This window comes from Agromyces sp. GL_144 (assembly GCF_057834305.1).
In genome coordinates this window covers 4094873-4151132 of the sequence record NZ_CM174399.1, presented here as the reverse complement: position 1 = coordinate 4151132, position 56260 = coordinate 4094873, and the positions used below count along the sequence as shown (strand labels likewise).

Sequence of the window (56260 nt, the reverse complement as noted above, 5' to 3'; positions counted from 1 at the left end):
GTCGTGGCGGCGGCCACCGGCACGCCGTTCGAGGTCGAGCGTGCCCCCGAGGTCACGCAGGCCGCGCGATACGAGCACATCCGCGATGACATCGGGGCGATGATCGACGACCACCAGGTCTGCGGCATGCACGTGCACGTCGGGGTCCCGGACATGGATGATCGGGTGCGGGTGCTCAACGGGCTGCGCGAATGGATGCCGGTGCTCACCGCGGTGGCGGCGAACTCGCCGTTCTGGCACGGGGAGGACACCGGGTTCGCGAGCTGGCGCACGGTCGTGATGCGGCGCTGGACCACCGCAGGCATCCCGTCGCCGTTCGCCGACGTCGCCGACTACGACCACCGCATCAGCGACCTGATCGGCATCGGAGCCACGCGCGACAAGCCCCTCGTCGCGTGGACGCTGCGTCTCTCCCACCACCTGCCCACGATCGAGCTCCGTTTCGCCGACGCCCAGCTCGTCGCGGACGATTCCGTCGCGATCGCCCTGCTCTGCCGCCGCATCGTGCGCGGCATCCTGCGCGGTTCCGGCCGATCGGGCGGCACGGAGGAGTCCAGGTTCGCCCCCGAGGTGCTCGACGCGGCCGTGTGGGAGGCTGCGAAGTTCGGGCTCGACGCGACGGTGCCCGACCCCGTGCGCGGCACGATGGCGCCGATCCTCGAGGTGCTGGCGTCGGCGCTCGAGATGCACGACGACGCCGACGGATGCGTGGAGGCGATCGACGCGCTGCTCGAGCGCGGCACGGGAGCCGATCGCCAGCGCGCCTCCTACGCCGCCGGCGGCATCGTCGGCCTCCGCGCGTGCATCGCGGCATCCGGGCCCGAGGGCGCGGACCACCGCGTGGCGGTCTGACCGCCTGACTTCGGCGGTCGAGTAGCGCAGCGTATCGAGACCCCGCGCGTGGTCGCGACACACTCGTGCGGCGCTACTCGACCGGCGGCGGATACGGCGCGTTCCTGAGCAGGCGCGCGAGGTGTGCACTGTGCCGCGCGAGCGTCGCGTTCGTCGTGGCCACGGCCTCGGGGGTCTCGGGGAGGTCCTTGTAGTCGGTCGTCTGCATCGCCTCGCCGTTCCAGTACGTCGAGGCCTGCGACGCGACCGAGAACCCGACGTCGACGAGGGCCTGCAGCACGTCGGCGATGATCGCGTGGGCGCCGTCCTCGTTGCCGGTGACGGCCACCGCCGCGACCTTGCCGGCGAGCAGCGGGCGGCCCTCGTCGTCGGTCTCGGAGAGCTCGGCGTCGAGTCGCTCGATCACGCGCTGCGCGACGCTCGACGGATGGCCGACCCAGGTCGGGGTCGCGAACAGCAGGATGTCGGCGTCGAGGACCTTGCTCCGGATCGCCGGCCACTCATCGCCGTCGCCCAAGTCGGCTTCGACGCCCGGCTTCACGTCGTGGTCGACGACGCGCACGAGCTCGGTCTCGGCGCCGTCGGCGACGAACAGGTCGAGCACCTGGCGGGCGAGCAGCTCGGTGCTCGACTCGGCGGGCGAGGGCTTCAGCGTGCAGTTGAGGGCGAGGACGCGCAGGGTGGTCATGAGCCGTTCCTTCCGAGGTCGCGGAGTCGTGGTCCGAGGTCGGCCTCGAACACGTCGAAGAAGCCGTCGGGGTCGGGGCCGAGGTTCATGAGCGCCACGTGGTCGAAGCCGGCATCGACGAACGGGCGAACGGCTTCCACATGGGCGTCGGGGTCGGGGCCCACGCTGAGCTGCTCGGCGACGTCCTCCCGTCGGATGTACTCGCTCGCCGCCTCGAAGTTCACCGGGTTCGGCAGCTCGCTCATGACCTTCCAGCCGGTGAGGCTCCAGCGGGCGGTCGTCCAGGCGGCCTCGACCGCGGCGTCCTCGGTCGTCGCCCAGGCGAGGCCCGCCTCACCGTACTTCGCACCGGTGCCGCCCAGGCGCTCGTACTCGGCCACCAGATCGGCGTCCGGCTCGACGGCGAAGATCCCGTCGCCGAGCTCGGCGGCCACCGTTGCGGATGCCGCGCCGCTCGCGGCCACCGCGATCGCGGGCGGTTCGTCGGGCAGGTCGAACACGCGTGCGTCCTCGAGATCGAGGTAGCGGCCCTCGTAGCTCCGGTAGCCGCCCTCCCACAGGAGGCGGATGATCTCCAGCGCTTCGCGCAGCATCTCGTGCCGCTGCGCGACGGCCGGGTAGCCTCGCCCGACGACATGCTCGTTCAGGCGTTCGCCCGCTCCGACGCCGAGCGTGAACCGTCCCTCGCTGAGCAGCGCGACGGTCGCGGCCGCCTGCGCGATGATCGCCGGGTGGTATCGCATCGACGGGCAGGTCACCCCGGTCGCGAGCCCGATGCGCTCGGTGCCCTGCGCGATCGCGCCGAGCACCGACCAGGCGAACGGCGAATGCCCCTGCACGTCGAGCCACGGATGGTAGTGGTCGCTGATCTCGACGAAGTCGAAGCCGGCGGCCTCGGCGCGCTGCGCCTGCCGAACGAGTTCCGCGGGGCCGAAGCCCTCCGCGGCGAGTTTGTATCCGAACTGCACCATGCGTGCACGCTAGGCGGGTACCGGCCAGGCCGCACGGGGGTTGACGGTCGGGGTGCACGGCACTACCCGGGACGCGTATACGTGAGTCGCGGCATCCGCGCCACCCCGTTGTCGGTGTTCGGTGACCCACGTAGGTTTCGGGCATGACCTCGCTCTGGCTCGCGCGCCCGCTTCCGATCGAGACCGACGACGCGGCGTCCTCGCCGCGCGCCTTCGACGAGATCGTCGTCGGGGCAGGCCTCACCGGCCTCGTCACGGCCGTGCTGCTCGCCCGCGCCGGGCGTCGCGTCGGCGTGCTCGAGGCGCGCGAGGTCGGCGCCGTCGCCACGGGGAACACGACGGCGAAGCTCAGCGTGCTGCAGGGCGCGCACCTCCAGCGTGTTCGGCGGCGCACCTCGGCGCGCGTGCTGCAGGCCTACGTCGACGCGAACCTCGCCGGGCAGGCGTGGCTGCTCGACTACCTCGCCGACCGCGGTGTTCCCGTGCAGCGGCGCGATGCCGTGAGCTTCGCCGCGACGGCGGCGGGGCGCGAGACCGTCGAGCGCGAGGCGCAGGTCGCCCGCGAGGCCGGCCTGCACGTCATGACCGATGTGCCGAACGACGTGCCGTTCCCCGTGCACGCGGCCGTGCGCCTCACCGGGCAGGCGCAGTTCGACCCGATCGAGGTGCTCGCCGCGCTCGCCGCGGAGCTGCGCGCCCTCGGCGGCGTCATCCGCACTGGCGTCCGCATGACCGGAGCCCGTGTCGGCCGGCCCGTGCGGGTGCGCACGACCGACGGCGAGTTCGCCTGCGAGCGCCTGGTCATCGCGACCGGCACGCCGATCCTCGATCGCGGGCTCTCGTTCGCGAAGCTGCGTGGGAATCGCTCCTACGCCGCCGCATACCGAACGGATGCCTCGCTGCCGCAGGCCATGTACCTCAGCGTCGACGAGCCCGCCCGATCGATCCGAACGGCACCGGATCCCGACCTCGGCTCCGGCGCCGCCGAGCTGCTCCTCGTGGGCGGGTACGGACACGAGGTCGGCCGGCATCCGTCGCCGCGTTCGAGGGTCGACGCGCTCGACGCGTGGGCACGCACCACCTGGCCGGATGCCTCGCTCACGCACCGGTGGAGCGCACAGGACTACGAGACCCCGCACGGGGTGCCGTTCGTCGGCTGGCTCCCGCGCGGACGCGGCCGGGTGTTCCTCGCGACCGGCTACGACAAGTGGGGCATGACGAACGCCGTGCAATGCGGGCTCACCCTCGCCGCCGACCTGCTCGGTGACCTGCCCGACTGGGCGCGCACGCTGCGGCACCGGTTCACGACGCCGGTCGCGCTCGGCGTCGGCATCGGCATGAACGCGGCGGTCGCGAAGCACTACGCGGTCGGTTGGGGGCGTGTGCTCGTGACGCGCCTGCCAGAGCAGGCGGCACCGCCCGAGGGCGAGGGCATGGTCGGCCGCGCGGGACGCGCCCCGGTGCCGACGGCCGTCTCGACGGTCGACGGCGTCACCTGCCGCGTCTCGGGCATCTGCCCGCACCTCGGCGCCGTGCTCGCGTGGAACGACGCCGAGCACACCTGGGACTGCCCGGCTCACGCGTCGCGCTTCACTGCCGACGGCGTGCGCCTCGAGGGGCCGGCCACGCGCGATCTGCGGCCGATCGCCGGTGGAGTGGCGCCGCGCCTCGACGCGCGGGTCGACGAGGCGCGGACGGTCGCGCCGGTCGGGTAGCGAAGCGTATCGAGACCCGCCCCCGATAGGCTCCCCACCATGGGTGCGCGCGTCGTGGTGGTGGGCTCGATCAACGTCGATGCGATCGTGCGGGTCGAGACGCATCCGGCACCCGGAGAGACCGTGCTCGGCCTCGGCGTCGAGCTGCTGCCGGGCGGCAAGGGGGCGAATCTCGCGCTCGCCGCGGCATCCGCCGGTGCCGACGTGCTGCTGATCGGCCGGGTCGGTGACGACGATCACGGGCGGCGCTACCTCGAGCAGCTCGCCGCGCACGGCGTCGACGTCTCGGCGGTGACCGTCGATGCCGCACAGCCGACCGGGCAGGCCTTCATCACGGTCGACGCCGCCGGCGAGAACAGCATCATCGTGGTCGGCGGTGCGAACGCCACGCTCGAGCCGGATGCCGCGGCCCGGGCGATCCCCGACGATGCGGGTCTCGTCGTCACGCAGCTCGAGCTCGCGCCCGAGGTGGCCGAGGCCGTGCTGCGTCGCGGACGCGAGCTCGGGGCGACGACCGTCTTCAACGCGTCACCCGTCTCGCAGGCGGCATCCGCCCTGCTCGACCTGGCCGACGTCGTCATCGTGAACGAGCACGAGTGGGCGGCGCTCGGTCGGCCCGCCGATGCCTGCGTGACCCTCGGCGCCGCGGGCGCCCGCTGGGGAGGAGCGGATGCCGCGCCCCGGCCGATCGACGTCGTCGACACCACCGGCGCGGGCGACGCATTCGCCGGCACGCTCGTGGCGCGTCTCGCCGCGGGCGCCGACCGTGCCTCTGCGCTGCGTGACGCCGTCGACGCCGGAGCCAGGGCCACGACGCACGGGGGCGCCCAACCCTGGCGCTTCACGGGCGCCGAGTAGCCGAGCGTCGGTCGAGGAGCGACGCAGGCTGAGGAGCGCACAGCGCCGGTCGAGTGGCGCCGCGTATCGAGACCATCTCGCGCACGGGTCTCGATACGGCGCCGGCGCGCCTACTCGAGCGTCGGGCTGATCGCGGCCAGCGCGGCCGACGCGTCGGGAACGCGCACGGCAGCGGCATCCGGAGCCGTGACGAAGTCGAGCACGGCGTCGAGCGTGACGTCGGCGCGCAGGATGCGGTTGTGCCCGAGGCCCTCGGTGGCGACGAGCCGTGCTCGACCGAGGTGGGCGTCGGCGAGCTTCGGCGCCTCGGCGAAGGGGATGCGGCGGTCGCCGCGGTCGTGCACGAGGAGCAGCGGCACGTCGTCGGGCAGGGGATGCACCAGCGCCGAGTAGCGGTCGTACGGGTCTTCGGGGCCGGTGAAGAGGCGTCCGTAGCGGCGGGCGAGGGCGTCGCGCGTCGGCCGGTCGAGGCCGAGGATGTCGCCGAATCCGTCGACGAACACGTGCGGGGTGGCCGCCGCGGCGATCGTGGCGACGCGATGGACGTCGATGCCCTCGCTCGGTGCGAGCACGGCGGCGAGGCCTCCGAACGAGTGGCCGACGATCGCGTGGAAGCGCCCGAGGCGCTGCTGCAGGGCGGCGAGCACGTCGAGGTGGTCGACGAGGTAGGTGCCGCGCCCGCCCGACTCGCCGTTCGCGGGCGCGTCGAACGCGACGATGCGGAATCCCGCGCTGCGCAGCTCCCGCACGAGCGTCGCGAACACGCTCGCGCGGGACTGCCAGCCGTGCGCGAGCACGATCGTGTCGGGCCCGGCGCCCCATTCGTACGTGACGACCTCGACTCCACGGTGCTGGACGCCGGGGATGCGCACCGTGCTGCGGCGGGCCGCGGCATGCGTCGCGGCGTCGGCGCGAGCGACCGGGATGCGCCGACCGACGCGCCGGAACAGCGGGAGTGCGAGGCGGGCCGCGAATTCGGGCGATGCCTGCGACGCCAGGCGGATGCCGCCGCCGGCCGTCTTCAGCGTCGCCGTGCCCGCTGCGATGGCGATGGATGACCTGCCCATGCGTGTGCCTCCAGAAAACTCTACGAACGTTCGTACGTAGAGTGTACGAACGTTCGTGCGTAAACTGCAAGCATGACGATGATCGACGGCAGACGGGCCCGCGGCGACGCCTCACGGCGCCTGGTGCTCGCGCACGCCGCCGACCTCGCCTCGATGGAGGGGCTCGACGGGCTCTCCATCGGGCGCCTCGCCGCCGAGGCCGCGGTGAGCAAGAGCGGCATCGCCACCCTGTTCGGCTCGAAGGAGCAGCTGCAGCTGGCGACGGTGGCCGCCGCAGCCGAGCGCTTCGCCGCGACCGTCATCGAGCCCGCACGCGTGCAGCCCCGAGGCATCCGTCGCCTGACCGCGCTGCTCGACCGGGTGGTCGCCTATTCCGAGGACCGGGTCTTCCCCGGCGGATGCTTCTTCTCGTCCAGTGCCGCCGACTTCCACTCCAAGCCGGGGCCGGTGCGCGACGCGCTGGCCGACCAGCTCGAGAGCTGGCTCGGCTACCTCGCGGCATCCGCTCGCTTCGCCGTCGCGCAGGGAGAGCTGCCCGACCTCGACGATCCCGACCAGCTCGCGTTCGAACTGCAGGGCACCTTCGAGTGGATGAACCTCATGGCCGTCATCCGCGAGGCCGACAGCGCCGTGCACTACGGGCGCGCCCGTCGGGCGTACCGCGGGCGCCTCATCGCCTTCGGCGGCGACCCGGCCATCGCCGAGCTCGTGCTCACGCCGGGTGCAGCGCTGCGTCCCTCGGTCGAGTCGGTCGAGTCGGTCGAGTAGCGACGAAGGGGCGCATCGCGACCTGGGCTGCTGGTCTCGATACGGCGCCGGTGCGCCTCCTCGACCGGCTGCCTACTCGACGGGCGAGGGCGCCTCGGCGACGAGCGCGAGCGTCGTGTCGCCGCACGGCACGACGAGCTCGCCGCCGGGCAGCTGCACGGGGTCGGCCGAGCGCTCGTCGTGCAGCGGGGCCAGCGCCTCGGCGAGACCGTCGATGCGCAGCAGCGCCCCGGGGGCACGCCGTGCATCGTTCGAGGCGAGGATCCGGCCGGAGGCCGTGAGCAGGGTGCCGCTGCCGCCCCATTCGCGGAGGACCGGCAGCAGCTCGCGCTCGAGCCGGGCGACATCGGCGTCTGCCCCGACCACGCCGACCATCTCGCCGTCGGCGACGACGGGAGTGGTGATGGTCACGGTGTCGTCGTCGGTGCGAACGGAGTCGACGTACGGGCCGGTGACGTGCCGGCGGCCGGTGCGCTCGGGGACGCGCCACCATTCGAGGGTCGTGTAGTCGCGGAACCGGGCCGAACCCGGATCGCTCACCGCGTCGAGGCGGCGCAGCGCCGGCGCCCCGGAGGAGCGGAACGTTCGGGTGCCGCTCAGCCACCAGGCCAGGTGCCACGTCGCGTCGGCCAGGTATCCGGGCGCGGCCGCGAAGCCCGCGCCGGTGACGAGGGCTCCGTCGCGCTGCAGCTCGGCGCCGACGAGTGCCTCGATCACGGGATCGAGGGTCTCGGCGTCGGCATCGGGCGAGCCGGTCAGTGCTCCGGCGAACGGGCCGGACAGTTCGGTCTCGAGCACGCTGCGCCATCCGTCGATCATGGCGATGGCGGGCTCGATGGTCGAGGCGACTCGCTTCGCGATGTGCTCGGCGGCGAGATCGAGGGTGGTGCTCACGCGGTGGGTCCTTCCGCACAGGCGATGTGCTCAGTGGTCGCACGTCGCGCATGTTCGGGTTGCGCGTCGCAGACCGACCGGTCACGTCGAGCCGCACGGTGCGGCTGCGGTCACGAGCATCCTCCTCCCGGAGGCACCTCGAAAGCAAGGGTCCGACGCTGCCGTCGACGCGGCGGGGCGAGCGGATGTCGCGGCTCGGCCCGTCGCCGGACCGGGGTGTGCCTCCACGTTGCGCGGTACTTCGGTACTTCTCCACTTCGGTACCGCATCCTGAACGGCACCCCCGCCGGCGATGCTCTGCACCGCACCGCACCGCACCGCACCGCACCGAGCCGAGCCTCCGTCGGCGCGGTCGCGGGTCCGTTCAGGGAGCGAGCGCGGCGCGGAGAGTCATCCGCGGCTCAGCGATTGACCCAGTGCATCGCCAGGTAGTGGGCCACGGCCTCGCGGGCTTCGGCCGGATCGAGGCGTGCGTCACGTCGGGCGCCGGCTCGAGGCATCCGCCGAGCCCTGAGCCATGCGAGCGACGCCCGCCAGGCGAGCGCGAGCGACCCGCGTCGAGCTCGCGCCTGCTCGAGGGGCAGACGGGAGACGAGCGCGGCGCAGGCCTGGGCAGCGGAGGGCATCGGCTCGGGTGCGGGAACCTGGCAGGTCGTCATGTCGGGCGTCCTTTCGGTGGCGGTGGAATCGGCGGTCGGAACCGGCGGGTCGGCGGCAGTGTCGGTGCGGTGCTCGGGGTGCGGTGCGGCCGCTCACGGCGCCGCGGTCGCGGGCACGGGCGCCTCGATGAGCAGGTGGATGCCGACGCCGGCCAGCAGCGCCGCGGTGGTGCGGCGCTGCCACGGGAGCCAGCGGGGTCTCCGCCGCAGGAATACGGCGATCGCGCCGGCGCCGAGGATGATGAGCGCGTTGACGACGAGGCTCACCGCGATCTGCACGCCGCCGAGGATGAAGCCCTGCCCGACGACGGCGCCGTGCCCCGGAACGATGAACTGCGGGATGAGCGCGACGTACATGATCGCGGCCTTCGGGTTCAGCAGGTTCGTGACGAGGCCCATCGAGAACAGGCGCGCCCTCGAGTCGCGGGCGAGGTCGCGCACCTCGAAGAGCGCGATGCCGCCGGAGACCGCCCGCACGGCGAGGTACAGCAGGTAGAGCGCCCCGGCGATCTTCAGCCCGGTGTACAGCCACGGCACGACGATGAACACGGCGGCGAGGCCGAGGTTCGCCATCGTCATGTACACGAGGAAGCCGACGACCGTTCCGCCGAGCGAGACGAGACCCGCGACCGGCCCCTGCGACAGGCTGCGCGAGACCAGGTAGATCATGTTCGGGCCGGGCGTCAGCACCATCGCCAGCGCGACGAGGGCGATGCCGACCACGGCGCCAGACTCCACCGGCATGGCGTCCTCCGTTTCGGTCGCGCGTGCCGCGGCGAGCGGATGCCGGCCCTGTCGCACGTGCGTCCACCTTGGTACACTCACGAGAAATCATCCAAAGTGTCACACGACACTTCCCATCGGCCGGAGGGCACATGCGCGTCGCTTCGGGCTGGGCGCCGAGACTCGCGGATGCCGCGGGCCCGGCCTCCGAGCGTCTCGTGTCCGCGCTCGCCGAAGACATCCTCGACGGGGTCGTCGCCGAGGGCGAGCGCCTGCCCGCCCACCGCGCCCTCGCCGACCAGCTCGGCGTCGCGCTCGGCACGGTGACGAAGGCGTACGCCGAACTCGGCCTGCGCGGACTCGTGCGCGGCTCCCACGGACGCGGCACGTTCGTGAGCCATCGAGCGGATGCCGCGTCGGGCAGCGTCGACCTCGCCATGAACATGCCGCCGCGCCTGCTCTCCGACCGCGTCATCGCCGACGCCCTCGCCGCGAGCGCCGGTCGGGTCGACGCCGAGGTGCTCTCGGCGTGCGGGCCGCCCGGCGGACGCCTCGAGTACCGCCGCACCGCCGCTGCGTGGCTCGCGGCCGGCGGGCTCGAGATCCCCGCCGAAGAGCTCGTGCTCGCGCACGGCGCGCAGCAGGGCATCGCCGCGGTGCTCATGGCGGTCTCGCAACCGGGCCGGCCGGTGCCCGTCTACACCGAGGAGGTCACCTTCCACGGTGCACTCGCCTACGCGCGACTCGCGGGGCATCCGGTGCACGGCGTGCCGATCGACCGGCAGGGCCTGCGCCCCGACCTGCTCGACCGCATGCTCACCGACGATGCGCGCGGTCGCGGCGTGCGAGCCGGCCGTGCCGGAGGCATCCGCCCGGTGATCTATGTCACGCCGACCCTGCAGAACCCGACCGGCGCGACCATGTGCGCCTCGCGACGCCGAGAGCTCGTGCGCGTGGCGCGCCGGCACGACGCGCTCATCATCGAGGACGACGTCTACGCCCTCTCCGAGGAGCGCACGACGCCCGCCCTCGTCTCGCTCGCGCCCGAGCGCACGTTCCACGTGAGCAGCGCGTCGAAGGCGCTGAGCCCGGCGATCCGCATCGGCATGATCAAGCCGCCCTGCGCCTTCCGGCCGGCGGTCGCCGATGCCGTGCGTGCGCTCGGCCTGCCCGTGTCGCCGCTCATCTGCGTGCTGCTCGACGAGCTCGTGAGCGCGGGCATCGCCTCGACCGTGCGCGCGTCCATCCGCGACGAGGGCGCGCGACGCACCGCGCTCGCGCGCGAGCAGTTCGGCTCAGCGCTGTTCCTCGCGCCGAAGACGGGCTACCACGTGTTCCTGCCGATGCCGCCCGAGCACGCTCGGCGCCTCGCGATGGCCGCGCAGGACGCTGGCGTGCTGCTCACCGATCCCGACTCGATGCTGGCCGACCCGTCGCAGCACGCCGGCGGCGTGCGGCTCAGCCTCGGCGGCCCCACGATCGCGGAGCTCACCCGCGGCCTCTCGATCGTGCACGGGCTCATGGGCGCGGCTGCGCCGCTCAGTGCCCCTGCGGGGGCAGTGCGCTGATGACGGGGTGGTCTTTCGCGATGACGCCGACCTTGGCGGCGCCGCCGGGCGAGCCGAGGTCGTCGAAGAACTCGACGTTGGCCTTGTAGTAGTCGGCCCATTCTTCGGGGAGGTCGTCTTCGTAGTAGATGGCCTCGACGGGGCAGACGGGTTCGCAGGCGCCGCAGTCGACGCATTCGTCGGGGTGGATGTAGAGCGAGCGTTCACCCTCGTAGATGCAGTCGACCGGGCACTCGTCGATGCAGGCACGGTCCTTCACATCGACGCAGGGCAGCGCGATGACGTAGGTCACGAGACGACCAGGGCCCCGTCGCGCGAGATGCCGACCTGCTCGTCGCGGGGCACGACCTTGACGCGCTCGCGCACGACCTCGCCGTAGTGCTCGGCCGCTTCGAACGCCTCGCCGAGCGAGCGCTCGTGGGCGTCGAGGGCGAGCCAGCCGTTCCACGTCGTGTAGTGCACGCCACGGGCGTCGAGCAGCTCGAAGACCTCGGCCCCGTCGGCCGCGTCGACGATGGCGGGCGGCAGGGATCCGGCCGTGGCATCCGCGAGCAGGTTCGTGATGGTCTCGAGCGCGTCGCCCTTCGTGTGGCCGATGAGGCCGACCGGGCCGCGCTTGATCCAGCCGGTGGCGTAGACGCCGGGCAGGTGCGAGCCCGAGGCATCCGTCACGCGGCCGCCCTCGTTGGGGATCACGGCGCGGGCCTCGTCGAACGGCACGTCGGCGACCGGCGAGCTCGCGTAGCCGACGGCGCGGTACACGGCCTGCACGGGCACGTCGACGAACTCGCCGGTGCCCTCGACCGAGCCGTCGCCCACCGGGCGAGTCAGCTCGAAGCGCACGGCCTCGACGGCTTCGGTGCCGAGCACCTCGACCGGCGCGTGCAGGAAGTGCAGGTGCAGGCGACGCGAGGCGGTGTACTCGTGATCGGCGGGCTTGCGCCAGCCGTTGAGCGTGCGGGTCATGACCTTGACCTGGTTGTTCGACGCGAACAGCTGCTCGGCGTGGGGGTCGTTCGCGGCGCGCTCGAAGTCGTCGTCGTAGACGATGACGTCGACGTCGGGCACCTCGCCGAGCTCGCGCAGCTCGATGGGCGTGAACTTCACGTGGCCGGGGCCGCGGCGGCCGAAGACGTGCACGTCGGTCACGGGCGAGGCCTCGAGGCCCGCGACCACGTTGGCCGGGACATCCGTCGTCAGCAGGTCCTTCGGGTGCTTCGCGAGCACGCGCGCGACGTCGAGCGCGACGTTGCCGTTGCCGATGACGGCGATCGACTGCGCCTCGAGCGGCCAGGTGCGGGCCACGTCGGGGTGGCCGTCGTACCAGGCGACGAAGTCGGCGGCGCCGTAGGAGCCCGGCAGGTCGATGCCCGGGATGTTCAGCGGCGCATCGCGAAGGGCACCGGTGGCGAAGATGACCGCGTCGTAGCGCTCCTGCAGCTCGGCGACCGTGATGTCGCGGCCGACCTCGACGTTGCCGATGAGGCGGATCGTGCCCGCGTCGAGCATCTCGTGCAGCGAGTTGACGATGCCCTTGATGCGCGGGTGATCGGGCGCCACGCCGTAGCGGATCAGGCCGTAGGGCGCCGGAAGCGACTCGTACAGGTCGATCGCGACCTCGCCGCCGGCCTCGGTGACCTGGCGGTTCAGGATGTTGCCGGCGTAGATGCCGGCGGGGCCGGCGCCGATGATCGCGACGCGGAGGGAGAGGGTCATGTCTGCGTGGTCTTTCGGTCAGCTGAGGCGGGGGCCTCGGGGGAGGTGGTCGCGATCGGCGTGCCGGTCGCGGACGTGATGGCGTCTGGTGCGTAGGGGCTCAGGGTCACCACGTCGCCGACGACGACCACCGCAGGCGAGCGGATGCCGCGGCGTGCCGCCTGCAGTGCGATCGTGTCGAGCGTACCCACTGTGACACGCTGACCTGAGCCGTAGCCGTCTTCGATGATCGCGACGGGGCAATCACCGCCGCGCTCGCCGCGGGAGAGGGTGATCGCGGAGTTCGCGAGGGTGCCGACGCCCATGAGCAGCACGACGGTGTGGTCGCGCGAGCCGCCGAGCGACTGGATCTGGTCGTGGCCGGTGACGACGGTGAACGTGGTCGCGAGGCCGCGGTGCGTGAGCGGGATGCCCGCGATCGCCGGCACCGAGATCGCGCTCGTGATGCCGGGCACGACCTCGACGGCGATGCCCGCCTGCTGGCAGAAGGCGACCTCTTCGCCGCCGCGGCCGAAGATGAACGGGTCCCCGCCCTTGAGTCGCACGACGCGCTTGCCGTCGCGGGCGAGCGTGACGAGCAGTTCGTTGATCGCGTCTTGGGGAACGGCGTGGTGGCCGGGCAGCTTGCCGACGTCGACGACCTCGGCCGCGAGGTGCACGCCCTGGGCCGCGAGTCCGTCGAGCACCGAGCGGGCGCCGAGCCGGTCGGCGACGATGACGTCGGCGGCCTCGAGCGCGCGCAGTCCGCGGATCGTGAGCAGACCGGCGTCGCCCGGTCCGGCGCCGACGAGCGTGACCCGGCCGGGTTCGGGGCGCGCCGTCGCTGCAGCGACGTGCGCCGTGAACGTCGCGCTCACGCGAGGCCACCGGCGACGACGGCCGCGGCGACGATCGCAGTCGCGAGCACGAGTCCGCCGATCACGCCGACGATCGCGCGCGTGCGGTTCGCGGCGGTCATACGGCGACCCAGCCCGCGGCCGCCGCGGTGGCGGCCCGCTCTTCAGCGGAGGCCTCGACGGGCGCGGTCACGATGCCGGCGGCGAGCGTGTAGCCCGACTGCGGGTCGATCACGAGGAACGCACCCGCACGACGGTGCGTCGCGTACTCCTCGATCGGCAGTTCGGCGGCGAGGCGCACGCGCACCTGGCCGATGTCGTTGACCTCGAGCGTGGCGGCCGGGTCGAGCGCGAGCGTGTCGAGGTCGCGGCGTCCGACGATGTCGGAGACGAGCGCCTGCACGGTGCTGGTGCCCGACTTCACGAGCACGCGGGCGCCGGGGCGCAGCGGCTGCGCACCGAGCCAGAAGACGGAGGCATCGAGCTCGCGCCGCGGCTCGGGCAGCGCGCCCTCGGCGACGATGACCGCGCCGCGGGCGGCGTCGAGCTGGTCGGCGAGGCGCAGCGACACCGAGCGGGGGGCGGATGCCTCGTCGACGGCGCTCGATCCGGCGTCGATGCCCGTCACGGTCGTCGTCGCGCCGCCCGGGAACACCTGCACCCGGTCGCCGACGCGCACGGTGCCCGAGGCGATGCGCCCGGCGAACGCCCGGTAGTCGCGGAAGGACTCGGCGTCGTCGACGTCGTGTGCGAGCGCGCCCTGCGGGCGGATGACGAGCTGCACCGGGAAGCGCAGCGCCTCGAACTCGGTCTCGAGCTCGTCGAGCGAGGGCAGCGTCTCGAGCAGTTCGAGCAGGCTCGGGCCGTCGTACCAGGGCGTGTTCGACGAGCGATCGACGATGTTGTCGCCCGCGAGGGCGGAGACCGGGATGACATGCGTGTCGGAGAGGCCGAGTTCGCGCGCGAGCGCGGCGACATCCGCCGCCACCGTGTCGTACGCGTGCTGGGAGTAGCCGAGCAGATCGATCTTGTTGACGGCGATGATCACATGCGGCACGCGCAGCAGCGCGACGACCGCGAGGTGCCGGCGCGTCTGCTCGAGCACGCCGTTGCGGGCGTCGACGAGCACGACGACGGCGTCGGCCGTGGTCGCGCCGGTGACCATGTTGCGCGTGTACTGCACGTGCCCGGGGCAGTCGGCGAGGATGAACGAGCGTCGCCCGGTCGAGAAGTAGCGGTAGGCCACGTCGATCGTGATGCCCTGCTCGCGCTCGGCGCGCAGGCCGTCGGTGAGCAGCGCGAAGTCGATCGCACCCGGCTCGCCTCCGAAACCGCGCTCGGCGGACGTGCGGGTCACGGCCTCGAGCTGGTCGGCGAGGATCGCCTTCGAATCGTGCAGCAGGCGGCCGACGAGGGTCGACTTGCCGTCGTCGACCGAGCCGGCCGTGGCGAAGCGGAACAGTGCGCCCATCAGAAGTACCCGTCCTTCTTGCGATCCTCCATGGCGGCCTCGGAGATGCGGTCGTCGGCGCGCGTGGCGCCGCGCTCGGTGAGCGTCGAGGTCGCGACCTCGCGCACCACCTCGGCGACGGATGCCGCGTCGGACTCGACCGCGCCCGTGCAGCTCATGTCGCCGACCGTGCGGTAGCGCACCGTGCGCACCTCGATCGACTCGCCCGGCTTGGCGGGGGACACGTCGGAGATCGCGCGCCACATGCCGTCGCGGCGGTACACCTCGCGCTCGTGCGCGTAGTAGAGCGGCGGCAGCTCGATGGCCTCGCGCTCGATGTAGCTCCACACGTCGAGCTCGGTCCAGTTCGAGATCGGGAACGCGCGCACGTGCTGGCCCACCGTGTGGCGGCCGTTGTAGAGGTCCCAGAGCTCGGGGCGCTGGTTGCGCGGGTCCCACTGGCCGAACTCGTCGCGGAGGCTCAGGATGCGCTCCTTCGCGCGCGCCTTGTCTTCATCGCGGCGAGCGCCGCCGAAGACGGCGTCGTGCTTGCCCGCGGTGATCGCGTCGAGCAGCGGCTGGGTCTGCAGCGGGTTGCGCGTGCCGTCGGCGCGTTCCTGCAGGCGGCCGTCGTCGAGGTAGTCCTGCACGGAGGCGACCTCGAGGCGCAGGCCGAGCCGCTCGACCGTGCGGTCGCGGAACTCGATGACCTCGGGGAAGTTGTGGCCCGTGTCGACATGCAGCACCGGGAACGGCACCTTGCCCGGCCAAAACGCCTTGGCCGCGAGGTGCAGCACGAGCACGGAGTCCTTGCCGCCCGAGAAGAGCAGCACGGGGCGCTCGAACTCGGCGACGACCTCGCGGATGATGTGGATGGCCTCGGCCTCGAGGGCGTCGAGCGTGTCGATGCCGGTCTCGACCGGGATGGTGTCGATGGCGCTCATACGTGCAACCCGCATTCCGTCTTGTCGAGGCCGGCCCAGCGACCGGCCCTGGGGTCTTCGCCCTCGGCGACCTGCCTGGTGCACGGCTCGCAGCCGATCGACGGGTAGCCCTGGCTCAGCAGGTCGTTCACCGGCACGCCGAAGGCGTTGGAGTAGTCGATGAGCTCGTCGAAGCTCCACGCCGCGAGCGGGTTGACCTTGACGAGCCCGTTGCGCTCGTCGAAGGTCACGAGCGGGGTGTTCGTGCGGGTGGGCGCCTCGTCGCGGCGCACGCCCGTGAACCACAGCTCGTAGCCCGTGAGCGCGTCGTGCAGCGGGGCGACCTTGCGCATGGCGCAGCATTCGGCGGCGTCGCGGGCGAAGAGGTCGAGCCCGAACTTCGCGTTCTGCTCGGCGACCGTGAGCTCGGGCAGCACGTCGACGACGCGCACGTCGAGCGCCGAGGCGACGCGATCGCGGGTCTCGTAGGTCTTCGCGAAGTGGTAGCCGGTGTCGAGGAAGAGCACGTCGACACCGGGCAGCGACTGGGCGACCACATGGGGGAGCACGGCATCGGCCATCGAGCAGGCGACGGCCGAGGCATCCGCGTCGAAATTGCGCGCGACCCAGGCGATGACCTCGTAGGCGGATGCCTCGTCGGCGGCCAGGCTGCGCAATTCGGCGTTGCCCGCCTCGGCCAGCGCGCGCAGCTCGTCGTGCGTGCGCAGCGTGGTCGCGCGGGGGGCGAGGGAGACGCTCATCGCAGCACCTCTTCATCGGCGCGGTGCGCCCACTCGGCGAAGGTCTCGCCGGCCACGGCGTCGCGGTCGTCGAGGAAGCGCTTGACGACCCGCTCGACGTACTCGGCGATGCCGTCGGCCTCGACCTTGAGGCCGCGCACGGTGCGGCCGAGTCCGGCCTCTTCGCGGTCGGCCGTGGCGAGCCCGCCGCCGAGGTGCACCTGGTAGCCCGGCACCTGCTCGCCGGCGTCGTTCATGACGAGCTGGCCCTTGAGGCCGATGTCGGCGGTCTGGATGCGCGCGCAGGAGTTCGGGCAGCCGTTGACGTGCAGGGCGATCGGGTGCGGCAGGTCGAAGCCGTCGAGCGTCTGCTCGAGTTCGAGCACGGCCGCCGTGGCGAACGCCTTGGTCTCGACGATCGCGAGCTTGCAGAACTCGATGCCCGTGCAGGCGATGGTGCCGCGGCGGATGAGGCTGGGGCGCGCCGAGAGGCCGAGCTCGTCGAGGCCCGTGATGAGCGACTCGACGCGATCTTCGGGGATGTCGAGGATGACGAGCTTCTGGTGCGGCGTCGTGCGCAGGCGCGAGGAGCCATGCGCCTCGATCAGGTCGGCGAGCTTCGACAGCGTGGGCCCCGAGACGCGTCCGACGATGGGCGTGACGCCGACGTAGAACCGGCCGTCCTTCTGGCGGTGCACGCCGACGTGGTCGCCGTGCGCGAGCGGCTTGGGTGCGGCGGGGCCGTCGGGCAGGGGCGCCTCGAGGTACTCGGTCTCGAGCACCTGCCGGAACTTCTCGGTGCCCCAGTCGGCGAGCAGGAACTTCAGGCGAGCCTTGTTGCGCAGGCGCCGGTAGCCGTAGTCGCGGAAGATCTGCGCGACGCCGTGCCAGACGTCGGCCACCTGGTCGGGGGCGACGAAGACCCCGAGTCGCTCGGCGAGCCGGGGCGCGGTCGAGAGCCCGCCGCCGACCCAGAGGTCGTAGCCGATGCCGAGCTCGGGGTGCTCGACCGCGACGAAGGCGACGTCGTTGATCTCGTGCACGACGTCTTGGCTCGGGTGGCCCGTGAGCGCCGTCTTGAACTTGCGCGGCAGGTTCGCGAGCGTCTCGTCGCCGATGAACCGGCTCGTGATGGCGTCGATCTGCGCGGTCGGGTCGATGAGCTCGTCGGCGGCGATGCCCGCGACGGGGGAGCCGAGCACGACGCGCGGCACGTCGCCGCAGGCCTCGGTCGTGCCGAGCCCCACGGCTTCGAGGCGCCGCCAGATCTCGGGCACGTCTTCGACGCGGATCCAGTGCAGCTGCACGTTCTGACGGTCGGTGAGGTCGGCGGTGTCGCGGCCGAAGTCGATCGAGATCTGCCCGATCACGCGCAGCTGCTCGGTCGTGAGCTGGCCGCCGTCGATGCGCACGCGCAGCATGAAGTACTCGTCTTCGAGCTCGTGCGGCTCGAGCGTCGCGGTGCGGCCGCCGTCGATGCCGGGCTTGCGCTGCGTGTAGAGGCCCCAGACGCGGAAGCGCCCGTGCAGGTCGGTCGGGTCGATCGAGGCGAACCCGCCCTTGGAGTAGATCGTCTCGATGCGCTCGCGCACGCTCAGGCCGTTGTCGACCTGCTTCCACTCCTCGTTGCCGTTGAGCGGTGCGGTGCCGTCGACCTTCCACTGCCCGTTCGGGCGGCTCGAGGGGCGCGGGCCGGCGACGCGGCGGGCGGGGCGCTCGGCGACGGTGGTCTCGGTCGTCGCGGCGGCGGTCACGGCGCGGGTGCTCGCTGCCGGGTCGGTCGCTCCGGTCGTTGTCGGGGTCGTCACAGGCTCCTCCTTCCGTCGACGGCGCAGGGTGCGCGCGCAGGGTCGTCGTTCGAAGCTAGGCGAGCGGGGACGGCGGCGGCAGGCGGGCGCGTCACGTCCGGTCACGCCGTGTCGTATTGCGTCACAGAAGGGCGCGGGGGCTTGTGCTCGCGCCCGGTCGGTGCTCGCTGCGCCGGCCGTGCAGGAAATCAGGCTGCCTCCCCGCCCATAGAGAGGGATGGGGCCTCATCTCCTGCAGCGGGAGGCTCGGCTCGGGCGGAGTGCGTGGCTCGGTCGGGTGGTGCGGCTGGTTCAGGTGCGGGCCGCGGGCGGGGCGCTTCAGGCGCGGGCCGCGGATGCCTCGTCGTAGCGCTCGAGCACGATCTCGACGAGTTCCGCGGGGGCCACGGAATCGGGCAGGAGCAGCGGCGCGGCGGTGACGTCGGCGCCGGCGGCCCTGGCGAGGTCGTCGAAGTAGCCGGGCGCGAGCAGGTAGTTGGCGACGACGACGCGCGGTGCAGCGCCCGACGTGGCCGTTGCGTCGGCGGTGCCGGCGCGCGCGGCCGCGACGGCATCGGGCAGCGACGGCTCGGCGGCCGAGAGGAAGCCGACGGCGACCTCGCGACCGGATGCCGCGGTCAGCCGCGCGGTCATATCGAGGCAGTCATCGACGGCGCGCCGGTCGCTCGACCCGGCGACGGCGAGCACGATGCGGTCGTCGTCGCGGAGTCCGGCCTCTTCGAGGCGCTGCAGCAGCACGGTGACGAGCCGGTCGTCGGGACCGAGCGCGCCCGCGAGCGCGACCGGTCGAGCCGTCTCGGCCTCGACGGCCTCGGTCAGGTCGACGTGCACGTGGTACCCCGCCGAAAGCAGCAGCGGCACCACGACCGCCGGCTCGCCGTCGTCGAGCGAGGCGAGCGACGCGGGCACGTCGGGCTGCTCGACGTCGACGTGACCGAGGCGCAGCGACGGCAGGGCGGTGTCACCGGCGGATGCCACGACCGCGTCGGATGCCTCGGGGCCGGCCGCGCTCGCAGCCCGCCGCTCGAGCGCCGCGCCCACCGCGTCACGGAGCCCGCGCACGGCGGCGCGCCCCTCGGGCGAGCTCGTTCCGTGCGAGATGGCGACGAGGGCGGGAGGGCGTTCGGGCATGCCCACATGCTCGCACAACGGATGTTTCATCGAGGAGACGCCGGCTCGTGGCATCCGCTCGCCCTGTCATCCAAGAGGACCGACCCGCGATCGTATTGAGAACGATTCCCGATATCTCGCGTAGCCTTGACGCCGATGTCCCACCCCATCGGCCCCCACCCGGGCACTGACGCGCCACCGCTGACACGAAGGCCTCGGCCCGCCGTCGCCCTCGCGATCGGCATCGCCGCGGTGCTCGCGCTCGTCGCGCTGCGCCTGCTCGCCCCGCCCGAGGCGGGCGACCTGCTCTCCGACGGCGTGCAGGACTTCGTCACGCTGTCGGCGAGCGTCGTGATCGAGAGCCTGCCGTTCGTCTTCCTCGGCATCGTGCTGTCGATCGCAGTGCAGCTGTGGCTGCCGGCCGACTTCCTCACCCGCAGGCTGCCGCGCAACCCGTTCGTGCGGCGCGCGCTGATCTCGCTGCTCGGCGTGTTGCTGCCGGTGTGCGAATGCGGCAACGTGCCGCTCGCCCGCGGCCTCATCCAGCGCGGCCTCACGGTGGGGGAGTCGATGACGTTCCTGCTCGCGGCCCCGATCCTCAACCCGATCACGATCATCACGACGTACCAGGCGTTCGGGTGGAACGACGGGATCCTCGTCTCGCGCATCCTCGGCGGGTTCCTCATCGCGAACCTGGTCGGCTGGGTGTTCAGCCGCCACCCGCAGCCGATGTCGCTGCTGACGCCCCGCTTCCAGGCGACGTGCGCGCATGAGCACGCGGATGCCTCGGCGAAACCGCGCAAGGCGGCACGCATGTTCGCCGAGGAGACCTCGGCGATGCTGCCGGCCCTCTTCGTCGGCTCGGCGGTCGCCGGATTCATCCAGGTCGCGGTGTCGCGCGAGCTGCTCGTCGCCCTCGGCCAGAACCCCGTGCTCAGCGTGTTCGCGCTCATGCTGCTCGCGTTCGTGGTCGCGATATGCTCGAACGTCGACGCGTTCTTCGTGCTGTCCTTCGGCTCGACGTTCATGCCGGGCGCGATCGTCGCGTTCCTCGTGTTCGGCCCCATGATCGACATCAAGATGCTCGCCCTCATGCGCACGACGTTCACCACGCGAACGCTCGTGCAGCTCACCGCGATCGTCGCGCTCGCGAGCGCCGCGATCGGACTGGCGGTGAACCTTGTGGCCTAGGCTCGTCGAACGCTGGAAGGGCGTCGCCCTCACCCTCGTCGGCGTCGTGTCGACGGTGTGGCTCGCGCTCACCGGGCAACTCGCCCTCTACATCCACCCGCGGTACTTCGGCTTCACGGCGGTCATGGCGGTGGTCGGCGGCCTCCTCGCCCTCGCCGCGCTCGCGTTCGCGCCGTCGAAGGTCACCGAGGCGGATGCCGCGGAGCGGGCGGATGCCGCAGGGCACGACGCCGCGCACGACGACGGGCACGATCCGGCGCACGCCCCCGCACGCCGAACGGTCCTCGGCGCAGCGCTCGCGGTCGCGGTCATCATGGCGGCGCTCGTCGCGCTCATCATCGTGCCGCCCGCGACGCTCACGGCGCGGACCGCGGTGCAGCGCGACATCGACCGCACGAGCGCCGACCTCGCGGGTGACGCGCCGAGCCTCACGGGCGCCGATCCGACGACGTTCACGGTGAAGGACTGGGCGCTGCTCATCCGCCAGAACGACGACCCGGCGACCTATGACGGCCAGACCGCCTCGCTCACGGGGTTCGTGTCGCCGGCGCCGGGCGACCCCGACGACACGTTCTACCTCGCGCGGTTCACCGTGACCTGCTGTGCGGTCGACGCGCAGCCCGTCGGGGTTCCCGTGCACCTTCCGGGGTGGAAGGACCGGTTCGCGGTCGACGACTGGGTGGCCGCGACCGGCGGATTCGCCGCCGACCCCGCCGGCGGCGAGGGGCTCGTGCTCGTGCCAGAGGGCATCGAGACGGTCGAGCAGCCGGAGCAGCCCTATGTCTACTGATGGCGCCCGCCGCTTCCGCCGCGGCCTGGTGTCGACCGTCGGAGCGCTCGCCGCGGCATCCGTCGTGCTCGGCCTCCTGGGGCTGTGGCAGGGCCCGAAGCTCGTCGACGCGACCGTCGACGTGCAGCGCGCGACGCGGCTGGCCGACTCGCGGCTCGTGCTGCAGCTCAACCAGGAGGTCGCGCGGGTCGAGGGCGACCTGCGGATCACGCCCGACGAGCCCGCCGAGCTCACCGTCGACGGCGACCGTCTGGCGGTCGCGTTCGAGCGGCCGCTCCCGTACGCCGCCGAGATCAGCGTCGAGATCGGCGGTGTCGTCGGCGGGGCGCAACCGGGTGCGACCGATCTCGCCTACCGCTTCAGCACCGCCGACGAGCCGATCTACACGCTCGTGCGGCGCAGCTTCGACGGCCGACCCGATGTCGTGCGGCGCACCACCGTCGGCGACGATACCCCGCAGGACATGATCGAGGCCCCGCGGCTGCAGTCGTTCGCGCATGCCGGCGACGTGGTCGTGGCCGTGGCGATCGAAGACGACGGCGCCGACACCCTGCGCGTCGCGGGCATCGGCGACGACGTCCAGACCGTCGGGCTGCCCGAGCCCGGGGTCGTGCGCGACATCGGCGGATCGACGACGCATCCGCTCGTCGCGTTCCGGTTCTCGGGCACGCCCCGTCCCGGCGCCGGCGAGCCTCGGTATCGCAACGCGCTGTTCACCCTCGACGTGTCGGGGCAGGCGGCCGCGCCGCAGCCGGTGCTGGGGCTGGACGGCGAGCCGCTCGAGGTGGCGGACTGGAGATTCGTGCCCGGAACCACGTCGCTCGTCGTGCGCGCCGTCGACGGTGCATTCTTCATCGTCGACGCCCTCGGACTCGCGCCACCCGCGCCGCTCGGAGCGCACGCGGAACTGCGCGGCATCCTGCCGGGCACCACGGACCTCGTCGTCGCCGACCCCGATCAGGGCACGTTGATCGACCTGGTCACCGGCGAGGCGCACGAGAACGTGCTGCCGATCGCCGAGCTGCCGGGCGAGGCCTATCCCGGGCGCGTGCTGCAGCTCGACCGCGACGGCGCCCACCTCATGGAGGTGCTGCTCGTCTCGAGCGGTGAGACGGGGGACGTCGAGGCGCATTCGGTCATCGCGCGCGTCGACGCCGACGGCACCGCGGTGCGCTACGCGACCGCCGACGGCAGCCGGCTGCTCGGCTCCTGCCTGTCGCCGAACGGGCGCCTGCTCGCGGTCGAGACCGCCGATCGCGACGGCGAGACCGACGGATACCCGAACGAGCCGTCGCTGCGCGACCGGATCACGACGGTCGTCGACGTCGCGACCGGGGCCGTCGTGCGCGTGCAGAACGGCGGCTCGAACGACTGGTGCCGCTGACGCGGAACCGACCCGTCATCGAGGAGTCGCCGGCCCGCGGCATCCGCTCGCCCGCGTGTCAGGGGCGGGTGCTCAGGCGGTGGCGCGCAGCCGTTCCACGATCTCGTCCATCGTGCGGCCGACGAGCCGGGGCATGTCGATGGCGTCGGGGTCGAGCAGCCACTGCACCTGCAGGCCGTCCATGATGGCGATGAGGCCCGAGGCGGAGTCGCGCAGTTCCTGCTCGTCGGTGTTGCCCGAGACCTCGCCGAGCACGCCGGCGATCTTGGCGCGCAGGCCCTCGGTGCGGCCCTGGAAGTAGTCGTGCGCGGGGTGCCCGTCGGTGACCGACTCGCCCGAGAGCACCGAGTACGCCTGCACGACGCCTCGGCGGTGCGTGTTCTCTTCCACCGTGTCGACGAGGTGCTGCAGGAACGCCGGCCCCTCGACCTGGGCGCGCTCGGGGATGCCCGCGACCTCTTCACCGTCGCGGTACTTCAGCATCGCGACGAGCAGGCCCTCCTTCGACCCGAAGTGGTGCAGCACCCCCGCGTGCGTCATGCCGGCCTGCTCGGCGACCTCGACGAGTGCGCCCTTGTTGTAGCCGCGCGCCCCGAAGACGTTCATGGCGGCCTTCAGTACCGCCTCGCGACGCTCCGTCGTGCGCGCCTGCGGGCGCTGCACCCGTTCGGCCGCCGGCTTCGCCGCCTGCGTCGTATCCACCACGATGTTCCTTCCTTGGGCGGCGCCGACCGGCGGCATCCGCATCAGTGCAGGATGCCGCGTGGGCGCTCGCATGTCGAGTCCAACATCGGTTCGCCGAGGGTTCTCGGGTGAACCTGGGCCCGTTACCGAACCGTGACCTCGTTAACTTACTTACTAGTCAGTAAGTGTGTCACGATATCCAACGTCACTCAACGACGAGCATATGGATGGAGTTCCGGCGTGACCACAACCTCGACCGTCATCTCAGCGGATTCCACCGCCGAGGCGATTGCGCTCGCCGCCTCCCTGCCGCTCGACGAGAAGGTCGCGCTGCTCACGGGCGCCGCCACCTGGACCCTCCGCGAGATCGCCGAGATCGGCATGCGCACCATGACCGTCTCCGACGGGCCCATCGGCGTACGCGGCACCGGCGAAGACGGCCTGCCCTCCGCGCAGCTGCCCGCCCCGTCGGCCACCGCCGCGACGTGGGACGTCGACCTGCAGGCGCGCCTCGGCACCCTCATGGCCGGCGAGGCCAGGCGCAAGGGCGTCGACGTCATCCTCGCGCCGGTCGTGAACCTGCAGCGCAGCCCGGTCGGCGGTCGCCACTTCGAGTGCCTCTCCGAGGACCCGCTGCTCACGGCCCGCCTCGCGGTGTCGTTCGTCGACGCCATCCAGGCGCAGGGCATCGCCGCATGCGTCAAGCACTTCATCGGCAACGAGACCGAGACCGACCGCACCAGCTACCTCTCCCGCATCGACGAGCAGACGCTGCGCGAGGTCTACCTCGCGCCGTTCGAGGCCGTCGTCGACGCCGGCGTCTGGACCATCATGGCCGCCTACAACGGCCTCGCCCGGGCCGGCGTCGACGAGACCGCCACCGCGCACGAGCCCCTGCTCTCGGGCATCCTCAAGGGCGAGTGGCAGTTCGACGGCATCGTGATCAGCGACTGGCTGGCTACGAAGACCGCGGTCGAGCCCGCCATCGCCGGCCTCGACCTCGTCATGCCCGGCCCCGGCGGCCCCTGGGCCGAGGGCCTGCTCGCCGCCGTCGAGTCCGGGCTCGTGCCCGAGCACGTCATCGACGACAAGGTCGCGCGCATCGTGCGCCTCGCCGGCCGCGTGGGCGCCCTCAGCGGCATCGCCGGCCAGACGCTCCCGTTCGACCCCACCGGCGCCACCGCCGACCCCGCCGGCGACGAGGTCGTCGCCCTCCTGACCGATGCGGCCGCCCGCTCGACCGTCGTGCTCCGCAACGACGCCGAACTCCTCCCCGTCAGCGAAGAACTGGGCGGCCGCATCACCCTCATCGGGCACAACGCCGTCGAGCCCTTCACGCAGGGCGGCGGCAGCGCGTTCGTCACGCCGCCCCACGTGAGCGAACCGCTCGAGGCGCTGCGCGCCGCGTTCCCGAACGCGACCGTCGACCTGCACCGCGGCGGCTCCACCAAGGTCGGCGCCCCGCTCGCCCCGGCCCACGTGCTCACGACGCCCGCAGGTGAACCCGGCATCCTCGTCGAGCACCTCGACGAGGCCGGCGCCGTGATCGGCTCGCACATCGCCCTCGACGGCGAAGCGCTCTGGTTCCCGATCGACGGCCACGTCGTGGCATCCGTCCGCATCATCACCGACCTGCACCTCGCCGCGGCCGGCCGCCACCTCGTCGACCTCGGTCCGGTCGGCGCGCACCGCGTCGCCGTCGACGGCGACGAGCGCAGCACGTCCGACCGCGTCGTCGGCGCCGAGGTCATCCTCGACTCCAGCTACGCCAACCCCGAGCGCATCGAGACGTGGATCGAGGTCGACGAGCCGCGCACGGTGCGCATCGAGATCGACGCCCAGGTCGTGGACGGCGAGTCCTACGGGCACTTCGTGCGCGTGCACTTCCGCTACCTCGAGCCCGGCCTCAGCATCGAAGAGGAGATCGAGCTCGCGGTCGCCGCCGCTGCCGAGTCCGACCTCGCGGTCGTCATCGTCGGCACGAACCCCGAGACCGAGTCCGAGGGCTGGGACCGCCCCAACCTGGCGCTGCCCGGCCGGCAGAACGAGCTCGTGCGACGTGTCGCCGCGGCCAACCCGCGCACGGTCGTCGTCGTCAACGCCGGCGGGCCCGTCATCCTGCCCTGGCTCGACGAGGTCGCCGCCGTGCTCTGGTGGTGGCTGCCCGGCCAGGAGGCCGGCGCCTCGCTCGCGGCCGTGCTCACGGGCGCGATCGAGCCGAGCGGCCGCCTGCCCTGGACCCTCCCCGCCCGCGAAGAGGACGTGCCGGTGCCGAACGGCACGCCCGTCGACGGCGTCATCGACTACACCGAGGGCCGCGACGTCGGCCACCGCGGCTGGGACCGCCGCGGCCTCGTGCCCGCCCGCGAGTTCGGCTACGGGCTCGGGTACACCGAGTGGGCCTATCGCGGCATCGAACTCGTGGCCGCGGCATCCGACGCCGATCTCGTCACCGCCCGCGTGACGATCGAGAACACCGGGGCCCGCGACGGCCGCGAGGTCGTGCAGGTCTACCTCTCCGCTTCCGCCGAAGTCGACGACGCAAGCCGCCCCGTGCGCTGGCTCGCCGGGTTCGCCGTCGCCGACGTCGCCGTCGGCGCCACCACGACCGTCGACATCCCGATCGCACGCAGGTCCTTCGAGACCTGGTCGACGGATGCCTCGGCCTGGACCCTCCCCGCAGGCGCGTACCGCGTGCAGGCGGGCCGGTCCTCCAGAGATCTCCGCCTCGAGGCCGCGCACGCGGTCGAGGGCTGAGCACCACAAACGCACCAACCCACACATCAAATGCAAGGAGGCATGAAAATGCGAAAGAGCATCCTCGCCACGGGGGCCATTCTGGTCGCCGCAGGCCTGGCTTTCACGGGGTGCAGCGCGGACACCGGCGGCGGAGGCGGTGGAACGAGCGCCAAGGTGCTCACCGTCGGCATGCCGAACGGACCCCAGCAGCCGAACCAGAACCCGCTCGCCACCGGATCCGCATCGCTGTCGCTCGGCTACGCGTTCGTCGTCTACGAGTCGCTGATGCAGAACAACGAGATCGACCCGACCGAGGCGCCCACGCCATGGCTCGCCGAGTCGATCGAGTGGAACCCCGAGTACACGCAGGCGACCATCACGCCCCGCGAGGGCGTGAAGTGGTCCGACGGTGAGGACTTCACCGCCGACGACATCGCCTTCTCGATCCAGCTCCGCAAGGACAACCCCGAGCTGAACATCGACTTCCCCGACCAGTACGGCGACATCACCGTCGAAGACGGCAAGGTCGTCGTGAACTTCACGACCGGCCAGTACGTCAACGAGGTCAAGCTGTACAGGCTCCTCATCGTTCCCAAGCACATCTGGGAGGGCGAGGACGCCGTCACCTTCACCGACGACGACATGATCGGCACCGGCCCGTTCACGCTGAAGTCCTTCAGCCCGCAGGCCGTGACGCTCACCCCGAACGAGGACTACTGGGGCGGCAAGTCGAAGGTCGGCGAGCTCCGCTACGACGCCTACAACGACAACGCGGGTCTGACGACCGCCCTCACCACCGGTGAGGCGCAGTGGGGCTGGACGTTCATCCCCGACTACGAGTCCACGTACATCGCGAAGGACCCCGAGCACTTCAACCAGGTCGCCGGCGGCGGCTTCGGCGTCGACGTGCTCTACCTGAACAACGAGACGAAGCCGTTCAACAACCTGGCCTTCCGCCAGGCGCTGAACATGGTCATCGACCACGCCGACATCACCGCGACCGCGGGATACGGCGTCTGGCCCGAGATCACGAGCGTCACCGGCCTGCCCCAGCCCTCCGGCGACGCGTTCATCTCGGACGAGTACCAGGGCCAGGAGCTCACGGTCGACGTCGACGGCGCCAAGAAGGTCCTGACCGACGCCGGCTACACGTACGACGGCGACAAGCTCATCGACCCCGATGGCGAGGCCGTCTCGTTCAAGCTCACGAACCCGAGCGGCTGGACCGACTACCTCGACGCGCTCGGCATCATCGCCGAGGGTGCGAAGTCGATCGGTGCCGAGGCCACGGTCGACGCGATCGTGCAGGACACCTGGTTCAACGACACCATCCCGTTCGGCAACTTCCAGGCTTCGCTGCACTGGACCGACGGCGGCTCGACGCCGTGGAACCTGTACTCGAACATCATGGACGGCGCCTCGTACGTGCCGCTCGGTGAGACCGCGAACTGGAACTTCGGCCGTTACAACAACGACGACGTCACCGAGGCGCTGGCCACCTTCAAGTCGACGACCGACGAAGGCGACCGTCAGGCCTCGCTCGATGTGGTGCAGAAGCACTACGTCGAGGACGTCCCGGGCATCGTGATCTGGTCGCGTCCTGCCGTGGCGCAGTACTCCACGCAGAACTACACCGGATTCCCCACCAGCGAGGACCCCTACGCGAACCCGCAGCCGACGGGCCCGCAGGCGGCACTCATCCTGTCCAAGCTCACCCCGAGCGAGTGACCCCCGCCGGGCTCCGGCCCGGATCATCCGGAACATCCCGCAAGATGTGACGATGAGGTGCGGCGGATGCCTCGTGCATCCGCCGCACCACCACTCAACGTAGAGCTCCGATCAGAGGTGACCCGAATGTCCTCCTCCCCCTCCGAGGCGTCCGTTCCGACCGACGCCTCCGGCACCGCCCCCGCAGCCGCTGCGGCCGGCGCCGCCGACGGCGACATCGTCCTCCAGGCCGTCGACCTGCAGAAGCACTTCAAGCTTCGCGGCATCGGCTCGAAGGACGTCGTTCACGCCGTCGACGGCGTGAACTTCGAACTCCGGCGCGGCCGCGTGCTCGCCCTCGTCGGCGAGTCCGGCTCGGGCAAGTCGACCATCGCCCGGCTGCTCGCCCAGCTCATGCCCACCACGGGCGGGCGACTCCTCCTGCACGGCGAGGACGCCACGGCCAAGGGCCGCCGCGCGTTCCGCCGCTACGTCGGCCGCGTGCAGATGATCTTCCAGGACCCGTTCGGGTCGCTGAACCCGGTGCACACCGTGCGCTACATGCTGACCCGCAGCATCCGCATCCACCGCGGCCGCCTGCGCGGCACCGAGCTCGAGGACGCCCTCGTCGAACTGCTCGAGCGCGTGCAGTTGAAGCCGGCTGCGCGCTACATCGAGAAGTTCCCCCACGAGCTCTCGGGCGGTCAGCGCCAGCGCGTCGCCATCGCCCGCGCCCTCGCGGCCGACCCCGAGGTGCTGCTCGCCGACGAGCCCATCTCGATGCTCGACGTCTCGATCCGCCTCGGCATCCTGAACCTCCTGCAAGACCTCCGCGACCGCCTGCACATCGCGATCCTCTACATCACGCACGACATCGCCTCGGCGCGCTACTTCGCCGACCGCACGATGGTCATGTACGCGGGCCGCATCGTCGAGTCGGGCGATTCCGAGGCCGTCACGCAGGACCCGAAGCATCCGTACACGCAGCTGCTCGTCCGCTCCGCACCCGACCCCGACGACCTCGAGGCGCGCGCCCACGGTGCCCGAGGCGAGGCCCCCAGCCTCGTGAAGCCCCCGAGCGGATGCCGCTTCAACCCGCGCTGCCCGTTCGCCACCGAGCTCTGCCGCACCGAGCAGCCGCCCCTCCTGCCCGTCGGCGAAGGCCGCGAGGCCGCCTGCTGGGGCTACTCCGACCGCGCCGACAAGCCGGTGCTCAGCGACATCACGGAGGCGCTCGCATGAGGTTCTTCCTGCGCCGACTCGGCTTCTACGTCATCACGTTCTGGGCCGCCGTCACCATCAACTTCTTCATCCCGCGCATCATGCCCGGCGACCCGGTCAGCGCGCTCATCGCGAAGAATCAGGGGCGCATCAGCCCCGACGCCGCCGAGGCGCTGCGCACGCTCTTCGGCCTCGACAAGAACATGTCGCTGTGGGACCAGTACGTGCAGTACTGGAACCTGCTGCTCCACGGCGAGCTCGGCGTGTCGTTCGCCTACTCCGCGCCGGTCTGGGACGTCATCGCCGGTGCGATCCCGTGGACCATCGGCCTCGTCGGCATCGCGACGATCATCAGCTTCGCGATCGGCACGCTCATCGGCTCGGGCATCGGCTGGCGCCGAGGCACCTGGGCGGACTCGCTGCTGCCGATCTCGACGTTCTTCTCGTCGGTGCCGTACTTCTGGCTCGCGCTCATCGCGATCTCGCTCTTCTCGGTCACGCTCGGCTGGTTCCCCGCGAGCGGCAGCTACGACCGCTCGCTCGTGCCGACGTTCTCGTGGGAGTTCATCGGCTCGGTGATCTACTACGGCACGCTGCCGGCGCTCACGATCGTGATCTCCTCGATCTCGGGCTGGATCCTCGGTATGCGCAACATGATGGTCACGGTGTCCTCCGAGGACTACGTGACGGTCGCGCAGGCCAAGGGCGTCTCGGAGCGCACGGTGCTCTTCGGCTACGCCGCGCGCAACGCGATCCTGCCGCAGGTCTCGAGCTTCGCGCTCTCGCTCGGCTTCATCGTCGGCGGCACGCTCATCATGGAGATCGTGTTCTCGTACCAGGGCATCGGGTACTACCTCTTCACGGCCGTCGCCGCGAAGGACTACCCGCTCATGCAGGGCATCTTCCTCGTGATCACGGTCGCGGTGCTCATCGCCAACATCGTGGCCGACTTCGTCTACGGGGTGCTCGATCCGCGCACCCGTCAGGAGGGTTGAGATGACGATCGACACCAGCATCGTCGAAGAGGGTCAGGAACTCGCCAAGCCCTCGCAGGCGCCCATGACCGGGGCGGTCGCGGCCGCGCCCGGCCCGCGCCGCGGCGGCCCGAGCAAGCTGCTCTTCCTCCGCAACTCGAAGGCCGTCACCGGTCTCGTGATCCTCGCCTTCTTCCTGCTGATCGCCGTGATCGGCCCGTGGATCGCGCCGTACGACCCGAGTGCGCGCAGCGAAGACGTGCTGCAGCCGCCGTCGTGGGAGCACTGGTTCGGCACGACCCACCTCGGGCAAGACGTGTTCTCGCAGATCCTGGTGGGCACGCGCGGCGTGATCGTGGTCGGCTTCGTCGCCGGCATCCTCGCGACCGGCATCGGCGTCATCATCGGCGTCACGGCCGGCTACATCGGCGGGCTCGGCGACGAGACCCTCTCGGTGCTCGCGAACGTGTTCCTCGTGATCCCGCAGCTGCCGCTCATCATCATCATCGCCGGGCAGCTGCCGTCGGTCGGAGGTGTCACCGTCGCGGTGGTCATCGCCATCACGGGCTGGGCCTGGGGCGCGAGAGTGCTGAGAGCCCAGACGCTCTCGCTCCGCAAGCGCGACTTCGTCGAGGCCGCCCGCGCCAACGGCGAGAGCACCTGGCGGGTCATCACGGCCGAGATCCTGCCGAACCTCACCGCGATCATCGCGTCGGGCTTCGTGGGCACGGTCGCCTTCGCGGTGCTCTCGCTCATCACGCTGTCGTTCATCGGCATCGGCGACACGGGCGAATGGAACTGGGGCACCGTGCTCTACCAGGCGCAGGCCCAGCTCGCCCTGCAGCGCGGCGCGTGGTGGTGGTTCGTGCCCGCCGGCCTCTGCATCGCCCTGCTCGGCATGTCGCTCACCCTGATCAACTTCGGCATCGACGAGTTCGTCAACCCGCGCCTGCGCTCGACCGGCATGAACGCCAGGTCGCTTCGCAAGCGCGGCATCCGCCCCCGCATCGGCTTCACCCCCGTGGTGCGCGAAGCCAAGGAGGACCGCGCATGACCCTCACCAGTCCCCTCGACGACGCGGCATCCCTCGCGTCCGGCGGTCACCCGCAGCGGCTCACGCCGTCGGCCGACCCCGTGCTCGAGATCAAGAACCTCTCGGTCGACTACGGCTACGACGACGACCCAGTGCACGTGCTGCGCCAGGTCTCGCTCACCCTCGGCCGCGGCGAGGTCCTCGGCCTCGCAGGAGAGTCGGGCTGCGGCAAGTCGACGCTCGCCTACGCGGCCACCCGGCTGCTGCCGCCGCCCGGACTCATCACCGGCGGCGAGGTGCTGTTCACCGACCGCTCGGGCGTGAAGACCGACCTGCTGCGGCTGAACGACACGCAGCTGCGGGCCTCGCGCTGGCAGGACATGGCGATCGTGTTCCAGGGCGCGATGAACTCGCTGAACCCCGTCTATCGCATCGGTCGGCAGATCGCCGACGGCATCCGCGCGCACGAGCCCAAGACGACGCAGAAGGAGGCGCTCGAACGGGCGGCCGAACTGCTCGACCTCGTCGGCATCGCGCCCGACCGCCTGAAGTCGTACCCGCACGAGCTCTCCGGCGGCATGCGGCAGCGCGTCATGATCGCCATGGCGCTCGCGCTCGACCCGCAGGTGCTCATCATGGACGAGCCCACCACGGCGCTCGACGTCGTGATGCAGCGCCAGATCGTCGAGCAGATCGCCGAGCTGCGCGATCGCCTCGGCTTCTCGGTCATCTTCATCACGCACGACGTGTCGCTGCTCATCGAGATCGCCGACCGCATCGCGATCATGTACGCGGGCGAGATCGTCGAGGACGCCGCCGCCCTCGACGTCTACAACAAGCCGCGGCATCCGTACTCCTCGGCGCTGCTGCACTCGTTCCCCCCGTTGCGCGGGCCGCGCCGCGAGCTCATCGGCATCCCGGGCTCGCCGCCCGACCTGTCGAAGCTCGCCCACGGCTGCCCGTTCGCCGACCGCTGCGAGTTCGCGTTCGACGCCTGCGCGAAGGTCAATCCCCAGCTCGTGCACCCCAACGTGCCGGGCGACGACCCCCGCCGTGCGGTCGCCTGCCTGCGGCACGACCCGGCCGCCGTGCGCGCCGTCGGCGAGGAGCCGCTGCCCGTCCCCCCGGAGCTGTCGCTCATCTGAGCCGGCGCCCGGGCCGCGAGCCCGGGCCGTGGGCCGTGAACGCGAGTGAATGCGACGAGCGCGCAGCCGAGACCGGCTCGCACCCGTCGCATTCGCTCGCGTTGGGCGGTTGGGCGGTTGGGTCGTCGGGGGGTTCCGTCGTTGGGCTGTTCGTCGGGGGGTTCCGTCGTTGGGCTGTTCGTCGGGGTCGGCCGCGGGCGACGCGCTACTCGACCGCCCGCGGCGCCTTCACGAAGAGCATCAGCACGAAGCCGACGGCGAGCACGAGCACGATGCCGAGGATGCCGAAGTACGGCGCCCCGCCGATCGTCACGAACAGGGCGAACGCCGTCGGCGCGAGGAAGCTCACCGCCCGACCCGTCGTCGCGTAGAGCCCGAACACCTCGCCCTCGCGCCCCGCCGGGATGAGGCGAGCCAGGAACGTGCGGCTCGCCGACTGGGCCGGTCCGACGAAGAGGCACAGCGCGAGTCCGGCCGTCCAGAACACGATCTGCCCGCCGTCGTGCAGCAGGAACACGAGCATGCCGCTCACGACGAGCCCGATCAGCGCCGTCATGATGACGGGCTTCGCGCCGAGCCGGTCGTCGAGCGTGCCGACCGCGATGGTCGAGATGCCGGCGACGATGTTCGCGGCGATCGCGAAGATGATGACCTCGCCCGCCGAGAATCCGAAGACGGATGCCGCGAGCACGCCGCCGAACGTGAACACGCCGGCCAGGCCGTCGCGGAACACGGCGCTCGCGAGCAGGAACCAGACGGTGTTGCGCTGCTCGTTCCAGAGCCGCTTGATGTCGCGGCCGAGTCGCGCGTACGAGGCGAAGAACCCGACCTTGCCGCGGTCGACGGCCGCGGGATTGCGGTACTCGGGCACCGCGAACAGCACGGGGAGCGCGAACAGGCCGAACCAGAGCGCCGAGACGACCATGGCGACTCGCACGTCGAGGCCGTTGTCGCCGGTGACGCCGAAGAGTCCCACCTCGGGCTGGATGAAGCCGAAGTAGACGACGAGCAGCAGCACGATGCCGCCGACGTAGCCCATGCCCCATCCGAAGCCCGAGACCTTGCCGATCGAGCGCGGCGTCGACACCTGCACGAGCATGGCGTTGTAATTGACGCCGGCGAACTCGAAGAAGACGTTGCCCGCCGCCACGAGGAAGAGGCCCAGCAAGAGGTACTCGGGCGCCGGCAGCACGAAGAACATCGCGAGGGTGATCGCGACGACGATGTAGGTGTTGACGGCCAGCCAGAACTTGCGGCGCCCGCTCGTGTCGGATCGCTGCCCGGTGATGGGCGCGAGCACGGCGATGAGCAGCCCGGCGATCGCGAGCGCCCATCCGAGCTGGGCCTCGACCGTGCCGCTCGGGCCGAACGAGTCGCTCGTCAGGTAGACCGTGAAGACGAAGGTCGTGACGACGGCGTTGAACGCGGCCGAACCCCAGTCCCAGAGCCCCCAGGCGAGGATGCGGCCCTTGCGGGAGCCGGCCGCGGTGACGGCCTCGACCTGCTCGGTCGGCACGCCGATCGTCGCTGCGGCGCCGTCGGGCGGCGTGAGGTGAGACGGCGGGAAGTTGCGGGGGGCGTCGTCGCTCGGGTCGGTCATGCCAGCAGTCTCATTCGGTCGGGTGAACGGCCGGTGACGGATGCCGCGGCACGGCGTCCGGTCGCCCGCCGGTGCCGCGCGCGGCCGGCGCGGTCGATCGTCGGTGATCTGCACGAACACTACTCCGACCGGAGGGCGCGGTGCCCCGGCGCCACGGACGCTCGGGGTTCCGCCGCCGGTCGCCTTGTGCCACGCTGGGGAGTCATGGCCGATGGGGGATGTTCGTGATGACGCGACGCCGGCGCTCGCCGCTCGGGCGACGCGCCGCCGCCACGCTCGCGGCGGCGTCGCTGGCCGCGCTCGCGCTCGGGGCCGTGGCACCCATCGCTGCCGCCGCGGATCCGGCCGACACGTACGACGCCGTGGCCACCGAACGGTACCCGATCGATGTCGCGCTGAGCCCCGACGGCGCGAACGCCGTGGTCATCAACCGAGGCGATGGCGGCGACGCGAGCCTGCAGGTGTTCGACACCGCCACGCTCACCGAGGTCGCCTCGATCGACTTCGGCTCGGCGCTGGACTTCAACCCGACGTCGGTCGTGATCACCCCCGACGGGTCGCAGGTGTGGGTGTCGTTCTACCAGCCGGGCGAGGTGCGGGTCTATCCGTATGCCGAGCTCGTCGCGGGGTCGAATCCCGCGCCGACGGTCATCACGGGTGGAGGCGGCTTCGTCGCGCTCGCCGCCGGACCGGCCGGGCGATACGTCTACGCGGCCACCCTGTTCAACCCGCAGTACCAGTTCTCCACCGCCGATCCGACGAGTGCGCCCCGCACGATCGATGTCCCCGGCGGTTCGCGCGGGGTCGGCGAGGGCGACGGCGACCGCGTGTTCTTCACGGTGCCGACGTCTCCGGGTGGAGTCCAGCAGGTCGAGGTCGCGGTCGACGGCACGCTCTCCCTCGGCGCCTACGTCCAGACGGGCGCCGTACCGTGGGGCGTCGAGTACAACTCCGCCCGGCAGCGCGTCATCGCCACGAACTCCGGCGACCCCGTCTCGGTGAGCGGCTACGACCCCGAGGATCCGTCGGGAATCGTCACGGCCGATCTCACCTGCGGGCCGCGCCTGCTCGACACGAACCCTTCCGGCAGCCGCGTCTACGTCGCCTGCCTCACGGGCGGCATCGTCAGCTACGACTTCGATACCGGCGAACTCGTCACCACGCCGATCGGCGACAACGTCGAGTCCGTGCGCGTCTGGGGCGAGCCGAGCGGCGACGCCCAGAAGGTCTACGCGACGAGCGGCGGCAGCGACGAGCTGCTCGTCTTCACGAAGCCGACCGCGACGGTGGTGCCCGATCAGACGGTCGAGGAGGGCACGGCGGTCACGTTCACCGCGACGGCGACCGACTACTGGAAGCGCCTGCAGTGGCAGCGCAGCGACGACGGCGGCACGACGTGGACCGACCTCGACGGCGAGACGGGCGAGCAACTCTCGTTCGAGGCCGCCCTCGCCGACGACGGCGCCGTGCTCCGGGTCGTCGTCGACAGCGACCTCTTCGATCCCGTCGTCAGCACGGTCGCTTCCCTGGGGGTCACGCCGGCGCCGACACCCACCCCGACTCCGACGCCCACGCCGACTCCGGAACCGACGCCGACCCCGACGGTCGGACCGACGCCGACGGGCACCCCGGTGCCGTGCTCGCCCGAGGGGACGCCGTGCCTGCCCGCGACCGGCGTGGACGCGGCATCCGCTCAGGGCCTCGGGCTGGGCCTCGTGACCGTCGCCGCACTGCTGCTCGCGTTCGCGGGGGTTCGCCGGCGCACCCGCCGCTCCTGATCCGCTCGCGTCAGGCTGTCATTGCGCCGGTGCGACGTCTGCAGCGTACGGGGGAGTGCTCACGAACGTGAGCCGGTCGGGCTCCACGACGACGACCGATGGAACGCCCGTGCCGGGGTCGGCCGGGCCGCTGTAGGCGCCCGGCACCGGATCGTCGGTCTGCGTGTAGCCGGCTTCGGCCAGGACGGCGGGCCACTCGGATGCCGCGACGTCGACGCCCGAGAGCTGCACGACGGTGATGCTCGCGTCGGACGACGGACGCCCCCACTTGCACGCCACCCCGCCGGCCTCGATCAGGTCGTCGGCGATCGCGTAGAAGGTCGACGCGCCCACCTCGACCTGCTGGAGCCCGTCGGCCTCGAGCTGCGCGATCGCGGCCTCGGTCAGCACGGAGCCGCAGCCCGGGTCGCCCGACGGCGGGGCCGACTCGGACGTCGGCTCGGCGCCGATCGACTCCGAGGCCGGTGCGGAGGCCGACCCGGTCGTCGCCCCGGCATCGTTCGGCGACGTCGTGGAGCATGCGGTCAGGGCCGTGCCGGCCAGGAGGAGTGCGACGGCGAGCAGGGCACCGCGGGCGGCAGAGGTCATGGGCGGGAGTCTAGGGGGCGGGTACGACGGTGCGCATCCGGGTCCGCCCTGATGCGCTCCGGCCGCTCTGCCACCGATACGGATTTGCGATCAGTGGCAGAGTCGCCGAGAAGGCATGCCGAATCCCGCGCTTCCGCCCCGTCTCCGTGGCGCGGCCGTCACCGCGCCACGGCCGTCACCAGAGCACGGGTCGTCACCAGATCACGGCCACGAGCTCGCCGAAGAGTTGCTCGGCGTCGCACTCCAGCCGCTGCCTCGTGAACCAGTCGCAGACGTTCACGCAGTCGCGGTGCAGCAGGTCCAGGCCCCGGGGGTTCGAGACGAGGTCGACGACCTGCGGCAGGTCGATCGCGATGACGCGCCCGTGGTGCACGAGCAGGTTGTACGGCGAGAGGTCGCCGTGCGCGAGGCCGTTGGCGGCGAGCACGTGCATGAACTCCACGACCTGCTGGAACAGGTCGCGCAACTCCTCACGCGAGGCCCGCACCTGGGCGAGCCGCGGGGCGGCGACCCGGCCGTCGCCGATGAACTCCATGAGCACCTCGGTGTCGCCGACCTGCACGGGGTACGGCACCGCGGCGCCGAGTTCGGTGAGACGGCTGAGCGCCTCGAACTCGGCGTTGGCCCACTGCACGCGCGCGACCGCGCGACCGAAGGAGGTTCCCCTCGCCACGGCGCGCACGTCGCGGGTGCGGCGGAGCCCGCGGCCCTCGGTGTACATCGAGGATCGGTGGAAGTCGGAGTGCTCGCTGCCGCGGTAGCGCTTGGCGGCGAGCACGACGCGGTTGCCGGGCACGTCGGCCGGGGCATCCGGGATCGCGCGCTCGATGAGGAAGACGTCGCCCTCCTTGCCGGTCTTCACGACGCCGAGTTCGGTGTCGATCGCCGCGGCCGAGGTGACGAGCCAGTCGGGGCGCGGCTCGGGGCCGCGCTCGCTGGGCGTGGTCGCCGGCCAGGTCGACCAGCGTTGGCCCTCGCCGGGTTCGGCGGTCTGGAAGACGAGGGTGTTCAGGGCGGATGCCGCGGCGGGAAGCGCGGCGGCGGTGTCGTCGTAGGACGAGTCGTCGAGCGACGGGTCGCCGAGGGACGAGAGGAAGTTCACGGTGTTCTCCGAGTGAGAGGGAGGCCACCGATGCGCCCGGCCGGAACGGCTACAGGCTGGAGGCCTCGCACAGAAGGGGGTCTGCGATGCGCACGACAGTGACATCGTTCATGGTTCGCTCCCTTCGACTCGGGCGGATGCCGCGAATCACGGCTCGCGCCACGATACGCGCCGTGCGCGCCGGTGTCCAGTGCCTGCGCTGCGGTCGAGCAGGCAGGGCCGGTCGGGTAGGCCCCGGCGCCGTATCGAGACCCGAGCCCTACGACACCAGGAAGTAGACGAGCGCCGCGAGGCCGACCGCGACGATGACGACCCGGTATGCGGTCTGCGGGATGAGCCGCCCGTAGCGGCCGCCGAGGGACCCGCCGATGAACGAACCGATCGCGATCGCCGCAGCGGCCGGCCAGGCCACCTCCGTCACCGAGACGAAGACGACGGCGGCCGCGAGGTTCGCGACCGCGGCCATCGCGTTCTTGTACGCGTTCGCGCGGGCGAGCGTACCGGCCATCGTGATCGAGAGCAGCGCGAGCAGCAGCACGCCCTGTGCCGCGCCGAAGTAGCCGCCGTAGACGGCGGTGAGCCCCGCGACGACGACCGTGGCGACGGGGTGGTCGCGATGCCCGGCCTCGCCGTGCAGACGCGCGGTCCAGCGCTTGATCCACGGCCCGAAGACCACGAGCAGCAGGGCGAGTCCGATGAGCGCCGGCACGATCGCGTCGAACGCCTCGCTCGGCAGGCGCAGCAGCAGCACCGCGCCCGCGACGCCGCCCGCGGCCGAGAAGCAGAGGATGAAGCCGAGCGAACGCCACTCGCCGCGGAACTCGGCGCGGTTCGCGTAGGTCGCGGCGAGCGAGGCCGGCAGCACGCCGACATTGTTCGTCACGTTCGCGAGCACGGGCGGGTACCCGAAGGCCAGCAGCAGGGGGAACGTCACGAGCGACCCGGATCCGACGACGGCGTTGATGCCCCCCGCGAGCACGCCGCCGACCATCAGCAGCGCGAACTCGAAGACGGTCATCGGGCGGTCGGCTTCGGGCGCGGCATCCCTCGATTCAATCAGGCGGATGTCGCGGGCGACGCCCGATGACGTCGGCGGCTCACTCGAGGTCGATGGAGCCGAACTTCGCGTCGTCGACCGTGCCGGCCCGCGCCGCGACGCGTTCGTAGCGGCTCCGAGTGGCGAGCGCCGAGGCATCCGGATTGCGGAACAGGTGCACGGCGACGGCGCGGTACTCGGCGAGCCGGCCCTCGGGCACCCGACTCTCGCGGATCGATGCGCCGGCGACGAGCGCCGCGGCCATCGCGGTCCAGTACACGCCGATGCCCCGGAACGAACGCGCGGGCCGTTGCGGCTCCGCATCGGTGAGCAGGATGTCGTTCGTGCTGCTCGCGCAGGCGATCGCCAGGCGCCGACCGAGCTCGGAGTGCTCGGCGAACCCGTCGGCCAGCGCCTCGTAGTGCATCCATCCGGCGGCGCGCACGACGCTGCGGAGCTCGCGGCCGGCACCCGCCACCGAGCCGAACGGCACGTCGAGCGCGGCCGTGATGATCTGGTCGAGCGACCGGGAGTCGCCGTCGTACTGGATGAACCGCCCGATGTAGCCGCGCTCGCCGTCGCCGCCTCCCGGAGTCCGTGGTGCGGTGCGCGCCTCTTCGACCTGGCGGCGGATGAGGTCGAGGTTGTCGTCGGCCTGCTCGAGCAGTGCCGCCGAGATCGCGAACAACCGGTCGACCTCGCGCGGCAGCTGCCGCGCGGACTTGTAGCGGAAGTCGTGCTCGAGCTCGGACCACGTGTCCGACAGCGCGGTGCGCAGCTGCACCTCGAGCTGCGTGCCGATGACCGGATCGTCGTCGCCGACGCCATCTGGGTCCTGCCCCGGATCGGGCAGCAGGCCGACGAACTGCACCGAACGATAGCCGAACGCGTCGAGCGGCAGGAGCGCGGACTTGTCGACCCAGGAGTCGTCGTCGACGATGAGCGCCTCGCGCACGACCTGCTCCATGCCGGGCAGGTCGCCCTCGAAGTTCGCGACCACGCGAACCCCGAGGATGTCGCGCACTTCGCGATCGGGCGCCCGCCGGACCTTGCGCTCGAACGAGTCGCGCGACTTCACCCGGGCCGTCACGTGGAAGTACTTGAAGCCCGCCGCCTCGAGACGTCGGGCGAAGTCGGCCTCGATCCGGCTGCGCAGCCGGCGGTATCGCCGCAGCTCCCGGTCGTACCGGTCGAGCTCCGCGGCGACGAGGAGTTCGTCCTGCTCGCGCGCATCCACACAGGCAGGGTAGTACCTCGGCCGCGGGATGCCGGTCGGGCGACGCCGCGGGCGAGCAGTGCGCGACGGGCGACGACCGGAATACTGAACCTCCGCTGGGAGTTGAGTCATGCGTACTCAACTTTGGCGGTCGTCAACTTGACACGATCGGGAGGCGCTGCGAAGCTTGAGTCGTCGGGACTCAAGTCCCGGCAGTTGACTTCGATTGCGGGCCGGCAAGGCCGAATCGACCGCCAGGGGGCGAGCCGCGGCATCCGCTCGCGAAGCCCCGGCAGAAGGAGAAACAACACATGTCACGTGCAGTAGGAATCGACCTCGGAACCACCAACTCGGTCGTCGCCGTTCTCGAGGGTGGCGAGCCCACCGTCATCGCGAACGCCGAGGGCCTGCGCACCACCCCGTCGGTGGTCGCCTTCACGAAGGACGGCGAGGTGCTCGTCGGCGAGACCGCGAAGCGCCAGGCCGTCACCAACGTCGACCGCACCATCGCGTCGGTCAAGCGTCACGTCGGCACCGACTGGAAGACCGACGAGATCGACGGCAAGAAGTACACGCCCCAAGAGATCTCGGCGCGCATCCTGCAGAAGCTCAAGCGCGACGCCGAGCAGTACCTCGGCGACACGGTGACCGACGCCGTCATCACCGTGCCCGCGTACTTCAACGACGCCGAGCGCCAGGCCACCAAGGAGGCCGGCGAGATCGCGGGCCTCAACGTGCTGCGCATCATCAACGAGCCGACCGCGGCCGCGCTCGCGTACGGCCTCGACAAGGGCAAGGAGGACGAACTCATCCTCGTCTTCGACCTCGGTGGCGGCACGTTCGACGTCTCGCTGCTCGAAGTGGGCAAGGACGACGACTTCTCGACCATCCAGGTGCGCGCGACCGCCGGCGACAACCGCCTCGGCGGCGACGACTGGGATCAGCGCATCGTCGACCACCTGATCAAGCGCTTCAAGGAGTCGACCGGCGTCGACGTCTCGAACGACAAGATCGCCAAGCAGCGCCTCAAGGAGGCCGCCGAGCAGGCGAAGAAGGAGCTCAGCTCCTCGATGTCGACGAGCATCCAGCTGCCCTACCTCTCGCTCACCGAGAACGGCCCGGCAAACCTCGACGAGACGCTCACGCGCGCGCAGTTCGAGAACATGACCAGCGACCTGCTCGACCGCACGAAGAAGCCCTTCGAAGACGTCATCCGCGAGGCCGGCATCAAGCTGTCCGACATCGCGCACGTCGTGCTCGTCGGCGGCTCGACCCGCATGCCCGCGGTCGCCGAGCTCGTCAAGAAGGAGACCGGAAAAGACGCGAACAAGGGCGTCAACCCCGATGAGGTCGTCGCCGTCGGCGCCGCGCTCCAGGCCGGCGTGCTGAAGGGCGAGCGCAAAGATGTGCTGCTCATCGACGTCACCCCCCTGAGCCTCGGCATTGAGACCAAGGGCGGCATCATGACCAAGCTCATCGAGCGCAACACGGCCATCCCGACCAAGCGCAGCGAGACCTTCACGACCGCCGACGACAACCAGCCGTCGGTCGCGATCCAGGTCTTCCAGGGCGAGCGCGAGTTCACCCGCGACAACAAGCCGCTCGGCACCTTCGAGCTCACCGGCATCGCGCCGGCGCCTCGCGGCGTGCCGCAGGTCGAGGTCACCTTCGACATCGACGCCAACGGCATCGTGCACGTGTCCGCGAAGGACAAGGGCACCGGCAAGGAGCAGTCGATGACGATCTCGGGCGGCTCGAGCCTCCCGAAGGACGACATCGAGCGCATGGTGCGCGAGGCCGAGGAGCACGCGGCCGAAGACAAGCAGCGTCGTGAGTTCGCCGAGACCCGCAACTCCGCCGAGCAGCTCGCCTACTCGACCGACAAGCTCATCAAGGACAACGAAGACAAGCTCCCCGCCGACGTCAAGTCCGAGGTGCAGGGCGACGTCGACGCGCTGAAGTCGGCTCTCGCGGGCGACGACGACGAGGCCGTGAAGACCGCGTTCGAGAAGCTCTCGCAGTCGCAGGGCAAGCTCGGCGAGGCCATCTACGCGCAGGCGCAGGCGGCGGATGCCGCTTCGGCAGCCGGCGAAGATGCCGCGGCCACGGGCGAGCAGGCCGAGTCCGACGAAGACGTGGTCGACGCCGAGGTCATCGACGACGAAGACGACAAGAAGTAGGCCAGGCCATGGCAGACGAGAAGGAGAACCCCGAGGTTCCCGAGCCCGAATCCGCCGACGAGGTGACGGATGCCGAGGCATCCGTCACCCCTGAAGAGATCGAGCTCGAGACCGAGGCCGACGAGCGCGAGCTCACGGTCGAGGACATCCTGAACGCCGCGAACGTCGAGGTCGAAGACCCCACCGACGAGCACCTGGCCGACCTCAAGCGGATCACCGCCGAGTACGCCAACTACCGTCGGCGCACCGAGGCCAACCGCGAGATCGAGAAGGAGCGCGCGATCGGCACGACCGTGGCCGTGCTGCTGCCCGTGCTCGACGACCTCGACCGTGCCGAGAAGCACGGCGACCTCGAGGGCGAGTCGCCCTTCGCGACGATCGCGGCCAAGCTGCGCGGCTCGGTCGAGCGGCTCGGTCTCGCCAAGTTCGGCGAGGTCGGCGACGCGTTCGACCCGCAGAAGCACGAGGCGATCTTCCAGCAGCCCTCGCCCGACGTCGAGACCGACACGGTCGCCGACGTCGTCGAGACGGGCTACACCCTCGGCGGCACGCTGCTCCGCGCGGCGAAGGTCGTCGTGAAGACGCCCGCGTAATCCGTCGGGCGTTTCCGTTCGCGCCCACCGTCTCCGCCTGAGCGGAGACATCGGGCGCGAACGGGAACACCCGCGCAAGACTCATCCCATCGCCTGTTCACGCGAAAGGAGGCGCCATGGCCAGTCAGGACTGGTTCGACAAGGACTTCTACAAGGTGCTCGGCGTCTCGAAAGACGTGAGCGAAGCCGACCTCAAGAAGACCTATCGCAAGCTCGCGCGCAAGTACCACCCCGATTCGAACCCCGGAGATGCCGCGGCCGAGGCGAAGTTCAAGGAGATCAGCGAGGCGAACTCGGTGCTCTCCGACCCCGAGCAGCGCAAGGAGTACGACGCCGTGCGGGCCATGGGCTCCGGCGCGCGCTTCACGGCGCCCGGCGCCGGCGGTGCCAACGGCGGCTTCGAAGACGTCTTCGGCGGCATGTTCGGCGGCGGTGGCGGCCGTCAGCAGTACACGTACCAGCAGCAGGGCGGCGGCTACGACGACCTGCTCGGCGGCCTCTTCGGCGGCGGCCGGTTCGGCCAGCCCACCGGCGGATTCCGCGGGGCGGGCGGTCCGACCAGGGGGCGCGACGTCACGGCGACCACCACGCTCGACTTCATCACCGCGACCAAGGGCGACCAGCTGACGCTCCAGACCGGCGAGGGCCGCACCATCACGGTGCGCATCCCGGCCGGCGTCGCCGACGGCCAGAAGATCAAGGTCGCGGGCAAGGGTCAGCCCTCGCCCGACGGCGGAGCCCCCGGCGACCTCGTGCTCACGGTGACGGTGCGAAAGCACCCCGTGTTCGAGCGCGACGGACTCAACCTGCGCGTGAACGTGCCGGTCACGTTCGTCGAGGCCGCGCTCGGCGCGACCATCCAGGTGCCGACGCTCGGCGGCGATCCCGTCAAGCTCCGGGTCGCCCCCGGCACCCCGAGCGGGCGCGTGCTCCGCGTCAAGGGCCGAGGCGTCGAGACCAAGAAGGCGACGGGCGACCTGCTCGCCGTCGTGCAGGTCGCGGTACCCGCGCACCTGTCGAAGGACGCCGAGCAGAAGCTCAAGGAGTTCGCGGCCGAGCTTCCCGACGAGAACCCGCGCGACGACCTCATCGCGAAGGCGCGCGGGTGAGCCCGTCATGAACGTCGACGAGACCAGTCCGCTGTTCGTCATCTCGGTAGCGGCGGAGCTCGCGGGCATGCACCCGCAGACCCTGCGGCAGTACGACCGCATGGGACTGGTCTCGCCGACGCGCACGCCGGGCAAGTCGCGTCGCTACTCGATGCGCGACGTCGTGCGGTTGCGCGAGATCGCCCAGCTCTCGAGCGAGGGCGTGAGCCTCGAGGGCATCCGCCGCGTGCTCGGCCTCGAAGACGAGGTCTCCACGCTGCGCGCCCGCGTGCGCGAGCTCGAGGCGACGCTCGCCGACGAGATGCTGAACCGACCCGGCCGCCGCGTGTTCGCGGCCGGCACGCAGGGCGAGGTCGTCACGATCCGAAGCGGCACGCGCGTGCGCCGCGAGACGGCGATGGTCGTCTGGCGCCCGCTCGATCGCAGCTGAGCGGCGACCGGCCCGCCGGGGTCAGCGGCCCCAGGCCTCTGCGGGGGCCTCGATCACGTCGTAGGGGCGTGAACTCCAGTGCGTGCCGTAGCCGTAGTGGCTCGACGCCCACGGCGACGCCCAGAGCGCCTGCGCCGTGGCATCCGCCGATGTTCCGTCGATGAGCGCGGCGTCGACCGCGGGGTAGCGCCCCGACTTGATGTTGTCGGCCGCGTACTGGGCCGCGTCCATGAGGGTCGTGTAGCTGCCGAGACCCGAGCCGCCGCCGGAGCCGAGGCCGTTGTTCAGCGGATTGTTGCGGTTCCACCAGTTGTCGGCGCCGTTCTCCTGCCGCATCCAGCGCATCATGAACGTGATGTTCTCGTCGGTGAGCGCCCAGTCGCCGTCGACGAGCACGAGCTTGGCCCAGTCGAGGTTCGTGCCGCCGGCGACGAGCGTCTGCCATCCGGTCGCGGCGGTGTACGACTCCTGCGAGACCCGCTGGGCGGCGATGTCGCCCGCCACCTCGACCGTCTGCCCCTCGGGCGGCCGAACGGTGTCGGCGCCGGCGGCGAAGACCGACGGCACGGGCGCGGCCGGCACGAGCGAGATCGTCGCGAGCAGCCCGGCGACGGCGAGCGTCGCGAGGGCGGCGAGGGGGCGGATGCCGCGACGGGTGCGCATGACGCGCGGCCCGGCGTTGTGCCGAGCCGCCGACCGCTCCCCGTTCGACTTCACGTTCCCCATGCGTCGCCGAGGGTAGCAAATCCACCTGCATGCCGCACCCAGCCGGGAACGCAGCGCCCATCGGGGCGGTCTGCGCCGCTGATTCTCGGACATACGTAGGATCCACAAGTCGCCGGACGCCCGGCATCTGATAGCTTCGCGGTACAGCCCAAATGCGTATGACGAATGTGCTCGGGGGACACATGGCAAGCTCGGTCGGCGCGAGACGTCTCGCCCGTGCCGCGCGACTCGCCGCCATCGGCGTCGGCGTCGCGGGCATCGCCGTGCTCCTCGCCGCCGGCCCGGCACAGGCGGCCGACTCGTCCGGCGGCGCCGACCGGCCGTCGCACGGTCTCGTGGGAGGCCTGCTGAAGGGCGTCGGCGGGCTCGTCGGCGGCGTGCTCGACGGGGTCGCGGACACCGTGGACGCGGTGCTCCCGACAGCCCCGGCTCCGGCCCCGGCTCCTGCGCCCGAGCCCGCTCCGCCCCCCGCGCCCGAGCCGGTCCCGGCTCCTGCGCCGGACCCCGCTCCTGCACCCGCGCCGGCACCGGCCCCGGGCGATGCCCCGGCTCCCGCACCGGGCGTCGAACCGGGAGCACCGACGCCACCGCCCTCGCAGGGCGAGCCCGGTTCCACGGGCGGATCGGCCTCCGACCCCTCGATCGTGGGCACGATCACCGGATCCGTCACCGCGCCCGTGCTCGGAGCGGTCGGCGGTGTCGTCTCCGGGGCGACGGGCGGGCTCACCGACGGCCTCGTGCATGGCCTCGTCGACGACGTCGTCCGGCCGGTCGGGGCCGTCGTCGCTCCCGTCACGTCCATCGTCTCGCCGGTCACCGGACCCGTCACGCAGCAGACGACGCAGCTTCTGGATCCTCTGCTGAACCTCGTGGGCGGGCGTCCGATCGGCTCGCTGACCGATCCGCTCGTCGGGTTGCTCGACCACGTCGTGTGCACGTTGCCCATCGTCGGCTCGATCACCGGCCCTTCGCCGCTCGACGGGCTGCTCGCACCGATCGTCGACCTGCTCGACGGCACGCTCGGGCAGGTGGCCGGAACCACCGATGAACTCGTCGAGGCGGTCGTCGACGTCTCGACGGGCACCGTTCGTCCCCACGATCCACCGGGCACGGGCGGCCCTCCCGGCCCCGGTCCGAACGATGGCGGCCCTCCGGGGACGCCGCCTCCGGGCCCCGACCCGGATTCGGGCCCGAACGACCCGACGGCACCCGGCACGCCCACCCCGCCGGCGGTCGAACCCTCCGGGCTGCCGTCCGACACCCGTGAACCACGCAACCAGGTCGTCGTCACCGAGCCCGCGGCCGTGTCGACGCCTGCAGCACAGGCCGACGAGGGCCGCGCCGACGCCGGGTACGAGGCCTCCGCCGACTCGGCCGTGCTCGACCTGCCCGACTCGGCCGGGGACTCGGACACGGTGCGCTCGCCCGTGCAGTGGCCGACGGCCCCCACCATGACGAACGACGGCGGCATCGGCGGCGGCTCGACGGCACCCACCGCCTTCGCGACGACCGGCCGCAACGGACTGCCGGCGATCGCGACCTCCATCGAGGCGCGCCTCGTCGACGACCGCCTTCCCAGCACTCCGACCTTCGAAACCGACTCCAGCCCTGACTGACGGGAGCGTGACCGCGCACGCGCGGTAACGCCGACCCGTTCACCTCAACGCTGGAGTCATCATCATGCAACGCACCATTGCGGCGCGCCATGCCGTCGCGCCCTTCCACGTGTCCTCGCCCAGGCATCTCGCGAGGGCCAGAGTCACCGAACTCATCACGAACGCCGCCGAATCCGACCTGACCCTGATCGTCTCCCCCGGAGGGCGCGGAGTCGCGACCGCCCTGCGGGACTGGTCCGAACAGCACGACCATGCGACCCTCATCGACGGCCTCCACCTCGGGGCACTGTCGAGGAAGGACTTCTGGGTCGCCGTCATCTCTCGCCTCGCCGACGACGGTTCGCGGGTGACGACGGAGGCGTTCGAGGACCCACGCATCCCGGTTCCGGTCGCCATCGCCCACGGACTCGCCGCGATGCGCGACGACCACGTCATCGTGATCAATCGCCTGGACCTCGTTCCCGAGGCGGACCTCATCGCCGCCGACCTCGTGCGCCTGCTCAGCGGGAACCTCCCCGTCCGAGTGATCGTGTCGGCGCGAGACCTCACGGCGGTCGACCTGTCGGCTGCTCCGCTGCACGCCACGATGGCCAGGATCCCGGCCAGCGCGTTCGACCTCACGAACGACGAGATCAGGGCCCTCGCCCATGAGCACGGCCACGAGCTCGACGACGGGGCGGTGGGCGCCCTGGCGGCGAGCACCCTCGGGAACACGTCGCTCGTCGCCGCCGCGATCCTGTACCTCGGCGAGGACGGGGCCGGTCCGATGCCGAGTCAGGCCATGGGGGCGATCAACGCGCATCTTCGGGACACCGTGCTCGAGCCGTGGCTCGAGCGGCCGGACCTGCCCGCACTGCTCGAGCTGAGCGTCCCCGATCGCATCGACGCCGAGGTCGCGGCGGCGCTCGGCGTCGCCCCGGGGCACGAGGCCCTGCTCGATTCGCTCGAGCGCGCCTCGCTCGGGGCCTGGCGGCACGACACGTCTGCCCCCACGTTCGTCATGGATCCCCTGCTGCGTCGGTGCCTCGACATCGAGTTCGCCGACCGGAACCCCGTTCGGCGGCATGAGGCGCAGGCGGTCGTCGTCTCGCATATCGCGGATTCCGACCCGGTCGGCGCCCTGGCGCTCGCCCGCGGCTTCGACGACTGGTCGCGGATTCGCCGGCTCGTGCGGTCCCGCTTCGACGATGTCGTCGACGACATCGTGGCCGACGGCGAGTTCATGAAGGCGCTCGTCGGCGCCAGGCTGCACACCGTCGACCCGGTCATCGCTCTCGTGCTCGGCATGCACGAGGCCGACCGTGGCAGGCTCGACCGGTGCACCGACGCGCTGAACGGCGCACTGCGCCTCGTGCAGCGCACGCTCGAATGGGGCCCCGCCGACCTCGAACCCGATGAACTCGCCTGGTCGCACGTGGTGAGGTTCATGGCGTTCAGCCGGCTCGGTCTGTTCGATTCGGCGGTCAAGGAGTCCGCGATCCTCGAGCGGATGCTGCGAGCAGACGGTGTCGAGGAGCCGTTGCGTCCGATGCGGTACACGGTCCACCGGGAGATCGCGGAATTCCTGTTGCGCATGTGCCGGTACGCGGGAGCCCGACGGCATCTCGCCGATGCGCGCATGGGCTCACGGACATCGGGACCGGTCCTCGCGCTGACGGCGCTGGAGGCCGCGCTCGACGGCGACATCGGGCGCGCCGCCGGCCTCCTGGCGGACGGCGGGCTGATCGAGGCCCGTGGCCGTACGGGGCGGCTCGCACGCACCGCCGCGCTGATCGTCGCGATGGAGCAGCGGGATGCAGGGCAGGTGGCGGTGCTCGAGCCGCGTGTCCGCACGGAGCTCCCCGTGAACGAGTTCTGGCCCGTCGCCCTGGTCGTCACGCACGGGGCGCCATCCTCCCGGCCGGTGATCGCGGAGTTCGATGCCGTCCTGGCGAGCCTCGGCGAGTTCCCGCCCGTTCCGTCCTCGATGCACCAGGAGCTCGCCGCGCGCCGCATCGGCCTGCTCATGAGCCTGCGCCGGTGGCGGGAGGCCTTCGAGGCGATCGAGCGACTCGACCCGCCGGAGGAGATCCCCTCGGCGGTGGTCCGGGCTCGCGCCGCGTACCTGCTCGGCGAGCACGGGCGCGCGACCGTGATCGCCGAACGGTACGCATGGCGGGACTCGGTGACGATCCGCGATCGCGCGGAGCTGCTCATCGTCGCGGCGGCGTCGTCGCATCTCGAGGGCAGGACCGACGTGGCGCGCGAACGCATCGACGAGGCCTTGTCCCTCGTGCGTTCGATGGGGTTGCAGACGCCGCTGGCGGCGATCTCCGCGACCCACCTGGGCGAGCTGGTTCCCGGTCTCGCGGCCGGCGAGGGATGGAGCCTCGACCTGCCGCCGGAGGTGGTGCGGCTCTCGCGTCGCGAGCGTGCCGTGTTCACGGAGCTCGTCGCCACGGGAAGCCTGTCCGAGATCGCCGCAGCGCTCTCGGTCTCCGTGAACACGGTGCGCTCGCAGTTGACCTCGATCTACCGCAAGCTCGGGGTCACGAACCGTGCCGAGGCACTGAGCGCCGCGGTGGGCACCGAACGGCTCGTGCTGTGACGACGCCGCGCTCGGCGGTTCGCACGAGGGTCCTGCGGCGGCCCGGCAGGCACGAAACCCGATGTGAAGTTCCCGATCGAGAGCATGCCGGCGAGGTCGGAGGCGAGAGCGGGGGGTGATGATGACGAGGTCGAGGCGGTCCGGACGCCACTGGTGCAGATGTGAAGGTCGCATCCGGGTCGCCTCGATCGTGCACCATCGGGTCGGTGCGCGCGCAGCGGGGTGCGGAACGAACTGGTGAGGACAGGTCGTCCATCACACCCCGCTGCACCTCTTCACCGAGGCAGGGGAACACAGGGGGAGCGACAGGTCGGCCGGGCCGCAGGTCGCAGGATCCGCGGCCCGGCCGCCGCGTACCCTTGGGGCATGTCCTTCGACCTCGGCGCCCTTCGACGCCTCCCCGATGTCGAAGCGGTGGGGCTCGAGGCGTCCGATGCCGCCGATCGCCTGATCCTCGACGAGGCGGCGGCTGCCGTCGCGGCGGCGGCGCCCGGCGAGGTGGTCGTGCTCGACGACGCCTACGGCGCACTGGCGCTCGGCGCGGTCGCGCTCGGGGCGACGGGCGTGCGCGTGCATCAAGACCTCGTCACGGGCGAGCGCGCCCTCGCGTCGAACGCCGCCCGGCTGGGCTTCGAGGGCGATCGGATGCCTCGCTCGCTGCCGCTCGCCTCCGAGCTGCTCGTCGGCGCCCGCGTCGTGCTCATGCGCCTGCCGCGATCGCTCGACCGGCTCGACGAACTCGCGGCCCTCATCGCCGGCCACGCGGCATCCGAGGTCCGGGTCTTCGCCGGCGGGCGCCTGAAGCACATGTCGGTGAGCATGAACGAGGTGCTGGGCGCGTGGTTCGAGCGCGTCGACGTGTCGCACGCCAGGCAGAAGTCGCGTGTGCTCACGGCGACCGCGCCGAAGACGACGCGAACACCGGATGCCCCGGCATGGCCCCGCGCACAGCACGACCCCGACCTCGAGCTCACCGTCGTGGCGCACGGCGGGGTCTTCGCCGCGACCTCCGTCGACATCGGCACGCGCCTGCTGCTCGCGAACGTCGGCGGGGCCGTGCCGGATGCCACGTCCGCGGTCGACCTCGCCTGCGGCACCGGCGTCATCGGCACGTGGCTCGCGCGCCGGCGGCCTCGACTCGAGGTGAGAGCCACCGACCGATCGGCGTCGGCCGCGGCATCCGCTCGTGAGACCGCGGAGCGCAACGGCGTCGGCGACCGGGTGCACGTGACGCAGGCCGACGGGCTCGAGCTGCTGGCCGCCGCGAGCGAGCGGCTCATCGTGCTGAACCCGCCGTTCCACTCGGATGCCGCGCTGCACACCGGCATCGCCGAGCACCTCTTCGCCGACGCGGCGCGCGTGCTCGCACCGGACGGCGAGCTGTGGTGCGTGTGGAACTCGCATCTGCGCTACCGCCCGGCGCTCGAGCGCATCGTCGGGCCGACGCGCCAGATCGCCCGCGACCCGAAGTTCACGGTCACCGCGTCGCGCCGGGCGGGCTGAACCGGGGCCCACGACGCCCACTCGCGTCATCCGCTCGCTCGTGTCAGTCTTGAAGTGTGACCTCCACGCTCGAAGAGCTCGACCTCGACACGTCAACGCGTGTCGCCGCCGACGTGCCGTGGCAGACGGTCGTGTGGGACGACCCGGTCAACCTCATGACGTACGTGAGCTACGTGTTCCGCAGCTACTTCGGGTTCCCGCGCGACGTGGCCGAACGGCTCATGCTCACGGTGCACACCGAGGGGCGGGCGGTCGTCGCGAGCGGCAACCGGGAGGCGATGGAACGCCACGTCGAGGCGATGCACGGCTACGGCCTGCAGGCCACCGTGTCGAAGGCGCCGTCGTGATCGTCGCCGGGCGCAGCGGTGGCGAGGGCGTGCGCCTCGTGCTCGAGGCCGAAGAGGCGATGCTGCTCTCCGAGCTCGCCGACCAGGTCGACTCCGTGCTGCTGCTCGGCGAGGCCGACGACCCCGCGCTCGGCCGGCTGCTGCCGAGCGCCTACCCCGACGACCACGCCGCGTCGCAGGAGTTCGAGCGCTACACGCGCGACAGCCTCGTCGACGGCAAGCGGCAGGCCGCCCAGCGGGTGCGCGACGCCACGGCCGTCGACGACGGCGACGAGGGGGTCGTGCAGATCGAGCTCGACGAGTCCGAGGCCTGGGGGTGGCTCACCTTCCTCACGGACCTCCGGCTCATCCTCGCCGAGCGGGTCGGCGTCGTCGAAGAAGACGAGGCCGGCGCCGACGAGACGCGAGACGACTACCTGCGCGCCGCCTACGAGTGGGCCGGCTTCGTGCAGGGGTCGATGCTCGAGGTGCTCGACCCCATCTCGACCTGAGCGCTTCTCGACCTCACCGACTCGACCCGATCGCGGTCGGTCGCGAGCGCGGCGCGGGGCGAGCAGGGCGAGCGGATGCCTCGTGCCCGACGCGCCTGTGGACCGGGCACCCCCGGCGGTGCCATGCTGATCCCGAATCGCCGCGCAGCCGTCTCGAACGCGCGGCCCGAGGGGTGGGAGAACTGACGTGACGCGAACCATGGCGGGTCCGGAGGAATCGGCGTCGATCCGGAAGGTGGTGCACAGCCCAGCGGCGAACGTGTCGTCGCTCGAATCGGCCGCACTGCTCATCGGAAGCGCGTTCTTCGTGGTCGGCGCCGTCATCGGCCTGATCGCGTTCTGGGGTGAGGACCTCCCGATCTCCGGCCGCGGGTCGCTCGGCGAGTACGCGGCGATCGGCGGGGCCGTCGCGGCGATCCTCGCGTTCCTGCTCGGCCGGTACCTGGCCGTGCGCACCCCGAACCCCGCGCTGCGCCGGGAGATCGGCCAGGGGCTGTCGGTGCCGGGGGCACGCCTGCACTGGTTCGACGTCGCGTCGCTCTCGATCGCCCACGGCGCCATCGCGCTGCTCGGCTGGCTGGGGCTCTCGACGGTGCTCGAGCTGAGCTTCAAGGACGCCGTCGTCTTCTCGGTGCCGGCCGCGGCGCTCGCCGGCGTGGCGCTCGCGATCACGGCCTACATCAGCTTCCTCTCGGCGGCACGGATGACGCCCATGCTGCTCTCGCTCGTGCTCGCGGTGTTCCTCGTGGTCGGCGCGTTCGCGAGCATGCTCTCGGCGAGCGACCCGTACTGGTGGAAGGAGAACCTCTCGGCGCTCGGCATGACCGACGACGTCTCGGCGAGGGCGTTCAACCTCACGCTCATCATCGCGGGCGCGATCGTCACGATCGTCGCGAGATACGCGACCGCGACGCTGCCCGCGTCGACCCCGCCCGACCGCCGCGGCCGCGACATCGTGCGCATCGGGCTGATCCTCATCGGCATCTTCCTGGCCTGCGTCGGCATCTTCCCGGTCGACGAGTTCTTCGCCGTGCACAACACCGTGGCGACCGGAATGGCCGTGTGCTTCGCGGTGATCGTCATCGGCCTGCCGAAGTTCATCCGCACCGTGCCGCGCGTGTTCGTCGTGCTCGGCTACGTCTACGTCGTCGTGATCATCGTGGTCGGCGTCTTCTTCGCGACCGGCTACTACAACCTCACCGCGGTCGAACTCGTGGCCGCGTGCCTCATCTTCAGCTGGATCATCGTGTTCCTGCGCACGGCGGGCGCCTCCGGCGACGCGGCGGCCGATGCGGCGGCGGCGCCGACAGCGGCGTCGCCGGTCGAGGCGCCGGTGGAGTAGTCGCCCGGACACGACGAGAGGGCCGGATGCGTGGCATCCGGCCCTCTCGTCGTGTCGTGCGTGACTACGCGGTCTTCAGCGCGTTGGCCTTGAGCGCGTCGAACTCGGGCTGGGTGATGGCACCCGAGTCGAGCAGGCCCTTGGCCTTGGCGATCTCGTCGGCGGCGCTCGGCGCGGTGCCGGCCGTCTGACGGATGTAGTCGTCGGTCGCGGACTGGATCTGGCGAGCCTCGCGCTGCGAGCGCTCGGCCATGCCGTTGCCGCGGGCGATCAGGTAGACCAGTGCGGTGAGGAAGGGCACGAAGATCAGGAAGATGATCCAGACGGCCTTCCACCAGCCGTTCAGCTTCTGGTCGCGGAAGAGGTCTCCGATGATCGAGAAGAGCATCATCAGGTAGGCGATGAAGACGAAGGCCCAGAGGAACCACCAGATGATGTTCCAGAAGTCTGACCAGAAGTCCATGTGTATTTTCCGTTCTCGAGTTTTCCGCGCCCCCCAGAATCGAGCGCCTTCCAGCGAATCTACCGCCCGCGCGCGCGACTCGTCCACCATCGCGGGGGGTGGGGCGGCGGGAATCCGCGCCGCGCGCTCGCTAGGGTGACGGGTGGGAAGGGGCGCGCATGGGGGAATCCGAGGGCGAACGACCGGCGGCGGCCGTCGAGCGCACGACCACCGTCGCCGCTCGCGGGGGCCTCCCGATCGGCACCCGGCGCCTGATCGCGATCGCCGCAGCCGTGATCGCGCTCGCGGGCGTCTGGCTCGCGCGCGACGTACTCGGCCCGATCGCGGTGGCGGCGATCGTCGTCATCATCGCCCATCCGGTGCGCTTCCCGCTCGAACGTCGCGGTTGGCCGAAGTGGCTGGCCACCTCCGTGGTCGTGGCGTTGGCCTGGGCGATCCTCGCGGTGCTCGCGGTGCTCCTCGTCGTGGCATCCGCCCAGTTCGTCTCGATGGTGCCCGACTACGCCGACGAGCTCGCGCAGACGGCGGCGAACCTCATCGCCTGGGCCGAGTCGAGCGGTGCGACGACGGATGCCGCGGCGAGCGTCGCAGGCCTGCTCGACCCCGCGCAGCTGGTGGCCATCGCGGGCGACATCGCGAGCTTCGTGCTCGGCCTCGCCACCGCGTTCTTCTTCGTGCTCGCCTACGTCATCTTCATGGCCGCGGATGCCGCGCGCTTCGCGCATGCCCGCCCCGTCTTCGGGTCGGCGTGGGGCGACGAGATCGGCGTCCGCTACTTCTCGGGCGTGCGCCGCTACTACGTCGTGAACGCGACCTTCGGCCTGATCGTCGCGGTGCTCGACGGGCTCATCCTCTGGGGGCTCGGCATCCCGATCCCGCTCGTGTGGGCGATCCTCGCGTTCGTGACGAACTTCATCCCGAACATCGGCTTCGTGATCGGGCTCATCCCGCCGGCGGTGCTCGCACTCGTCATCGGCGGCTGGCCGCTCGCGCTCGTCGTCGTGCTCGCCTACTGCGTGGTGAACGTGACCCTGCAGGTGCTCGTGCAGCCGAAGTTCGTGAGCGACGCGGTGTCGCTCAGCCTCACGCTCTCGTTCGTCTCGGTCGTGTTCTGGACCCTCGTGATCGGGCCGATCGGGGCCATCCTGTCGATCCCGCTCACCCTGCTCGTGCGGGCCGTGTTCCTCGAGCCCGATGAACGCATGGCGACCCTCAGGCGGCTCTCGGGCGATTCCCTGCCCGCACCTGTGGCGCCGCCCGAAACGCGGGGATAGTCTGCAGGAACACATCCATGGAGGGGGAACCAATGGCGGACTTCGAGTACGGCCCGGTCGAGCTGTATGTCATCGGGTTCGAGGGGGCGCGGCCCGACGGCCGCACGCTCGAGGCGATCGCCGACCTGGTCGCGGGCGGTGAGATCCGCCTTCTCGACTTCCTGCTCGTCACGCGCAGCGAAGACGAGGTGACGGTCATCGAGTTCGAGGACTTCGGCGACGAGGTCGAGGTCGACATCGAGGTGCTCGAGTCCGGGCTCGTCGGTGACGAAGACATCGAAGAACTGGTCGAGCTGATCCCCGTGGGCGGCGCGGCGGCGGTCGTCGCCATCGAACTCCTGTGGGCGAAGAAGCTCGCATCGCGGTTCGCGGAGTCGGGCGCCGAGGTGCTGCAGGTCGAGCGCATCCCCGCGCCGGTCGTCAACGCGGTCCTCGCCGAAGCAGAAGGAGCAGAAGCATGATGGGACGCAGAATGGGCCGCCCGGGGCTCATCGGACTGGCCGCGCGCACCGCGGTCGTCGCCGGCACGGCCACGGCCGTGAGCGGCGGCATGCAGCGCAACCAGCAGGCGAAGGCGCAGCAGCAGGCCGACGCCCAGGCCTACCAGCAGCAACAGCAGCAGGCCCAGATCGATGCGGCGGCGCAGCAGGCGGCGCAGCAGCAGGCCTACCAGCAGCAGGCCTACGCCCAGCAGGCTGCTCCCGCGCCGGCGGCTCCCGCAGCGCCCGCGGCAGGCGTCGACATCGTCGCCGAGCTGCAGAAGCTCGGCACGCTCAAGGAGCAGGGCATCCTGAGCGACGAGGAGTTCGCGGCCGCGAAGGCCAAGCTGCTCGGCTGAGCGAGCGCTCCCGAACGTCGGCGGCCCTTCTCGGGCCGCCGACGTTCGTCGCGTCCGGGGGCGCCCGTGCCGCGGGTGCGCTGCGTGCGTTCGCGGTCTTCGTCGACTCCCGTCGGGCGACGGCGGGCATGTGAGTCCGCCAAGGGATCGCGCAAGCCCCTGTCGCTGCATCCGCTCGCATGTCTAGGGTGAGGCATGGCCGTCACGCTGAGGGGTGTCTCGACCGTGGTTCCGTCCACGGTGCTCGTGCAAGATGCGGTGCGCGACGTGTTCGCCTCGCAACCGGGGCTCAACCGGTTGGCGCAGCGCATCGTCTCGACGTCGTTCAACGTGTCGGGCATCGAGCGCCGCCACAGCGTGCTCGAGGAACTGACCCTCGAACCGCGCGAGCAGACGCCGGTCTTCTTCGACCAGGCGAGCGGCGAGTTGCTGCTGCCCGGCACGAAGGCGCGCAACGAGATCTACGCGCACGAGGCGACGCGGCTCTACGTCGAGGCGGGCGGCGCGGCGATCGCGGCGACGCCCGGCATCGAGGCATCCGATGTCACGCATGTCATCACGGTGTCGTGCACCGGGTTCTACGCGCCCGGCCCCGATTTCATGATCGCGCGCGACCTCGGCCTGAACCCCGGGGTCGAGCGCTACCACCTGGGCTTCATGGGCTGCTACGCGTCGATCCCCGCGCTGCGCATCGCGCGCCAGATCTGCCTGGCGGATGCCTCGGCCGTGGTGCTCGTCGTCAGCGTCGAGCTCTGCACGCTGCACCTGCGCTCGTCGAACGACCCCGACACGATCGTCGCGTCGTCGCTCTTCTCCGACGGCGCCGGGGCCGGCATCGTCACCGCACGTGCACTGGAGCCCGGGGAGCGCGCCTTCGAGCTCGACCGGTTCGCGACCCGCATCACGCCCGTCGGCGAGGGCGACATGGCGTGGAAGATCGGCGACCACGGCTTCGAGATGGTGCTCTCCAACGCCGTGCCGGCGATCATCGACGAGCACATCACGGGCGCCCTCGAGCCGCTCTTCGCGCACGACGACGCGCTTGCCGCGGCCCTCGCCGCCGACGGCTCGAGCGATGCGATCGAGCACTGGGCGATCCATCCGGGCGGTCGCAGCATCCTCGACAAGGTCGAGGCGCGGCTCGCGCTCACCGAGGCGCAGCTCGTGCCGGCGCGCGAGACGCTGCGCGACTTCGGCAACATGTCGAGCGCGACGGTGCTCTTCGTG

General features: G+C 71.5%; 51 protein-coding genes (2 of these 51 cut by a window edge). 29 read left to right on the top strand and 22 right to left on the bottom strand.

Annotation, left to right across the window (positions count from 1 at the left end):
• On the top strand, window positions 1–852 hold the 3' portion of the coding sequence (locus tag AC3IPY_RS19115) for a carboxylate-amine ligase (protein ID WP_489185862.1). 291 nt of this gene lie to the left of the window's left edge; 852 of the gene's 1143 nt are visible here — the last part of the coding sequence; the start codon falls outside the window, past its left edge; it ends in the stop codon at window positions 850–852.
• A 73-nt stretch (window positions 853–925) separates the two neighbouring features.
• Here the strand turns inward: AC3IPY_RS19115 and AC3IPY_RS19110 are convergent, their stop codons facing one another.
• Window positions 926–1540: a flavodoxin family protein gene (locus tag AC3IPY_RS19110; RefSeq protein WP_489185861.1), complete on the bottom strand. Its 615-nt coding sequence runs from the start codon at window positions 1538–1540 to the stop codon at window positions 926–928.
• Window positions 1537–2511, bottom strand: a complete 975-nt coding sequence (locus tag AC3IPY_RS19105; RefSeq protein WP_489185860.1) for a TIGR03557 family F420-dependent LLM class oxidoreductase — start codon at window positions 2509–2511, stop codon at window positions 1537–1539. Before AC3IPY_RS19105 ends, AC3IPY_RS19110 begins: the two co-directional genes overlap by 4 nt.
• Window positions 2512–2654: 143 nt before the next feature.
• On the opposite strand from AC3IPY_RS19105, the gene AC3IPY_RS19100 reads away from it, so the two are divergent.
• Window positions 2655–4226 (top strand): FAD-dependent oxidoreductase, encoded by a 1572-nt coding sequence (locus AC3IPY_RS19100; RefSeq protein ID WP_489185859.1) that lies wholly within the window; start codon window positions 2655–2657, stop codon window positions 4224–4226.
• 39 nt (window positions 4227–4265) lie between these two features.
• Window positions 4266–5084, top strand: a complete 819-nt coding sequence (locus tag AC3IPY_RS19095) for a ribokinase (RefSeq protein ID WP_489185858.1) — start codon at window positions 4266–4268, stop codon at window positions 5082–5084.
• A gap of 110 nt (window positions 5085–5194) precedes the next feature.
• On the opposite strand, the gene AC3IPY_RS19090 is transcribed toward AC3IPY_RS19095, so the two are convergent.
• Window positions 5195–6151 carry an alpha/beta hydrolase family protein gene (locus AC3IPY_RS19090; protein WP_489185857.1) on the bottom strand — a complete coding sequence of 319 codons (957 nt, stop codon included), beginning with the start codon at window positions 6149–6151 and terminating at the stop codon, window positions 5195–5197.
• A 72-nt stretch (window positions 6152–6223) separates the two neighbouring features.
• Here AC3IPY_RS19090 and AC3IPY_RS19085 point away from each other — a divergent pair, with 72 nt between their 5' ends.
• Window positions 6224–6919, top strand: coding sequence for a TetR/AcrR family transcriptional regulator (locus AC3IPY_RS19085; RefSeq protein ID WP_489185856.1), 696 nt, complete (start codon window positions 6224–6226; stop codon window positions 6917–6919).
• A gap of 72 nt (window positions 6920–6991) precedes the next feature.
• Here AC3IPY_RS19085 and AC3IPY_RS19080 read toward each other — a convergent pair whose 3' ends face one another.
• The 3 genes from AC3IPY_RS19080 to AC3IPY_RS19070 form a co-directional block, all read right to left on the bottom strand.
• Window positions 6992–7813 carry a PDC sensor domain-containing protein gene (locus AC3IPY_RS19080; protein ID WP_489185855.1) on the bottom strand — a complete coding sequence of 274 codons (822 nt, stop codon included), beginning with the start codon at window positions 7811–7813 and terminating at the stop codon, window positions 6992–6994.
• A 401-nt stretch (window positions 7814–8214) separates the two neighbouring features.
• The gene (locus tag AC3IPY_RS19075) at window positions 8215–8472 is read right to left on the bottom strand and encodes a hypothetical protein (protein ID WP_489185854.1); all 258 of its coding nucleotides are present in this window, start codon (window positions 8470–8472) and stop codon (window positions 8215–8217) included.
• Between the two features lie 93 nt (window positions 8473–8565).
• Window positions 8566–9216 (bottom strand): LysE family translocator, encoded by a 651-nt coding sequence (locus AC3IPY_RS19070; protein WP_489185853.1) that lies wholly within the window; start codon window positions 9214–9216, stop codon window positions 8566–8568.
• 131 nt (window positions 9217–9347) lie between these two features.
• On the opposite strand from AC3IPY_RS19070, the gene AC3IPY_RS19065 reads away from it, so the two are divergent.
• Window positions 9348–10763 carry an aminotransferase-like domain-containing protein gene (locus tag AC3IPY_RS19065; protein ID WP_489185852.1) on the top strand — a complete coding sequence of 472 codons (1416 nt, stop codon included), beginning with the start codon at window positions 9348–9350 and terminating at the stop codon, window positions 10761–10763.
• On the opposite strand, the gene fdxA is transcribed toward AC3IPY_RS19065, so the two are convergent.
• From fdxA to AC3IPY_RS19025, 8 genes are all read right to left on the bottom strand, one after another.
• On the bottom strand, window positions 10735–11055 hold the full coding sequence (gene fdxA / locus AC3IPY_RS19060) for a ferredoxin (protein WP_489185851.1): 321 nt from the start codon (window positions 11053–11055) through the stop codon (window positions 10735–10737). The genes AC3IPY_RS19065 and fdxA overlap by 29 nt on opposite strands.
• Window positions 11052–12479 carry an FAD-dependent oxidoreductase gene (locus tag AC3IPY_RS19055; protein WP_489185850.1) on the bottom strand — a complete coding sequence of 476 codons (1428 nt, stop codon included), beginning with the start codon at window positions 12477–12479 and terminating at the stop codon, window positions 11052–11054. The genes fdxA and AC3IPY_RS19055 overlap by 4 nt, the downstream gene beginning before the upstream one ends.
• Entirely contained in the window at window positions 12476–13336 is an 861-nt protein-coding gene (cobA, locus tag AC3IPY_RS19050) for a uroporphyrinogen-III C-methyltransferase (protein ID WP_489185849.1), read from the bottom strand. The genes AC3IPY_RS19055 and cobA overlap by 4 nt, the downstream gene beginning before the upstream one ends.
• A gap of 97 nt (window positions 13337–13433) precedes the next feature.
• Window positions 13434–14786 carry a sulfate adenylyltransferase subunit 1 gene (locus tag AC3IPY_RS19045; RefSeq protein WP_489185848.1) on the bottom strand — a complete coding sequence of 451 codons (1353 nt, stop codon included), beginning with the start codon at window positions 14784–14786 and terminating at the stop codon, window positions 13434–13436.
• A complete protein-coding gene (gene cysD, locus AC3IPY_RS19040; RefSeq protein ID WP_489185847.1) occupies window positions 14786–15709 on the bottom strand; it encodes a sulfate adenylyltransferase subunit CysD in 924 nt (307 codons plus the stop codon). The genes AC3IPY_RS19045 and cysD overlap by 1 nt, the downstream gene beginning before the upstream one ends.
• Window positions 15706–16449, bottom strand: a complete 744-nt coding sequence (locus AC3IPY_RS19035; protein ID WP_489185846.1) for a phosphoadenylyl-sulfate reductase — start codon at window positions 16447–16449, stop codon at window positions 15706–15708. The genes cysD and AC3IPY_RS19035 overlap by 4 nt, the downstream gene beginning before the upstream one ends.
• Window positions 16446–18182 (bottom strand): nitrite/sulfite reductase, encoded by a 1737-nt coding sequence (locus tag AC3IPY_RS19030; RefSeq protein ID WP_489188373.1) that lies wholly within the window; start codon window positions 18180–18182, stop codon window positions 16446–16448. The genes AC3IPY_RS19035 and AC3IPY_RS19030 overlap by 4 nt, the downstream gene beginning before the upstream one ends.
• 372 nt (window positions 18183–18554) lie before the next feature.
• Window positions 18555–19367, bottom strand: a complete 813-nt coding sequence (locus AC3IPY_RS19025) for a sirohydrochlorin chelatase (RefSeq protein ID WP_489185845.1) — start codon at window positions 19365–19367, stop codon at window positions 18555–18557.
• 135 nt (window positions 19368–19502) lie between these two features.
• Between AC3IPY_RS19025 and AC3IPY_RS19020 the strand changes: the two genes are divergently transcribed.
• From AC3IPY_RS19020 to AC3IPY_RS19010, 3 genes are read left to right on the top strand one after another with little or no spacing between them, the layout of a single operon-like run.
• Window positions 19503–20537: a permease gene (locus AC3IPY_RS19020; RefSeq protein ID WP_489185844.1), complete on the top strand. Its 1035-nt coding sequence runs from the start codon at window positions 19503–19505 to the stop codon at window positions 20535–20537.
• A complete protein-coding gene (locus AC3IPY_RS19015; RefSeq protein ID WP_489185843.1) occupies window positions 20527–21327 on the top strand; it encodes a TIGR03943 family putative permease subunit in 801 nt (266 codons plus the stop codon). The genes AC3IPY_RS19020 and AC3IPY_RS19015 overlap by 11 nt, the downstream gene beginning before the upstream one ends.
• Window positions 21317–22711: a hypothetical protein gene (locus AC3IPY_RS19010; RefSeq protein WP_489185842.1), complete on the top strand. Its 1395-nt coding sequence runs from the start codon at window positions 21317–21319 to the stop codon at window positions 22709–22711. The genes AC3IPY_RS19015 and AC3IPY_RS19010 overlap by 11 nt, the downstream gene beginning before the upstream one ends.
• 72 nt (window positions 22712–22783) lie before the next feature.
• On the opposite strand, the gene AC3IPY_RS19005 is transcribed toward AC3IPY_RS19010, so the two are convergent.
• Window positions 22784–23413: a TetR/AcrR family transcriptional regulator gene (locus tag AC3IPY_RS19005; RefSeq protein ID WP_489185841.1), complete on the bottom strand. Its 630-nt coding sequence runs from the start codon at window positions 23411–23413 to the stop codon at window positions 22784–22786.
• A 222-nt stretch (window positions 23414–23635) separates the two neighbouring features.
• Between AC3IPY_RS19005 and AC3IPY_RS19000 the strand changes: the two genes are divergently transcribed.
• From AC3IPY_RS19000 to AC3IPY_RS18975, 6 genes are all read left to right on the top strand, one after another.
• Window positions 23636–26152: a beta-glucosidase gene (locus AC3IPY_RS19000; RefSeq protein WP_489185840.1), complete on the top strand. Its 2517-nt coding sequence runs from the start codon at window positions 23636–23638 to the stop codon at window positions 26150–26152.
• Between the two features lie 48 nt (window positions 26153–26200).
• A complete protein-coding gene (locus tag AC3IPY_RS18995) occupies window positions 26201–27862 on the top strand; it encodes an ABC transporter substrate-binding protein (protein ID WP_489185839.1) in 1662 nt (553 codons plus the stop codon).
• A 126-nt stretch (window positions 27863–27988) separates the two neighbouring features.
• The gene (locus tag AC3IPY_RS18990) at window positions 27989–29083 is read left to right on the top strand and encodes an ABC transporter ATP-binding protein (protein WP_489185838.1); all 1095 of its coding nucleotides are present in this window, start codon (window positions 27989–27991) and stop codon (window positions 29081–29083) included.
• A complete protein-coding gene (locus AC3IPY_RS18985) occupies window positions 29080–30057 on the top strand; it encodes an ABC transporter permease (RefSeq protein ID WP_489185837.1) in 978 nt (325 codons plus the stop codon). Before AC3IPY_RS18990 ends, AC3IPY_RS18985 begins: the two co-directional genes overlap by 4 nt.
• Before the next feature lies 1 nt (window position 30058).
• On the top strand, window positions 30059–31090 hold the full coding sequence (locus tag AC3IPY_RS18980; protein ID WP_489185836.1) for an ABC transporter permease: 1032 nt from the start codon (window positions 30059–30061) through the stop codon (window positions 31088–31090).
• Complete coding sequence (locus AC3IPY_RS18975) at window positions 31087–32214, top strand: ABC transporter ATP-binding protein (RefSeq protein WP_489185835.1); 1128 nt, start codon at window positions 31087–31089, stop codon at window positions 32212–32214. Before AC3IPY_RS18980 ends, AC3IPY_RS18975 begins: the two co-directional genes overlap by 4 nt.
• A 205-nt stretch (window positions 32215–32419) precedes the next feature.
• Here the strand turns inward: AC3IPY_RS18975 and AC3IPY_RS18970 are convergent, their stop codons facing one another.
• Entirely contained in the window at window positions 32420–33814 is a 1395-nt protein-coding gene (locus AC3IPY_RS18970) for an MFS transporter (protein WP_489185834.1), read from the bottom strand.
• Between the two features lie 227 nt (window positions 33815–34041).
• Here AC3IPY_RS18970 and AC3IPY_RS18965 point away from each other — a divergent pair, with 227 nt between their 5' ends.
• Entirely contained in the window at window positions 34042–35592 is a 1551-nt protein-coding gene (locus tag AC3IPY_RS18965; RefSeq protein WP_489185833.1) for a YncE family protein, read from the top strand.
• 18 nt (window positions 35593–35610) lie between these two features.
• On the opposite strand, the gene AC3IPY_RS18960 is transcribed toward AC3IPY_RS18965, so the two are convergent.
• The 4 genes from AC3IPY_RS18960 to AC3IPY_RS18945 all read right to left on the bottom strand — a co-directional run bounded on the left by AC3IPY_RS18960 (window position 35611) and on the right by AC3IPY_RS18945 (window position 39555).
• Window positions 35611–36180: a hypothetical protein gene (locus AC3IPY_RS18960; RefSeq protein WP_489185832.1), complete on the bottom strand. Its 570-nt coding sequence runs from the start codon at window positions 36178–36180 to the stop codon at window positions 35611–35613.
• Window positions 36181–36373: 193 nt separating this feature from the next.
• Window positions 36374–37282 carry a serine protein kinase RIO gene (locus AC3IPY_RS18955; RefSeq protein WP_489185831.1) on the bottom strand — a complete coding sequence of 303 codons (909 nt, stop codon included), beginning with the start codon at window positions 37280–37282 and terminating at the stop codon, window positions 36374–36376.
• Window positions 37283–37541: 259 nt separating this feature from the next.
• Window positions 37542–38300 carry a sulfite exporter TauE/SafE family protein gene (locus AC3IPY_RS18950; protein ID WP_489185830.1) on the bottom strand — a complete coding sequence of 253 codons (759 nt, stop codon included), beginning with the start codon at window positions 38298–38300 and terminating at the stop codon, window positions 37542–37544.
• Window positions 38301–38379: 79 nt separating this feature from the next.
• Window positions 38380–39555: a GTP pyrophosphokinase gene (locus tag AC3IPY_RS18945; RefSeq protein ID WP_489185829.1), complete on the bottom strand. Its 1176-nt coding sequence runs from the start codon at window positions 39553–39555 to the stop codon at window positions 38380–38382.
• Between the two features lie 290 nt (window positions 39556–39845).
• Between AC3IPY_RS18945 and dnaK the strand changes: the two genes are divergently transcribed.
• The 4 genes from dnaK (at window position 39846) to AC3IPY_RS18925 (ending at window position 43846) form a co-directional block, all read left to right on the top strand.
• A complete protein-coding gene (gene dnaK, locus AC3IPY_RS18940; RefSeq protein ID WP_489185828.1) occupies window positions 39846–41714 on the top strand; it encodes a molecular chaperone DnaK in 1869 nt (622 codons plus the stop codon).
• Window positions 41715–41722: 8 nt separating this feature from the next.
• The gene (locus AC3IPY_RS18935) at window positions 41723–42307 is read left to right on the top strand and encodes a nucleotide exchange factor GrpE (protein ID WP_489185827.1); all 585 of its coding nucleotides are present in this window, start codon (window positions 41723–41725) and stop codon (window positions 42305–42307) included.
• 116 nt (window positions 42308–42423) lie between these two features.
• Window positions 42424–43416 carry a DnaJ C-terminal domain-containing protein gene (locus tag AC3IPY_RS18930; protein WP_489185826.1) on the top strand — a complete coding sequence of 331 codons (993 nt, stop codon included), beginning with the start codon at window positions 42424–42426 and terminating at the stop codon, window positions 43414–43416.
• A 7-nt stretch (window positions 43417–43423) separates the two neighbouring features.
• A complete protein-coding gene (locus tag AC3IPY_RS18925) occupies window positions 43424–43846 on the top strand; it encodes a heat shock protein transcriptional repressor HspR (protein ID WP_489185825.1) in 423 nt (140 codons plus the stop codon).
• Window positions 43847–43867: 21 nt separating this feature from the next.
• Here the strand turns inward: AC3IPY_RS18925 and AC3IPY_RS18920 are convergent, their stop codons facing one another.
• Complete coding sequence (locus tag AC3IPY_RS18920; RefSeq protein ID WP_489185824.1) at window positions 43868–44572, bottom strand: hypothetical protein; 705 nt, start codon at window positions 44570–44572, stop codon at window positions 43868–43870.
• Window positions 44573–44754: 182 nt separating this feature from the next.
• On the opposite strand from AC3IPY_RS18920, the gene AC3IPY_RS18915 reads away from it, so the two are divergent.
• From AC3IPY_RS18915 to AC3IPY_RS18890, 6 genes are all read left to right on the top strand, one after another.
• Complete coding sequence (locus tag AC3IPY_RS18915; RefSeq protein ID WP_489185823.1) at window positions 44755–46188, top strand: hypothetical protein; 1434 nt, start codon at window positions 44755–44757, stop codon at window positions 46186–46188.
• Window positions 46189–46252: 64 nt separating this feature from the next.
• The gene (locus AC3IPY_RS18910) at window positions 46253–48775 is read left to right on the top strand and encodes a helix-turn-helix transcriptional regulator (RefSeq protein WP_489185822.1); all 2523 of its coding nucleotides are present in this window, start codon (window positions 46253–46255) and stop codon (window positions 48773–48775) included.
• Window positions 48776–49141: 366 nt separating this feature from the next.
• The gene (locus AC3IPY_RS18905; RefSeq protein WP_489185821.1) at window positions 49142–50278 is read left to right on the top strand and encodes a class I SAM-dependent methyltransferase; all 1137 of its coding nucleotides are present in this window, start codon (window positions 49142–49144) and stop codon (window positions 50276–50278) included.
• Between the two features lie 56 nt (window positions 50279–50334).
• Window positions 50335–50625, top strand: coding sequence for an ATP-dependent Clp protease adapter ClpS (gene clpS, locus AC3IPY_RS18900; RefSeq protein WP_489185820.1), 291 nt, complete (start codon window positions 50335–50337; stop codon window positions 50623–50625).
• Window positions 50622–51116: a DUF2017 family protein gene (locus AC3IPY_RS18895; protein ID WP_489185819.1), complete on the top strand. Its 495-nt coding sequence runs from the start codon at window positions 50622–50624 to the stop codon at window positions 51114–51116. The genes clpS and AC3IPY_RS18895 overlap by 4 nt, the downstream gene beginning before the upstream one ends.
• Before the next feature lie 187 nt (window positions 51117–51303).
• Window positions 51304–52458, top strand: coding sequence for a DUF998 domain-containing protein (locus AC3IPY_RS18890; RefSeq protein WP_489185818.1), 1155 nt, complete (start codon window positions 51304–51306; stop codon window positions 52456–52458).
• 64 nt (window positions 52459–52522) lie between these two features.
• On the opposite strand, the gene AC3IPY_RS18885 is transcribed toward AC3IPY_RS18890, so the two are convergent.
• Entirely contained in the window at window positions 52523–52921 is a 399-nt protein-coding gene (locus AC3IPY_RS18885) for an SHOCT domain-containing protein (RefSeq protein ID WP_489185817.1), read from the bottom strand.
• 158 nt (window positions 52922–53079) lie between these two features.
• On the opposite strand from AC3IPY_RS18885, the gene AC3IPY_RS18880 reads away from it, so the two are divergent.
• The 4 genes from AC3IPY_RS18880 to AC3IPY_RS18865 all read left to right on the top strand — a co-directional run.
• Complete coding sequence (locus AC3IPY_RS18880; RefSeq protein ID WP_489185816.1) at window positions 53080–54195, top strand: AI-2E family transporter; 1116 nt, start codon at window positions 53080–53082, stop codon at window positions 54193–54195.
• A gap of 17 nt (window positions 54196–54212) precedes the next feature.
• Window positions 54213–54656, top strand: coding sequence for a DUF6325 family protein (locus tag AC3IPY_RS18875; RefSeq protein ID WP_489185815.1), 444 nt, complete (start codon window positions 54213–54215; stop codon window positions 54654–54656).
• A complete protein-coding gene (locus AC3IPY_RS18870) occupies window positions 54653–55033 on the top strand; it encodes an SHOCT domain-containing protein (protein WP_489185814.1) in 381 nt (126 codons plus the stop codon). Before AC3IPY_RS18875 ends, AC3IPY_RS18870 begins: the two co-directional genes overlap by 4 nt.
• Window positions 55034–55228: 195 nt before the next feature.
• Window positions 55229–56260 carry the 5' portion of a type III polyketide synthase gene (locus AC3IPY_RS18865; protein ID WP_489185813.1) on the top strand. It continues 108 nt past the right edge of the window, so only the first 1032 of its 1140 coding nucleotides appear in the window; the start codon lies at window positions 55229–55231; the stop codon falls past the right edge of the window.

What these genes read in the sequence shown, in the direction of transcription:
- AC3IPY_RS19110 (WP_489185861.1), bottom strand. Translation starts at nt 1,540, where the DNA reads ATGACCACCCTGCGCGTCCTCGCCCTCAACTGCACGCTGAAGCCCTCG.
- AC3IPY_RS19105 (WP_489185860.1), bottom strand. Translation starts at nt 2,511, where the DNA reads ATGGTGCAGTTCGGATACAAACTCGCCGCGGAGGGCTTCGGCCCCGCG.
- AC3IPY_RS19100 (WP_489185859.1), top strand. Translation starts at nt 2,655, where the DNA reads ATGACCTCGCTCTGGCTCGCGCGCCCGCTTCCGATCGAGACCGACGAC.
- AC3IPY_RS19095 (WP_489185858.1), top strand. Translation starts at nt 4,266, where the DNA reads ATGGGTGCGCGCGTCGTGGTGGTGGGCTCGATCAACGTCGATGCGATC.
- AC3IPY_RS19090 (WP_489185857.1), bottom strand. Translation starts at nt 6,151, where the DNA reads ATGGGCAGGTCATCCATCGCCATCGCAGCGGGCACGGCGACGCTGAAG.
- AC3IPY_RS19085 (WP_489185856.1), top strand. Translation starts at nt 6,224, where the DNA reads ATGACGATGATCGACGGCAGACGGGCCCGCGGCGACGCCTCACGGCGC.
- AC3IPY_RS19075 (WP_489185854.1), bottom strand. Translation starts at nt 8,472, where the DNA reads ATGACGACCTGCCAGGTTCCCGCACCCGAGCCGATGCCCTCCGCTGCC.
- AC3IPY_RS19070 (WP_489185853.1), bottom strand. Translation starts at nt 9,216, where the DNA reads ATGCCGGTGGAGTCTGGCGCCGTGGTCGGCATCGCCCTCGTCGCGCTG.
- AC3IPY_RS19065 (WP_489185852.1), top strand. Translation starts at nt 9,348, where the DNA reads ATGCGCGTCGCTTCGGGCTGGGCGCCGAGACTCGCGGATGCCGCGGGC.
- AC3IPY_RS19055 (WP_489185850.1), bottom strand. Translation starts at nt 12,479, where the DNA reads ATGACCCTCTCCCTCCGCGTCGCGATCATCGGCGCCGGCCCCGCCGGC.
- AC3IPY_RS19045 (WP_489185848.1), bottom strand. Translation starts at nt 14,786, where the DNA reads ATGGGCGCACTGTTCCGCTTCGCCACGGCCGGCTCGGTCGACGACGGC.
- cysD (WP_489185847.1), bottom strand. Translation starts at nt 15,709, where the DNA reads ATGAGCGCCATCGACACCATCCCGGTCGAGACCGGCATCGACACGCTC.
- AC3IPY_RS19035 (WP_489185846.1), bottom strand. Translation starts at nt 16,449, where the DNA reads ATGAGCGTCTCCCTCGCCCCCCGCGCGACCACGCTGCGCACGCACGAC.
- AC3IPY_RS19025 (WP_489185845.1), bottom strand. Translation starts at nt 19,367, where the DNA reads ATGCCCGAACGCCCTCCCGCCCTCGTCGCCATCTCGCACGGAACGAGC.
- AC3IPY_RS19020 (WP_489185844.1), top strand. Translation starts at nt 19,503, where the DNA reads ATGTCCCACCCCATCGGCCCCCACCCGGGCACTGACGCGCCACCGCTG.
- AC3IPY_RS19010 (WP_489185842.1), top strand. Translation starts at nt 21,317, where the DNA reads ATGTCTACTGATGGCGCCCGCCGCTTCCGCCGCGGCCTGGTGTCGACC.
- AC3IPY_RS18995 (WP_489185839.1), top strand. Translation starts at nt 26,201, where the DNA reads ATGCGAAAGAGCATCCTCGCCACGGGGGCCATTCTGGTCGCCGCAGGC.
- AC3IPY_RS18990 (WP_489185838.1), top strand. Translation starts at nt 27,989, where the DNA reads ATGTCCTCCTCCCCCTCCGAGGCGTCCGTTCCGACCGACGCCTCCGGC.
- AC3IPY_RS18985 (WP_489185837.1), top strand. Translation starts at nt 29,080, where the DNA reads ATGAGGTTCTTCCTGCGCCGACTCGGCTTCTACGTCATCACGTTCTGG.
- AC3IPY_RS18980 (WP_489185836.1), top strand. Translation starts at nt 30,059, where the DNA reads ATGACGATCGACACCAGCATCGTCGAAGAGGGTCAGGAACTCGCCAAG.
- AC3IPY_RS18975 (WP_489185835.1), top strand. Translation starts at nt 31,087, where the DNA reads ATGACCCTCACCAGTCCCCTCGACGACGCGGCATCCCTCGCGTCCGGC.
- AC3IPY_RS18970 (WP_489185834.1), bottom strand. Translation starts at nt 33,814, where the DNA reads ATGACCGACCCGAGCGACGACGCCCCCCGCAACTTCCCGCCGTCTCAC.
- AC3IPY_RS18965 (WP_489185833.1), top strand. Translation starts at nt 34,042, where the DNA reads ATGACGCGACGCCGGCGCTCGCCGCTCGGGCGACGCGCCGCCGCCACG.
- AC3IPY_RS18960 (WP_489185832.1), bottom strand. Translation starts at nt 36,180, where the DNA reads ATGACCTCTGCCGCCCGCGGTGCCCTGCTCGCCGTCGCACTCCTCCTG.
- AC3IPY_RS18950 (WP_489185830.1), bottom strand. Translation starts at nt 38,300, where the DNA reads ATGACCGTCTTCGAGTTCGCGCTGCTGATGGTCGGCGGCGTGCTCGCG.
- dnaK (WP_489185828.1), top strand. Translation starts at nt 39,846, where the DNA reads ATGTCACGTGCAGTAGGAATCGACCTCGGAACCACCAACTCGGTCGTC.
- AC3IPY_RS18935 (WP_489185827.1), top strand. Translation starts at nt 41,723, where the DNA reads ATGGCAGACGAGAAGGAGAACCCCGAGGTTCCCGAGCCCGAATCCGCC.
- AC3IPY_RS18930 (WP_489185826.1), top strand. Translation starts at nt 42,424, where the DNA reads ATGGCCAGTCAGGACTGGTTCGACAAGGACTTCTACAAGGTGCTCGGC.
- AC3IPY_RS18925 (WP_489185825.1), top strand. Translation starts at nt 43,424, where the DNA reads ATGAACGTCGACGAGACCAGTCCGCTGTTCGTCATCTCGGTAGCGGCG.
- AC3IPY_RS18920 (WP_489185824.1), bottom strand. Translation starts at nt 44,572, where the DNA reads ATGGGGAACGTGAAGTCGAACGGGGAGCGGTCGGCGGCTCGGCACAAC.
- AC3IPY_RS18915 (WP_489185823.1), top strand. Translation starts at nt 44,755, where the DNA reads ATGGCAAGCTCGGTCGGCGCGAGACGTCTCGCCCGTGCCGCGCGACTC.
- AC3IPY_RS18910 (WP_489185822.1), top strand. Translation starts at nt 46,253, where the DNA reads ATGCAACGCACCATTGCGGCGCGCCATGCCGTCGCGCCCTTCCACGTG.
- AC3IPY_RS18905 (WP_489185821.1), top strand. Translation starts at nt 49,142, where the DNA reads ATGTCCTTCGACCTCGGCGCCCTTCGACGCCTCCCCGATGTCGAAGCG.
- AC3IPY_RS18885 (WP_489185817.1), bottom strand. Translation starts at nt 52,921, where the DNA reads ATGGACTTCTGGTCAGACTTCTGGAACATCATCTGGTGGTTCCTCTGG.
- AC3IPY_RS18880 (WP_489185816.1), top strand. Translation starts at nt 53,080, where the DNA reads ATGGGGGAATCCGAGGGCGAACGACCGGCGGCGGCCGTCGAGCGCACG.
- AC3IPY_RS18875 (WP_489185815.1), top strand. Translation starts at nt 54,213, where the DNA reads ATGGAGGGGGAACCAATGGCGGACTTCGAGTACGGCCCGGTCGAGCTG.
- AC3IPY_RS18870 (WP_489185814.1), top strand. Translation starts at nt 54,653, where the DNA reads ATGATGGGACGCAGAATGGGCCGCCCGGGGCTCATCGGACTGGCCGCG.